The 57,671-nt window shown below is 62.4% G+C and carries 45 protein-coding genes and 1 pseudogene (1 of these 46 running past the window's edge); 27 read left to right on the forward strand and 19 right to left on the reverse strand.

Annotated features, from left to right (window positions below):
- The 3 genes from GM668_RS23430 to GM668_RS23440 form a co-directional block, all read right to left on the reverse strand.
- On the reverse strand, positions 1 to 858 hold an 858-nt coding region (locus GM668_RS23430), incomplete at its 3' end, for a serine/threonine-protein kinase (RefSeq protein WP_155441391.1).
- Between the two features lie 132 nt (positions 859 to 990).
- Positions 991 to 1,776 (reverse strand): substrate-binding periplasmic protein, encoded by a 786-nt coding sequence (locus tag GM668_RS23435; protein WP_155441392.1) that lies wholly within the window; start codon positions 1,774 to 1,776, stop codon positions 991 to 993.
- Positions 1,777 to 1,813: 37 nt separating this feature from the next.
- Positions 1,814 to 2,575, reverse strand: a complete 762-nt coding sequence (locus GM668_RS23440) for a substrate-binding periplasmic protein (RefSeq protein WP_229499785.1) — start codon at positions 2,573 to 2,575, stop codon at positions 1,814 to 1,816.
- Positions 2,576 to 2,748: 173 nt separating this feature from the next.
- Between GM668_RS23440 and GM668_RS23445 the strand changes: the two genes are divergently transcribed.
- The gene (locus tag GM668_RS23445; protein ID WP_155441393.1) at positions 2,749 to 5,178 is read left to right on the forward strand and encodes a TonB-dependent receptor plug domain-containing protein; all 2,430 of its coding nucleotides are present in this window, start codon (positions 2,749 to 2,751) and stop codon (positions 5,176 to 5,178) included.
- Between the two features lie 3 nt (positions 5,179 to 5,181).
- Positions 5,182 to 6,087 carry an SAM hydrolase/SAM-dependent halogenase family protein gene (locus tag GM668_RS23450; RefSeq protein ID WP_155441394.1) on the forward strand — a complete coding sequence of 302 codons (906 nt, stop codon included), beginning with the start codon at positions 5,182 to 5,184 and terminating at the stop codon, positions 6,085 to 6,087.
- Here GM668_RS23450 and GM668_RS23455 read toward each other — a convergent pair whose 3' ends face one another.
- Positions 6,088 to 7,461 carry a family 43 glycosylhydrolase gene (locus GM668_RS23455; protein WP_155441395.1) on the reverse strand — a complete coding sequence of 458 codons (1,374 nt, stop codon included), beginning with the start codon at positions 7,459 to 7,461 and terminating at the stop codon, positions 6,088 to 6,090.
- A gap of 136 nt (positions 7,462 to 7,597) precedes the next feature.
- Between GM668_RS23455 and GM668_RS23460 the strand changes: the two genes are divergently transcribed.
- The gene (locus GM668_RS23460; protein ID WP_211923443.1) at positions 7,598 to 9,250 is read left to right on the forward strand and encodes a hypothetical protein; all 1,653 of its coding nucleotides are present in this window, start codon (positions 7,598 to 7,600) and stop codon (positions 9,248 to 9,250) included.
- On the opposite strand, the gene GM668_RS23465 is transcribed toward GM668_RS23460, so the two are convergent.
- Both GM668_RS23465 and GM668_RS23470 read right to left on the reverse strand, forming a co-directional pair.
- Positions 9,247 to 9,714: a DUF2269 family protein gene (locus tag GM668_RS23465; protein ID WP_155441396.1), complete on the reverse strand. Its 468-nt coding sequence runs from the start codon at positions 9,712 to 9,714 to the stop codon at positions 9,247 to 9,249. The two genes, GM668_RS23460 and GM668_RS23465, sit on opposite strands and share 4 nt — an antisense overlap.
- A 1-nt stretch (position 9,715) precedes the next feature.
- Entirely contained in the window at positions 9,716 to 10,975 is a 1,260-nt protein-coding gene (locus GM668_RS23470; RefSeq protein ID WP_155441397.1) for an SDR family oxidoreductase, read from the reverse strand.
- A 166-nt stretch (positions 10,976 to 11,141) separates the two neighbouring features.
- Between GM668_RS23470 and GM668_RS23475 the strand changes: the two genes are divergently transcribed.
- Both GM668_RS23475 and GM668_RS23480 read left to right on the forward strand, forming a co-directional pair.
- Positions 11,142 to 11,735, forward strand: coding sequence for a glycine zipper 2TM domain-containing protein (locus GM668_RS23475; protein WP_155441398.1), 594 nt, complete (start codon positions 11,142 to 11,144; stop codon positions 11,733 to 11,735).
- Positions 11,736 to 11,806: 71 nt separating this feature from the next.
- Entirely contained in the window at positions 11,807 to 13,309 is a 1,503-nt protein-coding gene (locus tag GM668_RS23480; protein ID WP_155441399.1) for a tetratricopeptide repeat protein, read from the forward strand.
- 16 nt (positions 13,310 to 13,325) lie between these two features.
- Here the strand turns inward: GM668_RS23480 and GM668_RS23485 are convergent, their stop codons facing one another.
- Both GM668_RS23485 and GM668_RS23490 read right to left on the reverse strand, forming a co-directional pair.
- Positions 13,326 to 16,808 carry an ATP-binding protein gene (locus GM668_RS23485; protein WP_155441400.1) on the reverse strand — a complete coding sequence of 1,161 codons (3,483 nt, stop codon included), beginning with the start codon at positions 16,806 to 16,808 and terminating at the stop codon, positions 13,326 to 13,328.
- 58 nt (positions 16,809 to 16,866) lie between these two features.
- Positions 16,867 to 17,922 (reverse strand): hypothetical protein, encoded by a 1,056-nt coding sequence (locus tag GM668_RS23490; RefSeq protein WP_155441401.1) that lies wholly within the window; start codon positions 17,920 to 17,922, stop codon positions 16,867 to 16,869.
- 119 nt (positions 17,923 to 18,041) lie between these two features.
- On the opposite strand from GM668_RS23490, the gene pnuC reads away from it, so the two are divergent.
- Positions 18,042 to 18,605 carry a nicotinamide riboside transporter PnuC gene (gene pnuC / locus GM668_RS23495; protein ID WP_155441402.1) on the forward strand — a complete coding sequence of 188 codons (564 nt, stop codon included), beginning with the start codon at positions 18,042 to 18,044 and terminating at the stop codon, positions 18,603 to 18,605.
- Between the two features lie 4 nt (positions 18,606 to 18,609).
- On the opposite strand, the gene GM668_RS23500 is transcribed toward pnuC, so the two are convergent.
- Entirely contained in the window at positions 18,610 to 19,449 is an 840-nt protein-coding gene (locus GM668_RS23500) for a response regulator transcription factor (protein ID WP_155441403.1), read from the reverse strand.
- A 212-nt stretch (positions 19,450 to 19,661) separates the two neighbouring features.
- On the opposite strand from GM668_RS23500, the gene GM668_RS23505 reads away from it, so the two are divergent.
- Positions 19,662 to 20,159: a winged helix-turn-helix transcriptional regulator gene (locus GM668_RS23505; RefSeq protein WP_155441404.1), complete on the forward strand. Its 498-nt coding sequence runs from the start codon at positions 19,662 to 19,664 to the stop codon at positions 20,157 to 20,159.
- A gap of 244 nt (positions 20,160 to 20,403) precedes the next feature.
- Here GM668_RS23505 and GM668_RS23510 read toward each other — a convergent pair whose 3' ends face one another.
- Both GM668_RS23510 and GM668_RS23515 read right to left on the reverse strand, forming a co-directional pair.
- Positions 20,404 to 21,165 (reverse strand): anti-sigma factor family protein, encoded by a 762-nt coding sequence (locus GM668_RS23510; RefSeq protein WP_155441405.1) that lies wholly within the window; start codon positions 21,163 to 21,165, stop codon positions 20,404 to 20,406.
- Complete coding sequence (locus tag GM668_RS23515) at positions 21,162 to 21,626, reverse strand: RNA polymerase sigma factor (protein WP_155441406.1); 465 nt, start codon at positions 21,624 to 21,626, stop codon at positions 21,162 to 21,164. The genes GM668_RS23510 and GM668_RS23515 overlap by 4 nt, the downstream gene beginning before the upstream one ends.
- A 198-nt stretch (positions 21,627 to 21,824) precedes the next feature.
- Between GM668_RS23515 and GM668_RS23520 the strand changes: the two genes are divergently transcribed.
- From GM668_RS23520 to GM668_RS23530, 3 genes are all read left to right on the forward strand, one after another.
- Positions 21,825 to 22,562, forward strand: coding sequence for a DUF4142 domain-containing protein (locus GM668_RS23520; protein WP_155441407.1), 738 nt, complete (start codon positions 21,825 to 21,827; stop codon positions 22,560 to 22,562).
- A gap of 72 nt (positions 22,563 to 22,634) precedes the next feature.
- Positions 22,635 to 23,579, forward strand: a complete 945-nt coding sequence (locus GM668_RS23525; protein WP_155441408.1) for an AEC family transporter — start codon at positions 22,635 to 22,637, stop codon at positions 23,577 to 23,579.
- Between the two features lie 73 nt (positions 23,580 to 23,652).
- The gene (locus GM668_RS23530) at positions 23,653 to 26,469 is read left to right on the forward strand and encodes a GGDEF domain-containing protein (RefSeq protein WP_155441409.1); all 2,817 of its coding nucleotides are present in this window, start codon (positions 23,653 to 23,655) and stop codon (positions 26,467 to 26,469) included.
- A gap of 3 nt (positions 26,470 to 26,472) precedes the next feature.
- Here GM668_RS23530 and GM668_RS23535 read toward each other — a convergent pair whose 3' ends face one another.
- Entirely contained in the window at positions 26,473 to 26,937 is a 465-nt protein-coding gene (locus GM668_RS23535) for an OsmC family protein (RefSeq protein WP_155441410.1), read from the reverse strand.
- Between the two features lie 73 nt (positions 26,938 to 27,010).
- Between GM668_RS23535 and GM668_RS23540 the strand changes: the two genes are divergently transcribed.
- The 5 genes from GM668_RS23540 (at position 27,011) to GM668_RS23560 (ending at position 32,264) form a co-directional block, all read left to right on the forward strand.
- A complete protein-coding gene (locus GM668_RS23540) occupies positions 27,011 to 27,589 on the forward strand; it encodes a DNA-3-methyladenine glycosylase I (RefSeq protein WP_155441411.1) in 579 nt (192 codons plus the stop codon).
- Positions 27,577 to 29,361 (forward strand): FAD-dependent 5-carboxymethylaminomethyl-2-thiouridine(34) oxidoreductase MnmC1, encoded by a 1,785-nt coding sequence (mnmC1, locus tag GM668_RS23545; protein ID WP_155441412.1) that lies wholly within the window; start codon positions 27,577 to 27,579, stop codon positions 29,359 to 29,361. The genes GM668_RS23540 and mnmC1 overlap by 13 nt, the downstream gene beginning before the upstream one ends.
- Before the next feature lie 106 nt (positions 29,362 to 29,467).
- The gene (locus GM668_RS23550; RefSeq protein ID WP_155441413.1) at positions 29,468 to 30,187 is read left to right on the forward strand and encodes a sensor histidine kinase; all 720 of its coding nucleotides are present in this window, start codon (positions 29,468 to 29,470) and stop codon (positions 30,185 to 30,187) included.
- An 8-nt stretch (positions 30,188 to 30,195) separates the two neighbouring features.
- Positions 30,196 to 31,902 carry a tetratricopeptide repeat protein gene (locus GM668_RS23555; protein ID WP_371868771.1) on the forward strand — a complete coding sequence of 569 codons (1,707 nt, stop codon included), beginning with the start codon at positions 30,196 to 30,198 and terminating at the stop codon, positions 31,900 to 31,902.
- Between the two features lie 146 nt (positions 31,903 to 32,048).
- On the forward strand, positions 32,049 to 32,264 hold the full coding sequence (locus GM668_RS23560; protein WP_155441414.1) for a hypothetical protein: 216 nt from the start codon (positions 32,049 to 32,051) through the stop codon (positions 32,262 to 32,264).
- A gap of 31 nt (positions 32,265 to 32,295) precedes the next feature.
- On the opposite strand, the gene GM668_RS23565 is transcribed toward GM668_RS23560, so the two are convergent.
- A complete protein-coding gene (locus tag GM668_RS23565; RefSeq protein WP_229499788.1) occupies positions 32,296 to 33,087 on the reverse strand; it encodes a PhaM family polyhydroxyalkanoate granule multifunctional regulatory protein in 792 nt (263 codons plus the stop codon).
- Between the two features lie 196 nt (positions 33,088 to 33,283).
- On the opposite strand from GM668_RS23565, the gene GM668_RS23570 reads away from it, so the two are divergent.
- The 5 genes and pseudogenes from GM668_RS23570 to GM668_RS23590 all read left to right on the forward strand — a co-directional run bounded on the left by GM668_RS23570 (position 33,284) and on the right by GM668_RS23590 (position 40,791).
- On the forward strand, positions 33,284 to 34,333 hold the full coding sequence (locus GM668_RS23570) for a DUF3108 domain-containing protein (RefSeq protein ID WP_371868770.1): 1,050 nt from the start codon (positions 33,284 to 33,286) through the stop codon (positions 34,331 to 34,333).
- Positions 34,330 to 35,079, forward strand: coding sequence for a DUF3108 domain-containing protein (locus GM668_RS23575; RefSeq protein ID WP_155441417.1), 750 nt, complete (start codon positions 34,330 to 34,332; stop codon positions 35,077 to 35,079). Before GM668_RS23570 ends, GM668_RS23575 begins: the two co-directional genes overlap by 4 nt.
- A 131-nt stretch (positions 35,080 to 35,210) precedes the next feature.
- The gene (locus GM668_RS23580; protein ID WP_229499790.1) at positions 35,211 to 36,662 is read left to right on the forward strand and encodes a hypothetical protein; all 1,452 of its coding nucleotides are present in this window, start codon (positions 35,211 to 35,213) and stop codon (positions 36,660 to 36,662) included.
- A pseudogene (locus GM668_RS23585) lies at positions 36,655 to 37,371 on the forward strand (hypothetical protein); the annotation flags it as partial. The gene GM668_RS23580 and the pseudogene GM668_RS23585, both read left to right, overlap by 8 nt.
- A 591-nt stretch (positions 37,372 to 37,962) precedes the next feature.
- Positions 37,963 to 40,791 carry an ATP-binding protein gene (locus GM668_RS23590; protein WP_155441418.1) on the forward strand — a complete coding sequence of 943 codons (2,829 nt, stop codon included), beginning with the start codon at positions 37,963 to 37,965 and terminating at the stop codon, positions 40,789 to 40,791.
- A gap of 65 nt (positions 40,792 to 40,856) precedes the next feature.
- On the opposite strand, the gene imm40 is transcribed toward GM668_RS23590, so the two are convergent.
- Together imm40 and GM668_RS30605 are read right to left on the reverse strand one after the other, a co-directional pair.
- Positions 40,857 to 41,192, reverse strand: a complete 336-nt coding sequence (imm40, locus tag GM668_RS23595) for an Imm40 family immunity protein (RefSeq protein WP_170305784.1) — start codon at positions 41,190 to 41,192, stop codon at positions 40,857 to 40,859.
- A gap of 1 nt (position 41,193) precedes the next feature.
- The gene (locus GM668_RS30605; RefSeq protein ID WP_170305785.1) at positions 41,194 to 42,420 is read right to left on the reverse strand and encodes an RHS repeat-associated core domain-containing protein; all 1,227 of its coding nucleotides are present in this window, start codon (positions 42,418 to 42,420) and stop codon (positions 41,194 to 41,196) included.
- Positions 42,421 to 42,518: 98 nt separating this feature from the next.
- On the opposite strand from GM668_RS30605, the gene GM668_RS23605 reads away from it, so the two are divergent.
- The 4 genes from GM668_RS23605 to GM668_RS23615 are packed head-to-tail and all read left to right on the forward strand — an operon-like array spanning position 42,519 to position 45,380.
- Positions 42,519 to 43,058: a GbsR/MarR family transcriptional regulator gene (locus GM668_RS23605; RefSeq protein ID WP_155441420.1), complete on the forward strand. Its 540-nt coding sequence runs from the start codon at positions 42,519 to 42,521 to the stop codon at positions 43,056 to 43,058.
- 2 nt (positions 43,059 to 43,060) lie between these two features.
- Entirely contained in the window at positions 43,061 to 43,471 is a 411-nt protein-coding gene (locus tag GM668_RS31310) for a thiol-disulfide oxidoreductase DCC family protein (protein WP_229499792.1), read from the forward strand.
- Positions 43,468 to 43,929, forward strand: a complete 462-nt coding sequence (locus GM668_RS31315; protein ID WP_229499794.1) for a cell division protein — start codon at positions 43,468 to 43,470, stop codon at positions 43,927 to 43,929. Before GM668_RS31310 ends, GM668_RS31315 begins: the two co-directional genes overlap by 4 nt.
- The gene (locus tag GM668_RS23615) at positions 43,926 to 45,380 is read left to right on the forward strand and encodes a TIGR01777 family oxidoreductase (RefSeq protein WP_155441421.1); all 1,455 of its coding nucleotides are present in this window, start codon (positions 43,926 to 43,928) and stop codon (positions 45,378 to 45,380) included. Before GM668_RS31315 ends, GM668_RS23615 begins: the two co-directional genes overlap by 4 nt.
- On the opposite strand, the gene GM668_RS23620 is transcribed toward GM668_RS23615, so the two are convergent.
- Positions 45,381 to 45,911, reverse strand: a complete 531-nt coding sequence (locus tag GM668_RS23620) for a CcdC protein domain-containing protein (RefSeq protein ID WP_155441422.1) — start codon at positions 45,909 to 45,911, stop codon at positions 45,381 to 45,383.
- A 38-nt stretch (positions 45,912 to 45,949) separates the two neighbouring features.
- On the reverse strand, positions 45,950 to 47,176 hold the full coding sequence (locus GM668_RS23625; RefSeq protein ID WP_155441423.1) for a D-amino acid dehydrogenase: 1,227 nt from the start codon (positions 47,174 to 47,176) through the stop codon (positions 45,950 to 45,952).
- 381 nt (positions 47,177 to 47,557) lie between these two features.
- On the opposite strand from GM668_RS23625, the gene GM668_RS30610 reads away from it, so the two are divergent.
- Entirely contained in the window at positions 47,558 to 47,725 is a 168-nt protein-coding gene (locus tag GM668_RS30610) for a hypothetical protein (RefSeq protein ID WP_170305786.1), read from the forward strand.
- Positions 47,726 to 47,735: 10 nt separating this feature from the next.
- Here GM668_RS30610 and GM668_RS23630 read toward each other — a convergent pair whose 3' ends face one another.
- Complete coding sequence (locus GM668_RS23630; protein ID WP_155441424.1) at positions 47,736 to 52,181, reverse strand: translocation/assembly module TamB domain-containing protein; 4,446 nt, start codon at positions 52,179 to 52,181, stop codon at positions 47,736 to 47,738.
- The gene (locus GM668_RS23635; RefSeq protein WP_308506843.1) at positions 52,181 to 53,983 is read right to left on the reverse strand and encodes an autotransporter assembly complex protein TamA; all 1,803 of its coding nucleotides are present in this window, start codon (positions 53,981 to 53,983) and stop codon (positions 52,181 to 52,183) included. Before GM668_RS23635 ends, GM668_RS23630 begins: the two co-directional genes overlap by 1 nt.
- A gap of 100 nt (positions 53,984 to 54,083) precedes the next feature.
- Between GM668_RS23635 and queC the strand changes: the two genes are divergently transcribed.
- A complete protein-coding gene (gene queC, locus GM668_RS23640) occupies positions 54,084 to 54,797 on the forward strand; it encodes a 7-cyano-7-deazaguanine synthase QueC (RefSeq protein WP_155441425.1) in 714 nt (237 codons plus the stop codon).
- Positions 54,798 to 54,973: 176 nt separating this feature from the next.
- Positions 54,974 to 57,671, forward strand: partial view of a CHASE domain-containing protein gene (locus GM668_RS23645; protein ID WP_155441426.1) — the 5' portion only. Its footprint extends 380 nt past the window's final position; the window shows 2,698 of its 3,078 coding nt (coding positions 1-2,698); it begins with the start codon at positions 54,974 to 54,976; its stop codon lies off the right edge, out of view.

Genomic DNA, 57,671 nt, shown 5'->3' on the forward strand with positions numbered 1-57,671 from the left:
GCCGCGCTCACGGCCTGGCGGCACCGCCACCGGCGCGTGCTGCAGCGCGCCGATGGCCGCACTGGCGTCCCGCATGGACGGTGTGCGCAGGCGCGGGTCATGGGCAGTCAGCGCGCGGATCAGCGCAACGGCTTCCGGCGCGATCTGGTCCGGGTAATGCCACTGGTCCGATGTCGCCTGCAACTGGGCGGCGGCAAGCGCCAGGCCGTTCAGGCCAGCCAGCGGGCGCAGGCCAGCCAGCATTTCGTACAGGATGACGCCCAGTGCATATATATCGCCGGATGGCGCCGGGGCGCCGCCGAGCAGGCGTTCGGGCGCGAGGTAGGCAATCGTGCCCTGCGGCTGCGCTGACAGTGTGTCTTGGGTCGCCAATGGGTCGAGGCGGCGCGCCAGTCCGAAGTCCAGGATGCGGATCCGGCCGGACGCTTCCATCATCAGGTTCGACGGTTTCAGGTCGCCGTGGACCAGATGCGCATCGTGCGCCTCTTGCATGGCGCCGGCAATTTGCTGCGCGGCGTCGAGCGCCATGGCGGCAGGCAGGGGCAGCAGCCGATTCAGCGGTTCACCATCGACCAGTTCCATGACGATCGCCATGCCCTCGCCGCCGCCCGCCACCATATACACCTGGACAAAAGCTGGATGCCGCAGCGAGGCGGCGGCCCGCGCTTCCTGCAGCAAGTGATTCGCGCTGGCGCCGATGCCGGCTTTCAGATATTTCAGCGCAACGCGGCGTTGCAGAGTGCTATCCCATGCTTCGAACACCTGGCCATATCCCCCTTCGCCAAGGGGGCGGCGGATTTCAAAAGGCCAGTCGCCAGGTAGCGCGGCAGGTAATACTGACGAGGAAAGTGGTGACATACCGGATTAAAAACATGAGCGGTGCACCAGTCAGCATATCACTTGATGTAAATAATGAAATAATAATCTTATGAAAACATTTCCTTGCAATGTGGGAGTGTGGCGGGGCGGCGGTTGGCGCTTCCGTTGCCGCTACTCTTTCGGCGCCCGCGCATAATCGTCCAGCGCCTTGCGCATCTCTTGCTGGTACGCGGGGGATTTGCGGATGCGGGCCATCGTGTTCCACAGCTTTTCCATCAACCCCGGGTTGGCGTCGCTGAAACGCTTGGAAACGCTCAGGTAATAGGGCTCGTCTGAAAAAGGGATCGGCAGCATTTCAATCTTGCCTGCATATTGCGGCTGCGTCAGCAAGGCTGCACCGGTAAATTCGGAACCGACGGCCACTTCTGCGCGGCCGGCCAGCAATTTCTGGAAATTCGCTTCCAGGCCGCGCGCCGTGTTTTCCATGGGTATGCCCATTTTCCCGACACGGTCCATCAGCAGGACGGAGCCAAACGGCACCAGCACCGGCGTTGTCAATTGCACGAAGCGCACGCCATCCCATGACGTGGCGGTGCCGGTGCGGCGGAATACCATCGCGCGGATATTGCTGATGGCGCGGGACGCATCGACGTCGTCGCCATGCATGGGGAAGGCCATGAAGTCCGTCACGGAAGGCGAATAAGGGACCGTGGGGAAGCCATCGACGGCATGCACGCGGACTTCCTCGCGGCAGCGGGAGATCGGCGCGGGGCGGAATTCCAGCGTGATACCCAGTTCGTTGGCTGCAGCGCGGATCAAGTGGTCCGCCAGCCCCGTGCCCTGTGGCGTGATGTAGGGCAGCCGCGAATGTTCGTCCGTGCAAAGCCGTAAAGTCACGGCGGCGGCCGACGGCAGCGCGCAAGCCATCAGGATGGTGCAAACAGCATGGCGGAGCATGTGTGAAATCCCATGTATGGATCCTCACATTCTACCGTCAGTGTAACCCGTAGCGGGTGCGGATCGTGGCCAACGCGCCACTATGTTCGAGGCGGGCGATGGCGCTGTTGATGCGGGCAAGCTGGTCTTGCGTCGTGCTTGATGCATTCAGCATCAAATGCACGGGGGCGCTGAACGGCACATACGGCAGGGCGGCCAGCGTAATGCCTTGCTGCCTGGCCGCGTGCTCCAGCGCGGCCGCATCGCCCATGATCAATTCCGCCCGTCCGGCGCGGAACATTTGTATGCCTTGCTGGAAGTTGCCAAAGGTATTGCGCCACATGCCAGCATCGGTTGCCGCCGCGGCCCGTGCATAGTCGGCGCCATACCAGCCGGCGCGAGGCGCCAGCACGGCAATGCGCTGGCGCGCGATGGCGTCGAAGCTGTCGATGCCGGCAAATTTCTGGACTTTGTCGGGGGCGGCAAACAGGCGCACATGCTCCTGGCGGTAGGGGGAGGAAAAGCGCGCATAGCGTCGCCGTTCTTCCGTCTTCGACGCGGCCAGCATCAAATCGAGCTTCCCTTGCCGGAACAGGATTTCACGGCGCAGCGACGGCAATTCCGCCACGAACTCGATCGTACAGCCAGCTTCCCGCAAGATGGCTTGCGCCAGTTCGACGTCGGCGCCGGCCAGTACACCATTGGCGCCGCTGTAAATGTAAGGCGGCCAGGATTCAGGCGCCATCCGCAAATGGCAGGCGTCCGCAGGCAGCGCGGCCAGGCACAGCGCAGCAAGTAAAAATGGGCGCGCGCGCATCATGTGACATCGACAGTCAGTAAAGTTTCAATGTGACAGAAGCAGTGCCTTTATTCAAGTACCGAATGCGCGTGGTTATACGGCGACGCCAATATGCATATGACAATTGCAGCGTTGGTAACTGCCGGTTGCCCAGTTAAGATCAATCCAACGTTCTCGTCAGCAAAGAAAAAAACATGAATCCACTGCAATTGACGGCGATTGCCTGGGCGGTGCTGGCCGCCAGTACCAGCGCCTATGCGCAAGAGACCGCGCCAGACCAGGTGACCATCATTGGTTCCCGCGCCAAAGCCCGTACCGTGTTTGACAGCCCCGTGCCCGTCGACCTGTTCAATGCCCGCGAAGTCGCCAATGCGCTGTCGTCCGGCGAAGTGGGCGCTGCGCTGCAAAACCTGGCGCCATCGATCAACTTCCCCCGCATTGAATCTTCCGGCGCGTCCGATTCCGTGCGCGGCATCCAGTTGCGGGGACTGGGCCCGGACCAGGTGCTGGTGCTGGTCAACGGCAAGCGCCGCCACGCCAGTGCGCTGCTCGATACGGAAAGCAGTTTTGCCGGCACAGTGCCGGTCGATATCAATGCCATTCCAGCCGGCGCCATCGAGCGCATAGAAATCCTGCGCGATGGCGCCGGGGCGCAATATGGCAGCGACGCCGTGGCGGGCGTCATCAACATCGTATTGAAGAAAGGCCGCAGCGGTGGTACGGCGTCGATCGGCTATGGCGCCAACCATACGGATTTCAAACCCACGGGACAAACGCTGACCGATGGCCAGACCACGACGGCCAGTGCCGATACCGGGCTTCCCATCGGCGACGCAGGTTTCGTGCGCTTTGGCTTCGATGCGCGCCGCCGCCTGCCGACGGAGCGCGCGGGCCGCAGCGACGCGGGCTGGACGTCGTGGAACAGTACGCCGGCCGATTTGGCGCTCGATGGCAAAATCTTGTTCAAGTCCGGCGATTCGCGCCAAGACAGCGGCTCGCTGTTTTATAACGCGCTGGCGCCGCTGGGCGGCGGTATTGACGCCTACAGTTTTGCGACCTTGAACCGCCGCCTGTCAGACGGCAGCGCGTGGTTCCGCTATCCGGGGGATCCATCGAATGTGCCGGCGCTGTACCCGGCCGGCTACCGGCCTGTCACGCATGGCAACAAGACCGATGCCAGCGTGGTGGCCGGTGTGAAATTCGCGCTGGACGCGTGGAATGTCGATGCCAGCGCGCGCCATGGCAGCGACAGGTTCAATTACGGCGTGTCGCATTCCGTCAATGCCTCGCTGGGCGATAAAAGCCCGACAGCCTTCCATCTGGCGTCGTTCCGCACGGGCCAGCAAGGCTTGAACGTGGATGCCACGCGCGACGTGAACGTGGGCTGGCAAACGCCGGTCAGTGTGGCCGTAGGCGCGGAATGGTTGCATGAAACGTACCGCACGCTGCCAGGCGATCCTGCATCGTATGCCGGCGGCCCATTCACGGATGCGCCGCCCGGCGCGCAGGCGGGACCCGGCTTGCGTCCGGCCGACGCCTTTGACGGCAGCCGCAACGTGAAGTCCGTCTATGCCGACGCGGAAACGGAATTCGGCGCGCTGTTGCTGGGCGCCGCTGCGCGCTGGTCGGATTACAGCGATTTTGGCAGCGCCAAGACTGGAAAACTGTCGGCGCGCTACAAGGTGGCGCCAGGCTTGCTGGTGCGCGGCGCCGTGTCCAACAGTTTCCGCGCACCGGCGCTGGCGCAAACGGGCTTCCGTTTCGCCACGTTGAACTTCAATGCCGATGGCACGGGCTTGCAGACGGCAGCGCTGCTGCCCGCATCCGATACGCTGGCCCGCGCGTTCGGTGCGCAGCCTTTGAAGCCGGAAAAATCGGAAAACGTGTCGCTGGGCTTTGCGTGGCGTCCTGTCACGGCTACCAGCCTGTCCGTCGATGCTTACCGCATCCGTTTGCGCGACCGCATTACGCGCACCAGTGATTTGCAAAGCGATGCCGTCAGCGCGTACCTGGCCGGTCAAGGCCGCACGGACATTGGTTCCGTGGCCTTCCTTGCCAACTTGCTCGATACGGCGACGCGCGGCGTTGACGCTGTGTTGAACCACGAATTGAAAGCCGCGGGCGGTACGCTGAACCTCAGCGCTGCGCTGAACGTCAACAAGACGCGGCTGGACCAGGCGCGCACGGGTTCCGCCGCGCTGGCGAAGATCGATCCGGACTTGCCGCTGTTGACGGATGCGGGCCTGTTCCGCATCAAGCACGCATCGCCGAAAAACAAGCTGGTGCTGGGCGCCGACTGGCAGGGCGGCGCGCTGGGCGTGCAAGTGCGCGCCACCCGCTTCGGCGCGTTGCAGGATTTCGTGTATGACAGCGACGCACCCGTGGTGGAAGGCGTCAATGCGCAATACTTCGGCCCTGTCTGGACCGTGGATATCGAGGCGCAATACAAGTTGGCGAGGCAGTGGACCGCCGCCGTGGGCAGCAACAATTTGTTTGACCGCTACCCGGACCGCGTGCGGCAGACCAATGCGGCCACGTATGGCGGCGCGCTGCCCTACAACTTCATTAACCCTGTGGGCGTCAACGGCGCATATTTTTACGGCAAACTGACTTATACCTTTTAATTTATGAAATTCCGTCACCTGTTACTCACTGCGGCCTTCAGCGCACTCACTGCAACGCAAGCGCTCGCCGCCGACGCGCTGGTCTTGATGACTGACTTTGGCACTGCCGACGGCGCCGTCTCCGCCATGCGCGGCGTGGCTTTCGGCGTGGATCCGAAACTGGGCGTCTCCGATTTGACGCACCAGATTCCTGAATACGATATCTGGCTGGGCGCCTACCGCCTGTACCAGACGGCGAATTACTGGCCGATAGGCACCGTGTTCGTGTCGGTGGTCGATCCCGGCGTCGGCACCACGCGCAAGTCCGTCGTGTTGAAAACCAGGGAGGGCCGCTATTTCGTGGGCCCGGACAATGGCTTGTTCACGCTGATTGCAGAGCGCGACGGCGTGGCGGAATTGCGCGAAGTCGATGAAAAGGTCAACCGCTTGCCGGGTTCTGCCGAGTCGTACACGTTCCATGGCCGCGACGTCTATGTGTACGTGGGCGCGCGCCTTGCATCGGGCCAGATCACGTTTGAACAGGTGGGGCCAGTGCTGCCGGCCGATTCCGTCGTCAAGCTGCCCTACAAGAAAGCGGCGCGTGAAGGCAACGTGGTGCGCGGCATGATCCCCGTGCTGGACGATAAGTATGGCAACGTGTGGACCAACATCCCGAAAGCCCTGTTCACGGAATTAAACATCGCGCCGGGCGACAAGGTGCAAGTGCGCATCCTGCACAACGGCAAGCAGGCAGGCAGCTACGTGGCGCCATTCCACAATACGTTTGGCGGCGTGGAAGTCGGCAAGCCGCTGGTGTACCTCAACAGCCTGCTCGACGTGGCGGTGGCGATCCGCCAGGGGAACTTCGCGCGCCAGTACAAGGTCAGTTCCGGCCCGGGCTGGGAAGTGGAAATCAGCAAAGCCAAATAATCATGGCCGGCTCAGGCTCCACTGCTGGTTGCTGCCGTTATTCAGCGGGTACTGGATGATTTGCGCATTCTCCGCCGTGCTCTTGCCGGCGACGTCGAGCACCATGCCGGACAGCAGGTTCTTCACTGTGACATAGCCGGACGCCGGGCTGGCAAAGGACCAGTGCTGTCCATTGCCGGCCCAGTAACCCCACTGCGCGATGTTGGTGCCGGCTGTAGTGGAGTTATCGTAGTCATCGAGGCTCAGCAAGCTGTTGGCGTTGATGATGCTGTATTGGCCGTCGCCGTGCCCGACGGCATACCACTGCTGGCTTTTCGCGCCCGTGTACGTTTGCTGCTGCACCAGCGCGCCATTGGTGGTGGCGCCGCCAGCGACGGCCAGCGCCTTGCCGGACAAGCGCGACTTGATCACGTAAGGGCCATCGCTGATGCCGCCGCAGCCGTTGAAATCCGTGAAATTGCGCGTCAGGACGGGCCAGCCGCCGCTATACGTCATGCGCAAGATATCGAGCTTCGCGTTGCCGCTGTCATTCAAGTCGTAATAGTGGGTGGACACGAAATTGCAGCCATCCTGTTTCAGCACGCCGATGTGGCCTGGGCCTTTGTATTTGCCATCGACGTTCGGCAAGATCGTGCGCGTGCCGGAGTAGGGACCCGTGACGGACGTGGCCCGCTGCACTTCCACGTAATACGTGCTGTCCACGCCTTTGCAGCATGCGCCGCGGTTGACGAACAGGTAGTAATAGCCGCCTTCGCGCACGATGTACGGCGCTTCCATGTCCACGCCGCTGCCGCCCAAAATCCTTGTCACGTTGCCGGCCAGCTTGCCCGTCGACTGGTTGATTTCCGCCACGCCGATGCCGCCGAAGAATGAACCATAGGACATGTACACCTTGCCGTCATGGTCACGGAACAGCGCCGGGTCAATGGCATTGATTTCCGACGTGCCGCCAAACGATTCCACGACAATGCCGAGGTCTGTCCAGCTGGGGTTTTTCAGCGATGGGGAACGTGCCACGCCGATGGCCGACGTGGTCGTGCCCCATTTCGACACGGAGTAGTACAGGTAATACTGGCCATTCATGTGGATGACGTCCGGCGCCCAGAACGAGCCGGAAAACCCTGGGATTTTGTTGGTAATCCACGACGGGTACGTAGTGAACACCGGCGCCGGGCCGCCGGCCCAGTTCAGCATGTCGGTGGATTTTGAATACCAGATACCGGTGCCGGTCGTGAAGTTGAACCAGGTGTCGCCATCTTTCGTCAACGTGCCTGGATCATGGGCGTTTTGTAAGCCTTGTAGCGTGATGGAGGATGCGGAAGCGGGAATCAGTGCGGCCGCCGCCAGGCATAGGGATGCCAGTAATTTCTTCAAAGTCGTCTCCTTTTTTATCAGTGTGGTGTTGCGAAAATCAGGTTAGAACGCCGTGCGGGGAGAAAGCCAATGACTTTTTTTTAGCAATTGATATCGGGATTGATATCATTGGCTGCAAAGACCAAGGAGACAGCGCATGACGGTAGAAAACAGTGCGGCACCCGCATCCGGCACCCACGTCCACCAGTTGCGCCAGGTATTGCTGTGGCCTTTACGCTTAATGCCGGGTACGGGCATGGACCAGACCAGCCGGCGGCCGTGGGAAGTGCTGCAAGCGCTGGGGGAAACGTCGCCATGGCGCAAAGTCATCGATGAATTTGACGGCGGCACTGCTAACTTCCACGAACGCCATTACAACGAATTCGTCACGTTCCTGCCGTATGTGCAGCGCTTCCTGTACGGCGAAGCGCGCACGGGGCGGGGGGAACGCGGTGAAGCGGGCATGCGCGTATTCCGCCGCCATGACGTGGCGCACGTGCGGGTCACGTCGCGTCCCGGCGACGAGCCGCTGCTGCTGGACGTGATACACGTCGATTTGTATTTCTTTTATGACGTCGACGTCGTGATGCTGAACGTGGAAGTCGGCGCATCGGATTTGCCGCTGGCGCAGGCGCAGGACGTGCTGTACCGCTTTGGACGCGGCTATCCGGCCGGCTGGGATGAGCAGGGCCATGCGCTGCACTGCATGCATAAAGTCGAGTGGCTCGATGCGCACGGCAATGTGCTGGCGGCATCCGATGCGCAAAACCGCGATGTGTTCCTGGAACACGTGTGCCGCAAGCGCGCGCCCCGCATCGCGTCGCACTGGAAATTCCTGCTGGCGCCCCTGGTGTATGACCCGGTGGAAGAGCCGGGCGCGCTGCGCTACCGGCAAATCGAGTATTACCGCATGCCGGTCATGGCATTCCTGTCGGTGGAAGATCCACAAGCGCTGTCGCGCGATGACTTCATCCGGCTGGGCCACGTGATGGGCAATGGCAATGGCGCATCGCCGTACACGGCGCGGCAGCAGGATGATTTCGAACACCAGGTGTGCTACGACCGTTTCTGGAGCGAAGCCGGCGCCGCGCCCCACACGCGCTACCTGTGTAGCGGGCTGTCGCTGATCGTCGTGGGCGATGCGAAGTCCGATTATTTTTGTTGCCGCGACCGGGGCGTGCTGGCGCAATTCCGGCACCAGCACTTCTTGCTGTTCCTGATCGCGCATTTGCAAAAGTCGTCGCTGCTGATGTTTTCCGACCGGCTGGCCGAAGCGCTCAATTGCCTGAACGTGGTGGACGCCAACAGCGTGCGCCGCTTCAAGCGCCGCATCCGCGCTTCGTTTGAAGGCTTCCTGCGCTTTACGCACCGCTACTGGTTCAAGGATATTTCCGAACAGGCGCTGGTGCGGACGCTGTTCGGCATGTGTTCGTCGCAGCTGGGCCTTGAGCGCTTGCACGCGGAAGTCAAGGTGCGGATGGAAGACATGAATGGCTACCTGGAAGCGGACAGCTTGCGCCGCCAGGCCAATACCGTGGTGCGCCTGACCGTGGTGACGATCTTTGGCTTGATCGGCACCGTCACCACGGGTTTCCTTGGCATGAACTTGCTGGCGGAAGCGGATGCGTCGATGGAGCGGCGGCTGGTGATCTTTACCGTCACGTTCGTCATCACGACGGTGCTGACCGCGTACACGATGATCAAGTCCAAGCGGCTGTCGGATTTCCTCGACGTGTTGTCGGATGAACGGTTGCCGTTCTGGACCAAGATGAAGGCGCTGGTGGCCGTGTGGCGCCCTGAAAAAGATTAAACGGGTTTATTCACCATCAGCCAGTAGACGATGACGAGGGCGCCGAACGCGGGGAAGCCCAGCAGCGTCCACCACCGCTCATAGCGCCAGTACAGCGCGGGCAATGTGGCGGCGTTGCGCGCGGCGGCGTCCTGCGCCATATCGCGCATGCGCAATTGCAGCCACACGACGGGCAGCCAGCACACGCCTGCCAGGCCATACAGCCACAGCGACCACATGATCCAGTGCGTCGCCAGCGGATACCCGGCCAGGTGCATCATCCACAGGCCGGACAGCGGCTGGATGATGACGGACGGTGTCGTGAACCACCAGTCGGCGCGCGCCACCCAGCGCGTGACGACGGCAATCGCCTGTACGTTGCGGCTGCGGTTTGTGAAGAACATGTAAAACGCCGTGCCGAAGCCGGTGCCGAACATGAGCGTGGCCGACAGGATGTGCAGCCACTTGGTGGTCAGGTATTCCAATTTATTTTCCTTGTTTGGCAGGGTGCAGGCGCCACAGCATCAGCAGCAGCGCCAGGATGGGCCAGTTTTTCGACAGGGGGCCGAAAGGATGCAGCCAGAATTCAGGCAGGCAAACAGTCATGGCGGCGGTATAGCCGCCCACCAGCAGCAATTGCAGCAGCCATAGCCAGCGCCGCGCAGTGCACAGCAGCACGATGCCGATGGCGGCATCCAGCACACTGGCGCATGCCAGCACCGGCGTTTGCAGCGATGCCGGTATGCCGCATGCGGCCAGCCATGCCAGGCTGTCTTTGTGGGGCCAGCCAAACCACGATACGTAGGCGGTCCACAGCCACAGCATGGTCATGGCCAGCCGCGCCAGTGGCAGGCTCCATCGCAGCACGGCGTCTGCACGCTGGGCCGGCGTGGCAAACGTGGCGGGTGCGCGCAGCGGGCGGCCCAGCAGCGCATGCATGGCGGAGGCGTCGGCCGTGCTGCCATGCTGGAGCATGACCAGCGCATCCGGTGTGACGGCACTGTATGGAAACAAAGACGTCAGGCGCAACGCTGCCCGCGCCAGCCCCAGCGGCGCCGGCAGCATCAGCTCGCCGCCGGACCGCATGCCGTGCCGCAAATCGGCCAGATACGACGACAGCGGCATGGGATTCGGGCCCACTGCATCGAGCGTGCGGACGTGCCGGTGTTCCGGGCGCAGCAGGGCGGTGATGGCGTCGCACAAGTCATCGACGTGGACCGGCTGCACCTTGCCGCCGGCCGGCAGCGCAACCACCGGCAGCGACGCCAGCGCCAGGAACATCTGGCTGCTGGCGCCATCCGCGCCATAGACCAGGGATGGCCGCACGATCGTGTAATCTAGCTGGCGGGTGCGCAGTGCATCTTCGCCGCGTCCTTTGCTTCGCCAATAGGGCGTTATGGCTTCGGAATCGCTGCCCAGCGCGGACAAGTAAATCACGCGTTCGATGCCCGCTTCCGTGCAGGCGTCAAACAGTGCCGCGGGAATCGTGTGGTGCAGTTGCAGGTACAGCGATTCGTCGTCGGCCCGGAATACGCCCAGGCTGTAAATGACGGCGTCGAACCCGGCGAGATGCGGCTGCCACGCGTCGGCATGGTGCATTTGCGCCATGTCCAGCCTGCACCATGCATCTTCCACATCTGCAGCCCTGCTGCGCCCAGCGCCCGTCACGTCGTGACCCGCGCGGCGCAAAGTGCGCAGCAAATGCCGTCCGATAAAGCCGCTGGCGCCGATAAGCAAGATGCGCATAATGTTTTCTGAAATTTCTGTCGTTACAGAAATAATGGAATGAATAAAGGCGCCTGTCAAGGCGTTACAAGTACTTACCGTCGATACATTTTGCTCACAGCCCACAAGCGGGCTCGATCGTTAAGGTAGCAACGACACGCCAGTGTCTTTACTTACGGAGAACAATATGGAAACGACCGCTACCCCTAAACGCATCCACCCGCTGGTGGCAACCGCTGCCGTATCGCTGACGGTATTCAGCCTGGCCGGCATTGCCGCCGTGACTGGCTTACTGCCAACGTCGCACAGCGAGCCCGCGAAAGTGGTGCAGGCGGACACGCAGCCTGCCTCGCAAGTGGCAGCGCCATCGGCACTGCCTGCCGGTGCACAGGGTTTGACGGTGGCCCAGGAATCAGCCGCACCGGCCGCACCTGCGCCGAAACCGGCAGTACATCATGACGCGCCGCGCCGCCACGACACCGCGCGCAGCGAAAGCAGCCAGACGGCGCACCAGGCGCCGCGCGCTGAAGCGCAGCAGCCGCAAGTGGCAGCCCAGTCTGCGCCTGCACCACAGCCTGCACCGCAAGCCGCGCCGCAAAACAGCGCGCTGGGCATCGGTATCGGCGCCGTGGTCGGCGGCTTGATCGGCCACCAGGTGGGCGGCGGCAATGGCAAGAAACTCGCTACCGTGGCCGGTGCGATTGGCGGTGGCTTCGTGGGCAATGAAATCGCCAAACGCAACCAGCAGCAGGGCTCGCAGCCGGCTCCTCAGCAGCAGTAAGCTTCCCGGCGGCGGGACATAAGGCGGCACGATCTGTTAATGTGCTGCTTTCCCAACGTCCCGCCGCTGCCATGTCTTCTTCCCGCACCACTCCATTGCTGCAACAGGCTGTCGCGCTGCACCAGCGCGGCAACCTGGCGCAAGCCGAAACGCTGTATGGCGAAGTGCTGCGGCTCGACCCCGATAATTTCGATGCGCTGCATTTGCTGGGCGTGATTGCGCGCCAGTCCGGCGCGTGCGATGAAGCGATCCGGCTGATGGGCCGCGCGCTGGCCATCGACAGTGAAAAAGCCATTGTCCATTGCAACCTGGGCGCCGCGCTGCAGGATGCGCAGCGCCACGAAGAAGCGTATCGCAGCTATACGCGCGCGCTGGCCTTGCAGCCGCGCTACCCGATGGCGCTGGCCAACCGCGGCAATGCGCTGCGCCATCTGGGGCGGCTGATTGAGGCACTGGCTGATTACGATGCGGCGCTGGCGCAGCAGCCGGGCTATGTGGAAGCGCTGTGCAACCGGGGCGTCGTGCTGCACCGCCTGGGTCGCCATGAAGAAGCGCTCGACAGTTATGGCCGCGCGCTGGCCATCGCGCCAGGCCACAGCCCGTCGTATGCCGGCGCCGCCATCGCGCTGCAAGGCATGGGCCGCAATGAGGAAGCGGTGGAGACGTACCGCAATGCGATCGAAGCGGACCCGGACAATGCCGGGGCGTGGAGCGCTTACGGCACGCTGTTGCTGCGCATGGGCCGCACGCAGCAGGCGCTGGATTGCCACAAGCACGCGCTGGCGCTGAAGCCCGGCGATGCGCAAGCGTACCTGCACTATGCGAATGCGCTGCGCGTGCTGAACCAGCATGAGGAAGCCATTGACGCTTACCGCGATGCGCTGGCGTGCGGCGCCGACGCGGACGCCGTCAATTACCACCTGGCGGCGCTGGGTGTGCAGCCGGCGCCCGCCGCGCCGCCTGCGCATTATGTGGCGGCGCTGTTCGACCAGTACGCCGACGGCTTCGACCACCATCTGCAGCACGTGCTGCACTACCGCGTACCGGATTTGCTGATGGCCGCTTTGGCGGGGCGCTTGCAGCCGGTGGCAGCGGATGTGATCGACCTCGGATGCGGCACGGGCTTGTGCGGCCCGCTGCTGCGCCCTTTCGCGCGCACGCTGGCCGGTGTGGATTTGTCGCCGCTGATGCTGGACCAGGCGCTTGCGCGCGGCGTGTACGATGAACTGGTGTGTGCCGATATTGCCGCCGCCTTGCAGGGGCGCAGCGCCGATGTGCTGGTGGCCGCCGACGTGCTGGTTTACCTGGGCGATTTGCAGCCACTGTTCCGCGCTGTCCGCCACGCATTGCGGGCAGGGGGCGTGTTTGCGTTTTCCGTGGAAGCGCTCGACAGTGGTGCTGCGCAGGACTATGCGCTGAACACCAGCGGACGCTATGCGCATTCAGCCAGCTACGTGCAGGCCCTCGCGCAAGCGCATGGCTTGACGGCGGACAGCCTCGCTACGCAAGTCTTGCGCAAGGATGGCAATGAACACGTGGCAGGCTATATCGCTGTGTTGTCGCGAACCGGATAAGGCACGCTAAGGCACGCTAAGGCACCTTCCGCAACCGGCCCTGCACCACGCCTTGCAGCGCCTGGCGCAACCGTGGCGCCGCCTCCGCATATCCATACTGCACCGAACGGTCATCCAGTTCCGACAACGCCCGCCGCAGCGCTTCATCCGGTTCCCGCAGCCATTGCGCATACGCGCGCAGCAGCGCCACGTGATGCTCGGCCCACGCGCAATGTTCCTGCGCCGCCGTCGCCAGCAGCTGGTCTGCATAAAAGCCTGCCGCCACCACATCACCATCAAGCAGCGACACTTCCGCCGCGCTCAAATAAAAACGGTAAGCATTGTGCGCCAGGCAGTCGCGCGTCAGGTAGGCCGCGCCTTGCAGCAGCGCGCGGCGGCGCGTGCTGTCGTCGCGGGTGAACAGCGCTTGCGTGCCCAGCACCCACGGCCCGATAAAGTTTTGCAATTGCAGCCGTTCCATTTGCTGCACGGTGGCGTTGATTTGCCGCTCCGCCAGCGCATGGTCGCCGCGCAGCCACGTGACGCGGGCCTGGCTCTCCATCAGGAACGTCTCGAAACGTGAACTGCCCAGGCTGCGCGCCAGTTCCAGTCCCAGTTCCACCTGTTCCGTCGCTTCATCGAGTGCGCCGTCAGCCACCAGCGCCCAGCCGGCCGTCATGCGGGAAAACGTTTCAGCGCGGCGGTTGCCAACTTTGTGCGCCAGCGTGGCGGACGCCAGCGCATCGGTGACGGCGCCTTCCGTATCACCCAGGTAGATACGGGTCGAGCCCAGCGCCGCGCGGTTCGACGCTTCGATATGCACGTAGCGGTGCCGCTGGCACATGGCCAGGCACTGGCTGAACAAGTCAAATGCCTTGCGCATGCGGCCCTGCGCATAATACGAATCGCCCACGCCGGACAAGGCCCGCGCCTGCGTCTCGCTCATGTCGGCCGCTTCCGCATAGCGCGCCGCATCTTCATGGTAGCGGCGGCATTCCGTGTAATTACCACGCGGGAAATAGATATTGCCCTTCAAGTACAGCAGCTTGCCCAGCGCCGCTTCCGCACCGATCGACAGCGCCAGCGGCACGGTTTCATCGAGCAGCCGTTCTTCTTCTTCCAGTTCTTCCAGGATGTTCAGCACGCCGGCCAGCCCGATCACGGCATCGATCTTGTCTTGCGGCCGTCCGGACAGCATGATGGCGTGCTGGTAATACTGGCGCGCATTGCTCATGTGGCCCATGCCGCTGCTGGCGTGGGCGCGCAGCAGCGCCAGCGCAAAGCTGGAAAAACTCGTGGAGTCATAGGCATTGACTGACGCCGCCAGATCCAGCGCCGCTTCGAACTGGTGCCACTCGAGGCGCTCCCGGATGGCTTGCAGCATCATGTCGAGCGCACCCGGATCGTTGGCGCGGTACATATGGTGCGCGCATTGCGCCGCATCGCGTCCACGCCAGGCCAGCGCCGCCACGGCATGCAGCTGGCGCAATTGCTGCGGATCGATCGTGTCGTAAATGCAGTGCATGACAAGGTCGTGCACGAAACCATACGCATGGCCGCCCATCTTGCGCAGCAGGCTGTCGCGTCCCACGGACTGCGGTTCGTAAGCGCTGTCGCCCAGTGCCGCGCGCAGCAATTCCAGTTCAAAGCGGGAACCCAGCACGGACGCCATGCGCAGCGCCTGGCGGTGCGGCGCCGGCATGCCGTCGAGGCGGGCCTGGATCAACAGTTTTAAACTGTCCGGCAATTGCTGGCCGGGGCTGGCCAGCAGCTGCGTCAGGAATAAAGGATTGCCTTGCGCGCGTTCGACGCAGCGTGCGCGGTAGCCGGGATCGACATCTGTGAACTGGTCGGCCAGCGCCATCGCTTCGCGCGCGGGCATGGGCGCCAGGTCAAACACGGTCAAACCCAGGTCGGCCATTTGCTGGCGCAGCGCCGATTCCAGCGGATCGTTTTCCACCCGCGACGTGATCACCCACAGCACGGGCGCTTCATGCGACAGCGCCAGCAATGGTCCCAGTGCTTCAAACAGATACGGGTCGCCCCAGTGCACGTCTTCCAGTGCAATCAGTTGCGGTTCCGTCATGGCCAGGCGCAGTACCAGCATTTGCAGCGCGCGCGCCCAGCCCTGGTCGCGCACCTCCTGGTTCATGGCGGCGTACAGCGCATGCTGTTCCACGTCCAGCCGCACATTGGCCAGTACGTGATAGAACAGCGTGGTTTCGGGCGGCAGGTACAGGCGCGCCACCAGGTCGGCAATGGCGGGCGAGTCGCCCGGCGCGGGATGCAAGCCCAGCCCCAGCAGGCTGCGCGCCAATTGTTCAAGCGGCGCGCGCCAGCCATGGTCCGCGCCCGCATGGTCGGCATGCACGGCGCCCGTATCGAGCACTTCGGCGGCGTGGCAGCGCATGCCGGCGGCGCGGGCGATGTCCGTGAATTCCTGCGTCAGCCGGCTTTTGCCGACGCCGGCCACGCCACGCACGTACATGATGTGGCCTGTCTGGCTTTCCAGCACGCCTTCCGCCACGGCTTTGAATTGGCGCATTTCCGCATAGCGGCCGATCAGGGGCGGCAACTGGCTGGCGTCGCTGGCGGCAGGTTTGCTGAACAGCAGATAGCCGCTGTCGCGCCAAGGCGGTAGCCCACCTTCGTCCGTAAACAGGAAACGGTGGTCCAGCAGCGGCAACAGCTTGCGCTCCACGTACAGGGGCAGGCGGAATGGCAGCACGGAGGCATCAGGGCGGGGCGGCTGCCGCAAGTCCGGCGCCGTGCCTGTCGCCGCGCCATATTCCCAGCGCGCCAGGCGCATGGCCATGGCGCGCCCGCCATGCGTCAGCAAGTGGCGGTTCAATTCAATCGCACAGCGCATGCAGCGCTCCGCATCGCTGCGGTACGCTTGCGGCAAGCCGAATGCCGCCGATACCGTGCGCTGTTCCACGCCCATGAGCTTGCCGCCGAATTGCTGCACGATGGCGGCAATGTCGCGCGCGGCGAGGCTGTCGCTGCCCGGCGCTGCGGACAATTCCGCGTGCAGCATGACGACATAGCGCACCACGTCATCGTATTGCACGTCGTACAGCGCTGGGACGCCGGGTGGGATGGCAATCGTGTGCTGCGTGGGATGGGATGGCGCCGCTGCGGCCGGGTCGGGAGGGTTGTATGGCCAGGCGGGTGGGGCCGGCGCTGCCGGGGTTGCCGGTGCAGGCGCGGTACCGGCTTGCGCCACACGTTGCGGCGGCGCGTCTGGCAGGGCCGCCGACATCAGCTGGTCCAGTTCCACGTCAAACACTTGCGCCAGGTGCCGCGCCGTGCGGTACAACACGATTTTGCCGGTTTCCGCCCGCTTGATGGATGCAATGGAAACGCACAGCTGGTTCTGGAAGCACAAATCAGCCAGCGCTTCCTGGCTCAAGCCGCGCGCCTTGCGCAGCCGCTTCAGCAGCGTGGCATCGAGCAGCACGCGCCCATCTTGCGGCGGCGGCGTTTCAAGATTGTTAATTAAAGAGGCGTCCAGACTCATGGCTCAGGCACTATATCATTGCCCGCAGGCCGGAGGAGCATGGCACAAACGGTTTCTATTAATACGCAACCATTCCCGCCAGCGGGCGCAAAGGCCGCAAAATGCGCTTGCCCACATTGGGCGATGGATCGTGCGGCGTGAAGCTGGCCGTCAGGCTGTGCGCATTGGTGCCCAGGTAGTTGCCCCGGATCGCCCCGACCACGCGCGCGCCGGATTCAAAGCGCAACTGGCCCACCAGCACGTAGGGCACGGAAATCGTCGAGTAGGTCAGCGCGATGGCGGCACGCATGGAAACGTGCGGCGGCACGTTGTATGGCGTGTCGAAGGCCCAGTCCGTCATGCGCGTGATGGCGCAGTTGGCCACGTAATCGACCGGTTCATCCGACAAGATAAAGTCGTCGCCCGACACGCCCGGCACGCCGTGCCGGTATTCGACATCCGGCCCCAGGGTGGCGGCCGGCGTATTGGTCCACGACGACGTTTCAGTAATGGCAATGGAGCCGGCCAGCGCGTGGGACGTGGCCGTGCTGCCGTGGTTAGTGACCACTTCGCTGTATTGGCTGGCCGGGCTGGTGCGCAACACGCACGCACGGGAAAAATCATATTCGATGTGCAGCACTTCTTCGATGCTGAGCACGTGGTCTGTCACGCTGGTGGCCCAGATTGGGCCGCGGCTGTCATCGGGGCCGGTGCCGGCGCGGATCGAGAAATTCCCATCATCTTGCATGGCGGCATAAAACTGCTGGCCTTGCGCTGTCATTTGCGTACCCCAGTGCCAGCCGCAATTGTGGGCCAGGTCGGAACCCTGGTATACGCAGAAATTGCCATCGCTTTGCACCAGCGCGAAATAACGGCCCCGTTCGCCGGTTTTGCGGCTGCTCCACAGCAAACCCTGTGCTTCATCCTGGTCGATGCCGCGGTACACGCGGAACGTGCCGTCGCTCTCCAGCGTCGCGAAAAACAGGCCGTTGGCGGACACCAGGTGATCGCCCACTTGCAAGATCTGGTTCATCGGCAGATAACCGGCAAAGCGCCGGCCGCCGTGGGCCGGGAAGGGCGGGGACGCAATGGCGTCGTGGTCGATGTGCTGCATGGCGGTATCCGTCAGGGTCATGCCGGCAGTATCAGCCCGCGCCCGCACAGGGGACAGGGCAGGGCGGTGTCAGTTCGGTATCAGTTGCAGAACAGGGTGGTCGTCGCTGAGAATGGACCACTTTGCACGAGAATTTCTTTATGGATACGCTGGAAATTGTTGCCAATATTGTCATGGCGCTGGCCATCATCCTGGCCGGGCGCAACAGCATACATTCGTGGTGGCTGGGCATAGCCGGCTGCCTGCTGTTCAGCGTGCTGTTTTACAGCGTCCGTTTGTATGCGGACGTAGCGCTGCAGATTTTCTTTATCGTCACGTGCATCATAGGCTGGCGCGAATGGGCGAAGGGCGACCATGGCCACGCATTGCCGATCACGTCCGTCAAACTGGGCGCGATGGCGTGGATGACGGTGGGCGGCATCGTGGGGGCGGCGGTTTATGGCTTGCTGCTGCACAAGTACACGAATGCGTATGCGCCGTTTATCGACTCATCCGTGCTGGCATTTTCCATCATGGCGCAATTGCTGCTGATGGCGCGGCGGATTGAAACGTGGCCCGTGTGGGTGCTGGTCAATGCCGTGTCCGTGCCTTTGTACCTGAGCCGGGGCCTGACCCTGACCGCCGTGCTGTACGCCGGGTATTTCATCAATGCGCTGGTGTCATGGCGCTGGTGGCGTAAGGAAATGCAGGCGGCAAGACCTTGAATGGCTAGGATTCCGGGGATTCCGGAGAGTCCGGTTTCTTGCCGGGGGCATCCGGCGGTGCAGTCGGGGTATCGGTTGCGCCCGATGCGCGGTAGGCGCTGGGCGTCACGCCCATGCGTTCGCGGAACGCTGTCGAGAAATTGCCGGCATTATTGAAGCCAATTAACAATGCAATGTCTTGGACGTCAATTTCTGTTTCTCGCAGTAATTGCACGCCACGGCGGATGCGCTCTTCGCGGATAAACGCAAACACCGTCATGCCCGTCTGTTCGCGGAACAGTTGCGACAGCTTTTCCCGGTAAGTGCCGACGCTGCGGGCAATTTCGGACAGGCTGGGCAGGGCCGCCAGGTTATCGGCAATCAAGCGCTTGGCGGCGCTGACAATGACGGCGTCCGGATTGGCCGGCAGCGCGGGCGCAGGCGCCTGTTCCGCCGCTTCTTTTGGCGCGCGCCGCATCAAGTTCAAGTGCACATGGATGCGGGCAGCCAGCTCCCCCGGCGTAAATGGCTTGGAGACAAAATCGACGCCGCCGATCGACAAGCCCATGATGCGGTCTTCCGCCGCATCGGCGCCGGACAGGAAAATCACAGGAATGTCGTGCGTGGCCGGGTTGGCTTTCAACAGGCGGCAGCACGTGTACCCATCCATACTGGGCATGCGCACGTCGAGCAAGATCAGGTCGGGCTGCTGGGACAGAGCCAGCTGGTAGCCCTGCAAGCCATTGAACGCGACGGACACGCGGTATGGCATCTCGCTCAGCAAGTCCACCAGCATGCGCTGCTCGAACGCGGAATCGTCCACGATCAGGATCTTGCGCACGTTGGCATCGCTGGAAAGGTACATTTTCTACTGGTGACTTAGTGAAACATTAGTGAAGCATTAGTGAAGCATTAACACGGTGTTGCGTATTATGCCTTCCTTTGAAAAAATTTTGCCGGTTTCTCCGCTTGCAAAAGGATTGTCACTTCCGACAAAAGCAGCATTTTTTTAGCTGGCAAATAATGACTCCTAAGTTGGAAAGTGGAAATCCATTGTTCCCTAAGGAGGAAAGTGCAATGAAACATACCGATTTTGGCCGTATGCCATGCCCTATCGCCCGCAGCCTGGGTAAAGTAGGCGAGTGGTGGAGTATCTTGATCCTGCGCGACGCGTTTTACGGGCTGACTCGTTTCGACGAGTTCGAAAAGAGCTTGAAGATCGCCCCGAACATGCTGACCCGCCGTCTGGCCGGGCTGGTTGAAGGCGGGCTGATGGAAAAGCGCCAGTACAGTACCCGTCCACCCCGCTATGAATATGTGCTGACCAAGGCAGGCCGCGACTTTAAACCTGTCTTGCTGGCATTTATTGCTTGGGGTAATGAACACTTGGCGCCAGAAGGCGCCAGCCTGCTGGTGGTGAGCCGTGAAACCGGCAAGCCTGCCGACCAGGTGCTGGTCGATGCGCGCACCGGCCTGGCCATCAATGACGAAGACTATATGTTTGCCGCCGGTCCGGCTGCCAACGAAATGATGAAGATGCGGCTAGAAGACATGGGCCGCCGCGGCGTCCAATAGAGGCCGTTGCAAAGGCCGCAGCGTCGTTGCAGCTCCTCGCCGTGCAACCGCACTGTCTTCGTCGCTGCGCCTAGCTGCGGCCGTTGCAAAGGCCGCAGCGTCGTTGCAGCTCCTCGCCGTGCAATCGCACTGTCTTCGTCGCTGCGCCTAGCTGCGGCCGTTGCAAAGGCCGCAGCGTCGTTGCAGCTCCTCGCCGTGCAACCGCACTGTCTTCGTCGCTGCAGCCATTGCAACAGCCTGTACGTCACAGTTGTTCATAGACTGCCCTGGCCACCCGTGCCAGGGTGTTCTTGTCCAAGACACCGGACACCGCATATCCCCACTGTCCGTCTATCCAGTAATACACTCCCACTTGTCCATCTTGCGCATAGCGGAATGCTGTGTCGCGCCGGTCGCCTTTGACGGCCGAGATATATAAGGTCAGCCGCTGTCCGGCCGCGTCCGCATACATGATTTGTGCGGCGGGTCCCGCGTCGCCCGGCAAAATGCGTCCCCCGACCAGGTCGAACCCGTGCGGCGCGAGGCGGGGCGGCTGCAATGGCATGCCCATGCGTTTCGACAGCCAGCTCGTCAAATGTTCCGGTTCATCTGCCGCCACTTCGACGGGATGGCGCACTTCCGGCAAATACACGGCATGCGCTTGCAAGGCGCGGGTTGCCAGCACCGGCCCCGGTGCGCCAGCCATCAACTGCTGTTCCGCCAGGTACGCATGGGCGACCCAGCCCAAGGTGGCGCTCGATACCATCAGCGCCATGCTGGTGGCATAGCGCCGCATGGGCCACAGCCAGCGCGACAGGTTGCGCGTGCGCAGCATCGTGCGCGGGATGGTTTCGTCGAGCACCGGACCGTACAACGCGCGCAAGGCAATATTTTGCTGCCGGTAAGCGCGCAGCCGTTCACCTTCTTGCGGATGGGTCTTTAAATAAGAGGAAATGTCGGCCTGGCGTCCCTGATCCAGCTTGCCATCGACCCACGCCTGCAATTCCACTTCCGTGACGGGATTCATTTGACCACCTTCAGCGGCGAAGCGGGCGCCTGGCCCAGCATGACAAGGCGCAGCCGTTCCCGCGCACGCGACAGGCGCGACAGCACGGTGCCGGGCGGGATTTGCAAGATTTCCGCGACTTCGTCATAGCGCATTTCTTCCAGCGCGACCAGTAACAGCACTGCGCGCTGTTCCGGCGGCAATTGCTGCAACGCTGCCTGCATGTCGCGCATTTCCAGCCGCTCTTGCGCGGGAGCGATGGCGGGGCCATGGCGTTGCCGCTCTGTATACAAGCCATGCAAGATACTGAACAGCCACGGCCGCATGTCGCTGCCGCGCCGCCACGTCGACAGCCGATGCCAGCCCCGCTCCATGGTGTCTTGCACCAGTTCGTCGGCGGCGGCCTTGTCGCCCACCAGTGCGCGCGCATAGCGGCGCAGGCGGGGGATGCAAGCTACCAGGCTGTTGCTGTCATCGGGCATGGCGGTTCCTTCCAGAGTCGGGGCGCATCGCATCGATCGTACACACAGTATGCCATTGCTTGTCCGAAAGCTGCGGCCGGTTCGTATCCTGCACGTGTATCTTATGCGATGGGAGCCGGGTCGTCAGACCGGGCATCCTTTTGACAGAATAAGATAATGGTCCTGAAAGCGGCGCTTCCATCCACACAGGAGAGCCTTATGAAACAATTGAAGATTGCGGTGGCGATTGCCGCCTTGCTGAGTGCTGCCGGGGTCCAGGCGGAAAACCTGGCCAAGGCTGACCAGACCATGCTGAAGCAAATGGCGCAAGCCAATATTGCTGAAATCGAGGCAGGCAAGATCGCGCTGCAAAAGTCGCAAAACAGCGAAGTCAAAGCGTTTGCCCAGCAAATGATCGATGACCATACCAAGGGTTTGCAGGAAGTGCAGGCAGTGGCGCAAAACAAGGGCGTCACGCTGCCGACCGAGCCGGATGCACAGCACAAGGCCATGGCGAAAAAGTTGAACCGCTTGTCCGGCGATGCATTTGACCGGGAATATGCAGCCCAGGCCGGCGTCAGCGACCATAAGAAGACGCATGCGTATGTGCAAAAAGTGCAAACCGATGCGAAGGATGCCGATGTCAAAGCGCTGGCCGGCAAGCTGGAGCCGACTGTCGCCAAACATTTGAGCCACGTTGAAACGCTGAGCGCCAGCCTCGATGGCGTCAGCCCGCGCACGGCTGGCACGCCGCCGCCAGTGGGGGCTGCCGCCGACACCACGGGGACATCGGGTGCGGCGGGCAATACCGGGGCCGGACATAGCGCCAACCCTGACGCCACGTACTCCGGCAAGACCGTGAACAAGCGCCAGCCGAAAGCCGATAAAACCAGTGGCAATACGGACCACCCGGACAATCCTGCCAACAAGGATGTGCATCCGCCCGTCAAATATTGATGTGACAGGCAGGTGGCGGGTATCGGAAAGTGCTGATGGCGGGTTGCCGCTGCACCGGTAAAATGGCAACCCATGCTTGCCATTTTTGCCGTCACTTTCCCCTTTTTCGCGCTCGTGCTGTGCGGCTATCTCGCCGTACGGCGCGGCATGCTGCCCCTGGTTGCCATTCCAGGGATGAATACGTTTGTCTTGTTTTTTGCGCTGCCGTGCATGCTGTACCGCTTCGGCGCCAATACGCCGATTGCGCAATTGCTGGACCCGGGCGTGTTCACGGTCTATCTGCTGTGCGCGCTGCTGATGGTGGGCATCACCATGGCAGCCACGCTGAGCCACCGCATCGACTGGAATGACGCGGCGTTTGGCGCCCTGGTGGCGGCGTTCCCGAATAATGGTTTCATGGGCGTGCCGCTGTTGCTGGCGCTGATCGGGCCCCGTTCATCGGGCCCCGTGATTCTCACCATCGTGATAGACATGGTGATCACGGCATCGCTGTGCATTGCGTTGTCGCGCGTGGGCAGCGGCAGCGGACGGGCGGCGGTGGCCAATGCGCTGAAAGGCGTGGTCAGCAATCCCATGCCGTGGGCCATAGCCTTGGGCGCGCTGACGTCCGTGTCGGGACTGGCGTTGCCGGCGCCGGTGGCAAAAACCATCGGCTTGCTGGCCGATGCGGCATCGCCCGTCGCGCTGTTTACCATTGGCGCCGTGCTGGCCCGCTCGCAAATGAGCACTGCGGACGCCACGCCGCTGCGTGAATATGTGCCTGTCGCCCTGAAAAAACTCGCACTGCATCCGCTGCTGATGTGGTGTATCGGCCACGGCGCATTGCGCCTGGGTTTGCCGCTGGATCCCGCCGCGCTGGACGTCATCATCCTGGTGGCTTGCCTGCCCAGCGCCAGCAATGTCGCCATGCTGGCAGAGCGCTTCGGCGCCAATACCGGGCGGATTGCCCGCATTATCCTGGTCTCGACGGCGCTGTCCTTTTTAACATTTTCCGGCGCCGTCGCAGTGTTGCGCTGAACTTGTGGAATAATGCGACATTCCGGATAGTGCACTGCGGCAATATCCGCCTGTGGGAATTAATTAATTGGAAATGTTTGCGCCCGATAATGTGCTGGCGCAATGGGAAGCGCAATTGCCTGAATCACAAGGCAATGCCCGCCTGTTGCTGCTGGCCGAGCTTGCCTGGCACTGCCGCCAGCGCAACGTCGCGCGCGCGCGCCTGCTGGCGCAAGAGGCGGCAGAACTCGTTTCCTCGTTGACGGGAGAGGAAGGCAAGCTGGCCGCAGCCTTGCTGGCCGCCCGTTTCACGCTGATTGAAGCGGAAGCCCAATGGCTGGCCGGCAAGCTGGAAGTGGGCGAGGGCTTGGCGCAGCAAGCGCTGCTGGCGTTCGAGCGCGAAGGCAATGCGCTTGGTTGCGCCGATGCGCACTGGCTGCTGGCGTGGATTGCCAATGACCGGGGCGATTGCGCGGGCAGCCATAGCGAACTGGCGATCGCATCGGCCGATGCGCGCGCTGCCGGCGACATGATCCGCGCCGACATCATCGATGCGGCTGCCGCGATTTTTTGTGTGTTTGAAAACCTGCAGGAAGCCACGATCCGCTGGGGCCAGCGTTTTACGGATGATGACGGCGCCCATCCGGCCGTGGCGGGCTGGGTGCGCGATTATGCCGGCATCACCGCGTTCCAGGGGGCCGACTTTGGCCGCGCCGTGGCGCTGCTGATGCTGTCGTTTGAAGCCGCGATGGCGACGGGCCAGGTGCGCCGCGCAATTACCATCGCCACCAATATCGGCAATGGCTTTACCAGTTTGAATGCGCATGACGCGGCGCTGGAATGGATGCAGCGCGCGCTGGAACTGGCCCGCCCGACTGGCTGGCCCATGTGCGTGGGCCTGTGCCTGATGCAAACGTCGGAAACCTTGCGCCATTTGGGGCAGGGGGCGGCGGCCCGTGAATTGCTGCACGAAGCGCTGCTGGCGCTGGCGCCGCTGGCCGCATCGCGCGCCTATGCGGTGGCGCTGGAATACCAGGGCGACCTGGCGCTGGACCTCGGCGATGCGCAACTGGCGCTGGACAGCTTCCAGCAATTGCAGCTGCGCGGCGAACAGCTGGGCCAGAGCGATTTCAAGAGCAGTGCGCGGCGCGGCCAGGCCCACGCGCTGTCGCAGTTGGACCGGCCGCATGATGCGCTGGCAGTGGCGCTGTCCGCGCTGGACATGGCGCGCGGTACAGGCGACGTGGGCAATGAAATTGCCGCGCTGCGCGTGCTGGCGCAAATCCATGCGCGGCATACGCTGCCGGGGCCGCACGATATGGCGGCGCCCAACGCTGTGCTGCATTACCTGGAAGCGGCCATGCAGCTGGCGGCCACCATCGATGGCTACCCGGTGCCGGCAGCGCTGCTCGATGCGGCTGCGCGTGAATATGCGGCGGCAGGTGATTACCGCAAAGCGTATGAAGTGTCGCTGCAAGCCAATGCCGTGCGCGACCAGACCCACAGCCAGGAAGCCACCAGCCGCGCCGTCGCCATGCAAGTGCAATACCGCACGGAGCGGGCGCAAATGGATGGCGAACATCACCGCCAGCTGGCCGCATCGGAAGCGCAGCGCGCGCAAGTGCTGCAGCGGACCAATGCGACGCTCGCGCACTTGTCGGCCATCGGCCAGGAAATCACGGCGCACCTGGATGCGGCAGCCGTCTACCGCGTGCTGGACCGCCACGTGCACGGTTTGCTGGACGCCACGCACTTTTCGATTTTCCTGCTGCAGCCGGGCGGCGAACAACTGTGCTGCGCTTTCGGCAAGGAAGCGGGACAGGATTTGCCGCCGACGTGCTATGCACTGTCGGATCCGCATGCGAATTCCGCCCGCTGCATCCGCGAGCGCCGTGAAATTCTCATCGAACTCGATGAAGATGGCGCCACGCCGAATTTAATTCCCGGCACGTTGCCGACGTTGAGCCTGCTGTTTGCGCCGCTGTGCGTGGGTGACCGCGTGCTGGGCGCGATGACGGTGCAATCGCTGCGCGCCCGCGCTTACGGCGAACGCGAACGGCTCGTGTTTTCCACGTTGTGCGCCTATGGCGCCATTGCACTGGATAACGCCAGCGCCTACCGCGAAGTGGCGGCTACCCGCGCGCAGCTGATGGACAAGAATATCGAGCTGGAACGGGCGTATCACACCTTGGAAGAAGTCAGCCTGACAGACCAGTTGACGGGCTTGCGCAACCGCCGCTTCTTCCTGCAGCACGTGGACGCGGATGTGGCGATGGCGTTGCGCCGCCATGAACAGCCGGGCTTGAGTGCCGAGCGCGAAGCCAGTCCGGACAAGGATCTCGTGTTCTTCATGGTCGACCTGGACCACTTCAAGGAAGTCAACGACCGCTATGGCCATGCGGCCGGCGACGCCGTGCTGGTGCAAATGCAGGAACGCTTGCGCGAAGTGTTCCGCGAATCGGATTACCTGGTGCGGTGGGGCGGCGAAGAATTCCTCGTGCTGGCGCGGGCCACGGACCGCGAAGAAGCCAAGGTGGTGGCAGAGCGCGTCCGCCGCGCCGTCGCGCACCGCGACTTCGTGCTGCCGGATGGGACCACGCTGTCGAAGACCTGTTCGATCGGCTTTGCGTGCTTCCCGTTCATGCCCTCTCAACCGCGCCTGCTGACGTGGAGCCAGGTGGTGGAGCTGGCCGATATGGGGCTCTATATCGCGAAAAATTCCGGCCGCAATGCGTGGGCTTCGCTGTATTGCACGGAAACGACGCAGGCCGATGGCTTGTTCCGCCGCATGATGCAGCAGCTGGAACAGACGGTGGCCAGCGGCGAAGTGCGCGTCGTCACCAACCTCGTGCAGCCGCCGATGCTGCGCGGGGAACGGCGCCGGGTGGGGTTGTCCAGCGACCTGGCGTAACGCTTACGTGATCGGCGGCTCCACCACCACCTCTGCCTTCAGCGAATTCGCGATGTAGCATTTTTCATGCGCCTCATGGTGGATGGTTGCCAGTTCATCTTCATCCGGCCAGTCTGCGCCGGCAAAGACGATGTTCGGACGCAAGGTGATGCTGGTCATGGCCATCTTGCCTTCGGCATTCTTTTCCAGCAGGCCCACGGCATGGTCGCTATAGCTTTCCACCACATGGCCCCGCTTGGCGGCGATCGACAGGAAAAACAGCATGTGGCAGCTCGACGTGGCTGCGATCAGCGCTTCTTCGGGATCGACATTGTCCGCGTTTGACATTGGCAGCGGCACGGACAACGGCGACGACGAGGCCGGTACGCGCAATCCGCCATCGAAAATCCATTCATGGGCGCGGCTGTAGCGCTGGTCGAGAAAATTTTGGCCATTGCGCTGCCATTCCAGTTTTGCTTCGAATTCCATGCATGCTCTCCCAGGTGAATGTGCGGATATCTTAATGTAGACTGCAGCCTCTTGCCGCACATTCCAGACCGACATGACGAAGCCACTCCACCGCTGCAACTGGGCCAATCCCAACAACCCGCGCTATATCGCGTACCACGATGAAGAGTGGGGCGTGCCGTGCCATGATGAGTTGCGGCTGTTTGAAATGCTGAACCTGGAAGGGGCGCAGGCGGGACTCAGCTGGGAAACCGTGCTCAATAAGCGCGACAGTTACCGCGCAGCGTTCGACCACTGGGACGCTGAAAAGATAGCCGCCTATGGTCCGGACAAGGTGGCGGAATTGCTGGCCAACCCCGGCATCATCCGCAACAAGCTGAAAGTCGCGGCAGCCATTGCCAATGCGCAGGCATACCTGCGCTTGCGCGCGGAAGGTTCCAGCCTGGACCAGTATTTGTGGGCGTGGGTCGATGGCAAGCCTATTGTCAACAACGTCGCGCGCCAGGAAGACCGCATGGCGAAGACTGCGCTGTCCGACAAAATTTCCAAAGACCTCGGCAAGCGGGGTTTCAAGTTTGTAGGGTCCACCATTATTTACGCGTATATGCAGGGCGTCGGCATGGTCAATGACCACGACGCCACATGCTTCCGCCATGCCGCATGCCAGCAATAAATCACCGTTTCGTGCTGCTGGCCACCGCGTTTGGCGTGGGCGGGCATTTTGCGCAAGTGTTGGATGCGTGGCGCCGGCGCGGGCCTGCCATTCCCACTGTCCCCGCTGCGGAAGATGCGCAGGGGCCGCGCGCGCTGGCCTGGCAAGCGGCACAGGCGTTGCATTACATTGCCGTGCTGCCCGCATTGCCGCCGGCCGCCGTGCTGGCCGTGGCGGACTTGCGTGCTCAATGGCCTGTGGACGTACCGGGTTTTCACCGTCTGTCGCTGGGCGACGTGACGCTGGATTTGCTGGTGGGAGACATCGAGCCATGCTTGCAGCAATTGCAGGCGCGCGTGGACGCCGTGTATATGCCGCAGGCCGGCGTGGATTTGCGCACGGTCGCCAGACTGGCGCTGCCCGGTGCACAACTGGCGATGCATGGCGCGGATGACGGCACGTTAAAAGCGCTGCGTTCGGCGGGCTTTACGCAGCAGGATTGCACATATTCATGGCTAGGCGAGGCCGATGCCGATGCCGTGTGTGCCGAATTCACCAGCCGCAAGCCGCAACCGCCCCGCGCCGCGCCGCCGGACCGCCGCGCCATCGTGGTCGGCGCAGGCATGGCCGGTGCCGCCATTTGCGAGCGGCTGGCGGCACGAGGCTGGGATCTCACCTTGATCGAGCGCCACGGCTTGCCGGCGCAGGAAGCATCCGGCAACCGTTCCGGCATCTTCATGCCGCTGCTGTCGCGTGACGACAATATCCCGACCCGGCTGGCGCGCGCCGCGTATTTGTATGCGCAGCGGCGCTGGTGCGCGCTGGGCGGCTTGCATCCGGAAGCGCCAGTCGGCGCCGATGTAGCGGGACCGATTGCCGGCAGCCAGTGCGGCGTGCTGCAATTGGCGCGCGATGCGGAACACGCGGCGCTGCAGCGGGAAGTGGCCGCTGCATGGCGCTATCCGGAAGCGTATGTGCGCTGGGTCGATGCACAGCAGGCAGGCGCCATGCTGGGCGTTCCCGTGCCGCATGGCGGCTGGCTGTTTCCACAGGGCGGCTGGGCCAACCCCGGCTCGCTGTGCCGCGCCATGCTCGATGCGTGCGGCGCGCGGCTGGCGCGGATTTACCACCGCGAAGCCGTCACGTTGCTGCGTGCCGGCGGCCAGTGGCAAGTGCTGGATACGCAAGGACAGGTGCTGGCGCAGGCGCCCAATGTGATCCTGGCCAATAGCGCTGGTGCGCAATCGCTGGCGCAGACTGCCCAATTGCCGCTGTACACGATGCGGGGCCAGGTCACGCACGTGGATGCGCAAGCGTTTCCCAACCTGCCGCTGGTGGTTTGCCGCGAAGCGTACATCACGCCGGCCGTGCACGGGATCGTCAGCGCGGGCGCGACGTACGACGCGGACAAGGATGCGGCATTGTGGCCGGCCAGCCAGCAGGAAAACCTGGAGCGGGCGGCGGAAATTTTGCCGGGTGCGCTGGATCAGTTGAATCTGCCGCTGGCAGGGCGGGTAGGCTTCCGCTGCATGGTTCCGGACCGGCTGCCCCTGGTCGGCGCGCTGCCCGATTACAGCGCTGCGGGCGGAAAAGTCGAGCGCTTGCGCGACGTGCCGCGCCATCCCGGCTTATATGGCTTGCTGGCCTATGCGTCGCGCGGATTGATCTGGGCGCCGCTGGCGGCGGAAATCCTGGCCGCGCAACTGGAAAATGAACCACTGCCGCTGGAAACCACGTTGGCGGCCGCGCTGGATCCCGGACGTTTCTTTTTAAAAGCATTGAAAAAGAATTAATGTCCAGGACATGCCTTGTAGCATCCCGGCATCAAGCGTTCCCGCCCTGTTTGCCGCACTCGGTATAATGATGGCTCAGTATTGACACGTCCCGGAGCGCAACTGAATGGAATACCAAGCGGAAGATCACGAAGGTGCACCCGAGCTGTTCCTGTTCCTGGCATCCACCGCACATGACATGAAAAATTCCATCAGCGTGCTGACCGGCACGCTGGAGGGACTGCTTGGCAATCGCGACGATGTCAACCAATCCGCTTACCCGCAACTGGCGCAAATGCTCTACCAGACCAAGCGCCTCAATGACAATTTGATCCAGCTGCTGGCGCTGTACAAGCAGGTCGGCAAGCCGGAATACCCGTTCGACCCGCGCCCCCAGCACATAGGCGAACTGGTGCAGCAAGTCGCTTCGCAAGCGAAAGTGTTGCTCGAATCCAAGAAAATTATTTTGCAAGCGGATTTCCCTCAAGACATGGTGTGGACCTTCGATGAAGACCTCATCATCGGGATGTTGACGCAAGCCATCAATAACGCTGTGCGCTATACGCACGACACGATCCGCATTGCCGTGGCAGAAAGCGAAGGCTTCCTGGAAATCCGCGTGGAAGACAATGGCGCAGGCTTCCCGCAATCGATGATTGAAGCCGGTGAATCGGCCATGAGCGGCCATACGGCTGGCGTGAACTTCATGACCAACAGCAGTGGCCTGGGCCTGTATTTCGCCAGCGAAGTGGCGAAGATGCATAAATACCGCCAGCGCACGGGCAGCATCCGCCTGGAAAATGGCGGGGTGCTGGGCGGCGGCGTGTTCGTGGTGAGACTGCCGTGAACAGCGCCTTGACCAATGCGCTGCATCCTGCCGCGGTTGCCGCGGCAGCGGCCAATATCGACTGGACGGAAAAGCGCTATCTGATCGTTGATGACTTTGTCGGCATCCGCCAGCTATTGCGCGAAACCTTGCGCAACCTGGGCGCCAAGCATTTCGACCAGGCGGCCAGCGGCGGCGAAGCCATGACCATGCTGGCCAAGACCCCGTATGACGTGGTGCTGTGCGACTTCAACCTGGGCGAAGGCAAGAATGGCCAGCAAGTGCTGGAAGAATGCCGCATCCGTAATTTGCTGGCGCCGTCCAGCGTGTTCTTGATGGTGTCGGCGGAAAAAAGCGTGGAATCCGTGATGGGGGCGGCGGAACACCAGCCGGATGCCTACATCATCAAGCCGATCACGGAAGGCGTGTTACTGACGCGCTTGAACCGCGTCTGGCAAAAAAAGCAGATCTTTCGCGAGATTGACCAGGCGTTCCTGGAAAAAGATTATCTGCGCGCCGCCAAGCTGTGCGACGAGCAAATCGCTGTCCATAAGCTGCACGAAATCGACTTGCTGCGCATGAAGGCCACGCTGTTGCTGAAAGCCGGCGAGCCGGAAAAAGCCCGCGCGGTCTATGAGCAGGTGCTCGATGACCGCGATTACAACTGGGCCCGTACGGGCTTAGGCAAAATCCGCATGAACAATGGCGACCACGAAGCGGCGCGCCAGATGTTCCAGGGCGTGATTGCGGAAAACCGCTTTTATATCGATGCGTATGACCAGTTGGCAACCGCGTATCAATTGATGGGCAAGCTGGAAGAATCGTGCGATGTGCTGGAAAAAGCCGCCAAGATGTCGCCCAATTCCGTAGTGCGCCAGCGCCGGCTGGGCCAGGCTGCGCTTAAATTGAACAATATCCCGCTGGCGGAACGCGCGTTCCGCAAATGTATCGCCATCGGTGAATATTCCATCATGAAGACGGTCGATGCGTACTTTGGCTTGGCGCGGATTTGCGGCCAGAAAAATGACGCCAAGGAAGCGCTACAAATCCTGGGCATCGCGCAGCGCGAATTCACCGGCGACCTGGTGCAGCTGCGCGCCAAAATCACGGAAGGGCTGGTCTACCACGAAAGTGGCGACTACCGCCGCGCCCGCAAAACCGGCGATGAGCTGGAAGACATGCTGAACAACGATCCCGAGCGTCCAGACACGCCGACGTGCATGGAATTGTCGACCCTGCTGTTCGCCGTGGGTGTCAAGGATGCGCCCGTGGATTTGCTGTGTTACGTGATCAAGAATAACCACGACAACACAGTGTTGCTGGACGAAGTGCAGGAAATTTTCGAGAAAGCCCGCATGGGTGAAGAAGGCGCCGAGTTGATCAAGTCCGCCCGCAAGGAAGCCGCCGACATGATGAATAAAGGCGTGCTGTTGTGGAAGACCGGCAAGCTGGCCGAGGCCGTGGCGTGGATGCGCACGGCGCGCGAAGCATTGCCCAACAATATGCGTATCTTGTTCAACTCGGCCCAGATCTTGATTTCACACATGCAGCAGCATGGCTATAGCCGTGATTTGATGGATGAAGCCAATGGTGTGTTGATGCACGTCGATAACATCGCCCCGGGCCAGCAGCGCTTTGCACAATTGATTGAGCAATTGGCGCTGCTGATGCCCCGCAAGGAAGCGCCGCCGATTGAAAACTTCGGTTTTGACGAGGAGGGCGGCGCCGCCGCGTAGCTGGCAAAGGCTGTTTGAAAATGACTGCAGCCAGGCGCTGCGCCGCAGACAGTGCACCTGCACGGCAAGGCGCGGCAACAACGCTGCGGGCTTTTTGAGACGGCCTTCCTGGCAGTGCAATGTAGTACTAGAAAAAGGAGACATACATGCGCGACATCGCCAAGGAAGTGTACGGCAAGATGAAAATCGGTGCGGCGGCGTGGATACGGCCAGTCAGCGCCAAAGGCGACACCATCGCTTCATTCCAGTCCGCGCATGATGGCGCGAAACAGCTGGCTGAAGAAGGCTTGATTCAAATCGTGAAGGTGCAGCGGCAGGAAGATGGTTTGATTGAAGCGATCCGCATACAAAGGCTGGCCTAGGGCGGTATAAGAACCGCCCCCGGAAGTATCGTTACTTCGCCGCCGGCTTGACTGCTTTTTTCGCTGCCGGCTTGCGCGCAGCTTTTTTCTCCGGCGCCGCTTCTTTGCCCGGCACTACAGGTGCGCTGGCCGTTGCTGCCTGCGCAGCCGCAGCCGCCTTGTTTAACGGCTTGGTCGCCGCCTGCGTGGCGGCCTGGGCAAACTTGGTGGCCGCTTCCGTGGCGCGGGCGGCGGCGCCCGTCACGGCTTCGGCCGACATGGCGCTCGTCACGGCCTGCTTGAATTGTTCTTGCAGTAAATTCCACCACACCGACGGGTTGGCCAGGCCGGCTGCCGCCATCGCGTCATTGGCGCCGGCTGGCGCTTGCGCCGGTGCGGCGCTGGCCGGCGCGGCTTCCGCTGCGGGCGCCGGCGCTTCCGCTTTCACTTCCGTTTTCACTTCCGGTTTGGCTTCTTCCTTGGCTTCCTTGGGAGCAGGCCCCGGCGCGCCAGGCTGCAGCGCTTCCGCTGCATGCTGGAAGAACGCGGAAGCATAAGGAATCGATTCAAACAGGGATTTGGTATCTTTTTCGCCTGGCTGCTGCACGGCAGTGGCCAGCGATTTGCCCATGGATTTCAGCGTGGCGATGGTATTGCGCTGCACTTCCAGCGCCTGGATGCTGCCGCGGACCATGCTGGAATTTAAATTCAGCCAGGCTTCGACTGCCTTCAAGTCATTGATCTTCTTGTCCAGTTCATCAACGGACAACGTGGGCGCGGCAATGCCGGGCACGACGCCCATGCTGCCCCATAAGTTCTTGACGAAATCAAGCGTGTCAGTCATTACGGCAGCGCCCGGAATATTGGGCATTTGAGGTAAAGCCATAGCTGGTCTCCTATAGGACGAATGGCAAGCGTAGCAGATATTCAAGTGGGCGTGTCAGCCGGCCTGCCGGGCAAGGCGTTAAACTAGCGCAATGACGAAATCTGCTTCTCTTTTTTTCCGCTCCCGGCGCACGCTGGTGCTGTGCGCAGCCACCGTGGCTTTGCATTTCGTCACCATCGACTGGCTGGGTTCCCGTCTTGGCGCGCAGCCTGCCGCACCGCTGAAACCTTCCGTCGCCACCGTGCGCCTGCCATTGCCGGAGCAAAAAGCCAGCGGCACGCCGCCGCCCGACCTCGCACCCAGCCAGCCGCCAGCCATGCCGCAGCACGCGCGCAAAGCCAAGCCTGTCCCGCTGCCGCAGCCGGATGCCGCTGTCGCGCTGCCGCCGGACAATGGCGCGCTATCCGGGCCGCAAGCCGTCGTGGAGCAGGCCGTGGCGGCTTTGCCCATGCCGCAAATCGAACCGGAACCGGCGCCGCCAGCGCCACAAGCGGCTCCGGCGCAAGAGCCCACCGGCACGCGCCGTTATCAAGTCAACATCCCGCCATCGGCCACGTTCGACCTGGAATTGACGCGCACGGATGCCAAGGGCGCGAACTGGAATGCGTCCGGCAAAATGGTGTGGCAGACCGATGGCAGCAAGTACAAAGTCACGGTGGAAGCAGGCTTGTCGATGCTGGTGGCGCGCGTGAATCTGCTGGAATTGAACAGCGAAGGCGACATCGATGACGCGGGGATCGCGCCCCGTGAATTTACTGAAAAGCGGCGCGGCCGCGCGATGACTGCCACACATTTCCAGCGCAACGAAGGCCGCATTACGTTTTCCGCCAGTGAACGCAGCTATCCGCTGCTGACCGGGGCGCAAGACCGCGCCACCATTCCCTTCCAGCTGGCTGCCATCGGCCGCGCCAACGTCAACCAGATGGGCGGCGACATCGACATCCTCGTCAGCGATAACCGCGAGGCGGCGATTTACCGCTTCCAGCTGGTGGGCGAAGAAGAAATTGACACGAAGATGGGCCGTCTCATTACGTGGCATGTGAGCCGTCCGCCCAAGCCGGGTTCCTATTCCGCCCGGCTCGATATCTGGCTGGCGCCATCGCTGCAGTGGTTCCCGGTACAAATACGCAATACGGAAGCCAACGGTGCGTTGACGACGCAGACCGTCAGCAAGATTTCCCTGAATAACGTGAAAGAACAATGAATAAACGAACTTTCCTCTCGGCTGCCCTGGTGGCGCTCATGGCCGTTGCGCCGCTATCGCACGCAACTGACAGCCACCCCAGCACCAAGCGCACTTTCAGCCTGCCGCCATCAGCGGACCTGGTGTATTCCATCAAGGCCCGCCAGCGCAGCATTGCCATCAATGGCGACGCCACCGTGCAATGGCGCCATGGCGATGGCAAATACAGCCTGCATACGGTCAGCCACGCGGGCATCTTCGGCAAAATCCTGGAAAACCACAGCGAAGGGGACGTCGACGATTATGGCCTGGCGCCGGAAACGTTCCAGGAAAAGCGCTTCCGCAAAGAGCCGACCACGGCGACCTTCCACCGCGACAGCAAGACCATCACCTTCAGCAAGGGCGATGAAAGCTATCCGATCAAGGGCGGGGAGCAGGACCGCACCAGCGCCCCGTGGCAACTGGTTGCCCAGGCGCGCAGCAACCCGGACAAATTCACGCCTGGTTCGCAATGGGCCTACTTTGTCGCCGGCCGGCGCGATGCGGAACCGTGGGTATTCAAGACCGTGGGCAAGGAAACCGTGCAGACAGGGACCGGCGCCGTGGAAGCCGTGCACTTCGTGAAGTCGCCGCCGAAGAGCGACGCCAGCCAGCAAGTGGACTTGTGGCTGGCGCCGGGGCTGGATTGGTACCCGGTTCGAATCCGCTTTGTCGATGACGATGGCGACTATGTCGACCAGTTGCTGGAAAAGGTCGTCAAAAAATAAGTTCGCCGTCGATAGGTGTGTTGCAGGGATTGCCTTTGATTTCAGCAGCTTAGCTTCCGGAACTGCTATACTGACGCCCCTCCGCGAGCATTGCCTTTGCGGTGTGATAAAAATGGCAACTCCGGATCAGCATGAACGACATATTGGCAAGCGCTGCCCTGGCTTTGGAAGCGGGAGCAGCATCAAATCCCTCTGAACAAGAGCAGAATGATGCGCTGCAGGCGCATTTCCAGCCCCATATTGCGGCTGATGAAATCGAACAGGTTTACCACCTGAAGCGTGCGCAGCCGCTGCTGCAAGTGTTTACAGCGCTGTTCCACGGCGGCTTCGAAGGCGTGTTAGTGCGCCTGCTGGTGCTGCGCGAGCTGGCTGCCGATACCAGCGTCTCGTCGTTCACCCGTGCCGACATCAATACCCGCCTCGCTTACCTGCTGCCGGAAAGCCTGGAAACCGTGCTGATGCGCCTGCGCTCGAACCAGTTGCTGGCATGGGATGCGCAGCAGGGCGTGTACCGCGTGACGCCGATAGCCCGCAACGTGCTGGCGGCGCTGGACAGCCTGCTGAACCTCGGCAAAGAAGAAGATGACGCGGAAATGGGCTTCCTGCTGTCGCAAGTGGCCGGCGCGCAAGCCGTGGGCGGCGTGACGGCCGACCAGTTGCAGCATTTGCTGGGCCGTCTGGTCGAATTGACGGAAGAATTCCGCGACGCGATTGCGTCCGGCTCCGAATTCCGCCTGCGCGAATCGCAGGCCAAGTGGCACATGGCGTGCGACTGGGTGGAAAAAGGGTCGGAAATCCTGCGCACCATCACGTCCGATGAAAACGCGGATGCATCCACGCACCGCGTGGCGCAGGCGATTGGCCGCGCCCAGAGCGCGCTGTTGAATATGCAGGGCATGTTCTCGCGCGCGCTGAACCAGATTGAGCGCCAGCGCGTGCATTTGGGCCAGTCCGGCCTGTCCACCACGGACATCAAGCGCTGGCTGCTGGAACATGAAGATTTGGCGCAACTGGCCGTCGATGCCATCGACCAGCCGGTGGTGCCGCTGTTTATTACCCCTGCCGAAATGATCGACGTGGCGGAAACGGAATTGCTGGCAGACCGCGCCGGCGTGGTGCAAAACGGCTTGCCGACCGGTGAAGATGCGCCGACCACCATCAATGACAACCCGGCCATGCAGCAGGAATTGAATGACTGGATCGCGCGCCTGTCCGACTTCGCTGCACTGGGCAATTTCCCCAGTGTGGCAGAGGAAGCGCCGAAATCCGTGCCGGTGCACGAATCCGTGCTGCCGGCCAGCTTCGCCGTTGCATCGTACCGCGCGTCGCTGTTGCCGCTGCTGGGCGATGCGGCCGAAGCCAACCTGCAAGGCGCCACCGCCGAACTGGCGCGCCTGCCGGTGACGTTTACGCCGACCGATGACATGGTGTACCTCGACGACCCGGAAGTGGCCGGGATGTCGGTTGCGACGCTGTCGCTGAACGCGGCGCCGCTGCCGGATGGCATGGCCGAGAAGATGGCTGTGCTGTCGCAGAACATGGACCTGGCAGTGGGCAACAAAGAGAACAAAGATAATGAGTGACGATTCCCAGATCCTGATTTCGCGCCTGTTGACGCACCAGACCCTGCGCCGCGATGACCGTTTGGTCAAACGCGCGCTGTCGGATGAACTGTTCCGCGCCGAAGTGGACCAGCGCTTGCTGGCCTGCGGCATGCGCCTGCTCGACAACGTGTATGCCGACCACGTGACCTTGGCGTTGACGCGGGAGATTGAACCGAAAGTGTTTGGCGCCAAAGACGTCTGGCAAAACAATAACTTCGGCCTGGCCCGCGATGGCGTGGCGCTGCTGGTGGTGCTGTGGGCGCAGATTATCTTGCCCAAGCGCGAACGCCAGGAAACGCATCAGCACGCGGACGATGACCAGAACGACATGTTCGGCGTCGACAAGCCGCTGCCACGCGCGGAAGACACGTCGATCGGCATTCCTTATAAGGCGCTGCTGGCGGACTTCGGCGACAAGCTGGGCCGCAAGACGCGGATGGACATGAACCTCGGTATCTTGTCGAAGCTGGGTTTCATTGAGCGCCGTGGCGAAGTGATTTTTGAAGGCCCGCTGCTGGACCTGGTGATGGATACGGATTTGCTGAAGGAGCGCATCGTCAATGGCGCGCTGGCGGACGTGTTCAAGCGCCGTCCGACGCAAGTCGTGCACATTCCGCGTGCGGCGCTGGCCGAAGCGGCAGCGGCCGTGGCGGTGGAAGAGGCGGTGGAAAGCGCGGCGGCGGAAGCAGTGGCAGATGCGGCTGCGGAGGCGATGGACGCCGCTGACGTGGCCGCGCCGGTGGCTGTGGCCGAAGCGCCCGTCATGCCGGCAGCCGTTGCGGCGCTGGCGGCGGAATTGGATGCGATTGTGGGAAGCTCGCCTGCCGCCGCCGTGGCTGTTGACACTGCGCCGGTGAGTGGCACGGACCCTGCCAATGACGCTGCCCCGGTGGCTGAAGCTGCTGTTGACGCCGAGGTGTCGGCTGACGCTGCGCCAGCCGCGGATGCTGAATGGGCGCCGGAAGTGGTTGCCGCCGCTGCAGTGGAGCCGGCGGCGGACGTGGCCCCGGCGCCGGAGGTGGCGCCTGCGACTGATGCGGCGCCTGCAACTGATGCGGCGCCGGAAGCCGCTGCACCGGTTGCCGAGGCAGCCGGGACGCCTGGCGCGGCCGCCGTAGCAGCGCAAGCTGATGAAGCGCCTGCCGCCGAGCCGGCGCCCACCGCCAAACCAGCCAAAGCGCCACGGGCTCCGAAAGCCTCGAAAGAACAGAAAGACGACGAGTTGCCGCCTGGGGTGAATCCAGCCTGGCCATTCGAACAATTCAAGCGGGACTAAGCAATGTTTCATATTAAATCGCTGGAGCTGGTCCACTGGGATTACTGGCAGCGCATCAAGAATATTCCTCTCGACGCGAAGATCATCACTATCGCGGGCCAGAACGGTTCCGGCAAGACCACCTTGCTGGACGCCATGCGCACGCTGTTCGGCCTGGATTGCTCGATGGGCCGCACGTACAAGCATTACGCGCGCCACTCTGGCCAGCAGACCGCGTGGATCCGTTCCGTGGTCGACAACAGCCCGATGGGCCGCCAGCTGTCGAACCGCCCGTTCCGCAGTTCCGGTTTCTTTGCAGAAGATGAAGTGACGCTGTTCTGCCAGGTGCAGAAAAACGGCGGCGACTGGAAGCGCCAGTACCTGATGCGTCCGGGGAATGTGCAAATTGAAGAAGTCACCGACGCCACCGACTGGCTGGGCGTGGAAACGTACCGCAAGCGTTTGGCGGCGGCAGGCTTGTCGCCCGCCATGGCGAAAGTACTGGCGCTGGAACAGGGCGAGACGGACAAGCTGTGCGAATACGCGCCGCGCCAGTTGCTGGACCTGGTGTTCTCCGTGTTTGGCGACAAGGAAGTGCTGGACGCGTACGATGAAGCGAAGCGCCACCAGCGCGACACCGAGCAGGAATTAAAACGCTTCGAAGCGGAACTGGAAGGTTCGAAGACGAACCTGGAAGGCTTGCGCCTGCGCGTGGCCAACTACCATCAGTGGGAAGACCTGAACAAGGAGCGCCGCAACCTGCAGGAAGAAATCCTGCCGAACCTGGAATACCACGAAGCGCGCGAAAAGGCTGCCAACACGAGCCGCCAATTGCGCGAAGCGCGCAAGCCGCTGCTGCAGGCCGACCAGCAACTGGCGGACAAGCGCGCGCAGCTGGCGATCCAGGTCAAGATGCTGCAGGAAGCGCAGCAGCATGAAACCGTGCTGGAGCAGGAGTCCACCGCGCTGCAAAGCAAACTGGCCGCGCTGAATGCGAAATTGAAGCCGCTGGACAGCCTGCTGGAACAAAAAGCCCGCCTGCAAAAGCTGGCGGCCGACGCCGGCGCCGACATTGCGGAAGTCTCCGCGCAGCTGGAAACCAAGGAAGCGGAACTGGCCAAGCAAAAGGCGGCCCGCGAAGCCATCACCAGCCGTATCGCTGCCGACAAGGCCACCATCGCCGCGCTGCAAGGCAAGACCGCCATGCCGGAGCCGGACAATGTGCGCGCCATGCGCCGCGCATTGAACGATGCGGGCATCGGCCACGCGATGCTGTCCGATATCGTCGAAGTGACGGACCCGCGCTGGCAGGGCGCGGTCGAAGGTGTGCTGGGCGGCTATGCGTCCGTCGTGCTGCTTGATAAACCGTCCGATGCGGCTGCCGCCTACCGTCTGGCGGAAAAGGAACGTTATCGCCACTTTATCGTGCCGGACTTGATCACGGCGCCGGAAACCAAGGGCGACAGCCTGATGTCGGTGGTGCGCTTCACGGACAAGGCGCCGGGCTGGCTGATCGAACAGCTGATGCGCATTACCCGCGTGGACTCCGTTGAGGAAGGCGCGCGCATGGGCAATGTGGAAGAGTGGATCACGCCGGATGCGTACCACAAGGAACGCCGCGGCGGCCGCTCGCTGTTCGTGGAAGCATCGCGCTACCGCTTTGGCTCGGCCGGCCGTACGCAGCGTATGGAAGCGCTGTTGAAAGGCATTCCGAACCTGGAAGCGCAGGAAGACAGTTTTACGCTGACCATCAGCAAGCTGGCGTCGGAAGTGTCGGCATTGCGCGCCCGCCTGGCCGGTGTGGATGCGGCCAAGGAATTGACGGCCCGCATGGCGGAATTCGACGAAGCGGCGCACAGCGCCGTGCCTCTGCGTTCCGAGCGCCTGGAAGTCGGCGCGCGCCTGGGCGAGCTGCAAGGCTTGATCAAGGACGCCACCGTGGCGCGTACCCGCGCCGACACCACGTGGCAAAACGCCCGCTTCAACTTGTCGGAAGCGGAAGCGGGTCTGCGCATGAACCACAAGAAGGTACTGGAACAACGCACTGAACACGCCAAAGCGCTGATGGCATTGCGCCGCCAGTGGAAGCATTTGCCGTCCGGCTGGCGCCGTCCGTCGCGCCGCGCGCGTCTGGTGCAGGAACATCAGAATACGCACCAGGTGGCGCTGCGTATCCACAGCCTGGAAAACAGCCTGGCGCGTGGCGACTGGGAGCTGGATGCGACGGTGATCGACCAGTATGCGCGCTTGAGCGAGCAGTTGAAAATCCGCGCGGATGAAACGGACGAGCGCCGCTACCAGAACAACCGCGCGATCGAAGCCACCACCAATGCGCGTGGCGCGTACATTGAGCGTCTACGCTACACGATCAAGCAATACAGCAAAAACATCAAGGAGCTGGGTGAACTGGCCAACATTGATGTGACGACGGACCCGGTCAAACTGGAAAACGACGACTTGCTGCTGGCGCAAGCCGGCCTGCACGTGCGCTTCAAGTTTGATGGCAAGGGGCCGATCGGCATGAATGACGGCGAAGCGTCCGGCGGCCAGCAGGTGATGAAGTCGCTGGTGCTGCTCATTGGCCTCTTAAAATCGGAAGACGGTTCCGGCGGCTTCGTGTTTATTGACGAACCGTTTGCCCACCTGGATATCCGTAACATCCAGCTGGTCGGCGAGTTCTTGAAGAATACGGACGCGCAATACCTGATGACGACGCCGCTGACGCACAACACGGATGTGTACGACCCTTCCGAGCTGACCTTAATTACCAGCAAGAAGAAAAAAGACACGCAGTGGGCGCAGCCGATCTTTGTGCTGCAACGGCGCAGTGGTGGCGATAAGGCTGCTGCTTGATGATTGCCGCCTGCCTGTTCGGCGGGCGGCTAGCGTGAGGAGATGAGCTAAGGCTTAGATTAGAATTACGTGTTCGGCACAATTGCAAAAAGTACATTGTTCGCCGACGTCAGATAATTCACGATGTAGCGCTGAGCCTTGGCAACACTGCGCGCAACAAAGTCTGCTTCATTTTCTTCCGCTTCACGGTTGCAATACCAATTGTCATAGTTCGGTTCGATATTCTCACCTTGGACCACATATACGTCACCGCCAAGAATTGCAACTCCGATAGCTGACAGCTGCTGTAATGCTTTCAATGCAGCTTCCCGCTCTAGTGCCCAATTGCGCACTCCAATACGTTCTAAGGAGTGGCCGACGCTCAAGATCGCGTCAATCTTGCTTGACCAAATATTTTCCATATCATTGCCCTGGTAAAGGTCTAAATAAGCGATGGTTGATCGTACCATCCGCTTCTTTGATGAACTCAAAGAAACCTTCTCTGCCTCTATATTCACCGGGAATTGTGAGCATGTCGCGAACAACACCGTCTCCACCGCGGACTTTGGATTGTTGACCAGCTTCCTGAAAACCTTTAACGCTTTCAGGGAAGCCATGCAGATCTCTCTGTTTTATTTGGCCCAGCACCTTGTCCGTATATTTACTACCGGCGAAAAAGTCTTTTGCGACTGCTGTCTCTTTTCCTGCAATCCTCGCCACTTCCACGGCCTTCTCCGCAGCGATGGCAGCCTTCATAGCTTGTCCAGTAAGCGGCACAGGGTTGAACACTCCAAACGTGCTCAGCCCGACATCGACGATTGCGGCGCTGATACCCACCCCAGTATAGAGGGCTATGCCCAGTTTGCCGAGATCAAAGGCGAGAAATGCGAGGTCTACCGGACTCTCCCCGGCCGGGTCGACGTATTTATAAGGGTTGTTGTTGGCATAGGCGTAGCGGTTAAAGCCGTGCACGTTTTTCGGTTCGAATTCCACCGGGTCGACGCCAACGAAGCGCCCCAGCAGCGGGTCGTAGTAGCGTGCGCCCATATAGCTCAAGCCTGCGTTTTCATCGTAGGGGCGTCCCGCAAACCATAACGCATTGCTGGCGCTGGCCGGACTGTGAACAATCCGCTCCCCATAGGGTTGATACGTTTCTTTCCATAGCACGGCGCCGGATGCATTTGTCGCCAGCATTGGGGTACCAGCGGCATCGTTATGAAAATACGTCACGACCGCCGCCGTTGGCGATGCGCTGACGACGATCGCCACATTGGGTGTGGTGGCGCCGAACCATTCAACGTATTCACGCAGCATGCGCCACTGAAAGTTATACGTACCGGCGGCCGGTGGGGCGGTGACGGGAAAATGAAACGCGTACTGCGCTCCCGGCGCAACGGAACTTGTCAGCAGTATCCGTCCACCCCATGTAGAGTTGTCTTGAGGATTTTGTGAGCCGAGTTTGTATTCCGTCCCGGCAGTCCAGGTCGTGCTGCCGCTGTTTTTCATTGTGACCGTGCCTTGTTTCCCCCGGTTATTGGTTAAGTTAAAACACTGCGTTGAAATAAATCGTATGCCGTTAAATTTTGTTGGAGTTTGATCAGAACCAATGAAGGCGCTGCCTATCTGTGTATTGCAACGATGCAATGGCAATAGGGCTGCCCCCTGATTTGCCCTCTTTTTTATGCTCCTTGACACAGGCTTCAATTTAATCTTTAATTTCTGTAATGACAGAAATAAAGGAAAACCCCATGCAGCTGAGCCCGACCATGCAAAAGTACATTCTCCACTGGGGCGAGATGGGTACGCGCTGGGGCGTGAACCGTACGGTGGCGCAAATTCATGCGCTGCTGTTTTTGTCGAATACGCCGCTCAATGCGGAAGACATCGTGGAAACCCTGGGGGTGGCGCGTTCCAACGTCAGCAACAGCATCAAGGAATTGCAAAGCTGGGGGCTGGTCAAAGTCAGCCACGTGATGGGCGACCGGCGCGACCATTTCGTCGCGCTTCAAGATGTGTGGGAAATCTTCCGCGTCATCGTGGAAGAGCGCAAGCGGCGTGAAATCGACCCGACCTTGACGGTGCTGCGCGAATGTTCGATCGAAGCGGAATCCGATGCGGCGCTCGATGACGCCACCCGCAAGCGCATGAACGATGTGCTGGGCTTTATGGAAATGCTGGGCGCCAGCTATGACGATTACAAGCACATTCCACCGGCCACCATGCTCAAGCTGTTGAAAATGGGCGGCAAGATTGCCCGCTTCCTGGGGCCGGACGATAAGGAAGAGTAATCATGGATACGCCCAGGCTGACTTTGTATTTCGATGGCGCCTGCCCGTTTTGTGCGGCGTCGATGGCGCAACTGCGCTCCTGGAATCGCCATGGCGCACTGGCCTTCATGGATATACGCGGCGATGGATTTGACCCGGCGCCGTTGGGTGTGACGATGGCGGCGCTGGACCGGGAGTTGCACGGCATGACTGCCGATGGCCGCTTGCTGGTGGGTGTCGACTGCATTGAAGCCGCCTATACGCTGGCAGGGCAGGGGTGGCGTGTCCTGTTGCTGCGTGTGAAGCCCTTGCATCCTGTGCTGGCTGCGCTGTACCGCATATTTGCTTTGCACCGGTATCGTATTTCCGGCTGGCTCGGATACACGGTGGAGTCGCCGTGCACGGATGGCGTGTGCAAATGGGAGCGGCCATGAATACCCGATCGATAGACCGCGAGCCGGCTGCGCGGCGCTGGCTGGTGTATTGGCTGTATGGCGCCGCACTGGCGCATCTGTTGGCGGGTGTCTTGCTGCCGTGGGTATCGGGTTTGTCCTTCCTCGATGAGTATCACCGCAGCATCGCGGCAGGCTTCTGGCCGGGCGCCGCGCCGGCTGCCGCACATGTGCAGCAGGCATGGTGGATGGCGCTGTTTGGTCCGACCATGCAAAGCGTCGGACTGTGGATGTTCGCGCTGGTGCACATCGGCCACCGCCAGCGCAGCGCTGCAGTCTGGGTATGGCTGATGGCCGGAATCGTGCTGTGGGCGCCGCAAGATATGCTGCTGTCGGCACGGGCAGGCGTGATGGCCAACGTGTGGCTGGATCTGTTTGCTGCCGCGACGATGCTGCCGCCGATGGTGTGGCTGTGGCGCATGGACCGGAGGGCAGCATGAATACGCACGTACTGGCATTGCAATTGATGGCCGCGCAGGGTTTGCTGGGCGCGTTTGATACGGTCTATCACCATGAATTGACGGAAGCACTGCCGCAGCAGCCTGGTGCGCGCAAGGAGTTGGCGATTCATGCGGTGCGGGCGCTGTTTTATTCCGTGCTGTTTCTCGGCCTGGCATGCTTTGCGTGGCATGGCTGGTGGGCGGTGGCATTGCTGGCCGTATTTGGCGTCGAGATTGTGCTGACGTTGTGGGATTTCGTGACGGAAGACCAGACCCGCTTATTGCCTGCCACGGAACGCGTGACGCATACGATATTGGCAATCAATGGCGGCGCCTTCATTACGCTGCTGGCGTTGAATACGCCGGCCTGGTTTGCAGAGCCGACTGCGCTGGTGTGGCGCACGCATGGCTGGCTCAGTGCTTTCCTCGCGCTGTGCGGTATCGGTGTCGGGCTGTCCGGTATGCGCGATGCGCTGGCATCGCGGGCGCTGGCGCGTATTGAAAACGGGCCTGTGCCCCCCGTGTTTGATTTGCCGCCGGCGCATGTATTGGTGACCGGGGCAACGGGCTTTGTTGGAGGCCACGTAGTGGCGGCATTGCTGCGCGGAGGTCATACGGTGACGGTGCTGACGCGCAGTACCAGACAGGCGGCGTGGCGTTTTGACGGCAAGGTGCGCTGCATCGCGGGCATGGGGGAATTGGCGAAGACTGAGCACATCGACGTCGTCATCAACCTGGCGGGCGCCCGCATCCTTGGCTGGCGCTGGAGCGCCCAACGCAAAGCGGCGTTGCGCGCCAGCCGCGTGGCATTGACGGAGCGGCTGGTGGCGTGGATGGCGCAGGCGGAGCACAAGCCCAGGCTGCTGCTGAATGCATCTGCTATCGGCTATTACGGCATTCAGCAGCAGGACGATAAAACAGAACTCAGTGAAGCCGCACCGCCGCAAGATATTTTCATGGCGCAGCTGTGCCAGGAATGGGAAGCGGCGGCGCGCAAGGCGGCAACGTATGGCGTGCAGGTGGCCTGCATGCGTTTCGGCCTGGTCGTGGGCCGGCAAGGCGCGCTGCCGATGATGCTGATGCCGATTAAACTGGGTATGGGCGGCCCGCTGGGCGGCGGGCGGCAGGCGCTGTCGTGGATCCATGTGGACGACATCGTGCGTGGCATGGCGCACTTGTGGAAGCAGTGCAGCGGGGGCGCCGACGTCAGCGGCGGCTGGAATTTCACGGCGCCGCACATTGTTTCGCAGGGAGAATTCAGCCGTATCGCAGCCAGTGTCGCGCACCGCCCCGCCTTCATGCCGACGCCGGGCTGGCCCGTTCGGCTGCTGCTGGGAGAGCAGGCGGATTTACTGCTGGAGGGGCAGGCAGTCGTGCCGCAGCGATTGCAGGCAGATGGCTTTACGTTCCGCTATCCGGCCATGCGGGAAGCGCTGGCCAGCGTCATGTGATTACGCGAGGTCCGGTCCCGTGTCGGCGGGATGGGCTTTGCGCCAGCGGATCATGCCGATAGAAAATGACGCGCAATAGCCGAGCATCAAACCCAGCGGCAGCACGGTGCCCGCGCTTTGCACGAAGTCTTTTTGCGACATCAATTCCTGTGCGCTCATGTGGTTGCCCAGGTAAATTTCCACGCCACGGTACACGATGCGGCCGGCAAACAGCAGGAACACAACCAGTGCAATGCGCATGTTCGGCGTGAAGTAGACGCGCGGCCCATACCATTCAAAGCGCGTGCCTTTCAGTGAAAAGTGTCCGGCCCACGCGCCGGCCAGCGCACCGGCGCCCAGGCACGAGACGGCGAGAATATTGTCCGCCATGGTCAGCGCCATCCACGCCAGGAACAGGGGAAAGAACACGGCCGACATCCAGTGGCGCCAGATCAGCGACTGCTGCCGAGCCAGCATTTGCTTGACCCGTGCATAAATACGCCACATCAGCAGCGGAATCAGCATCAGGAGGGCGAGGGTCGTGATATCCATACAGTCAGGCGCTTATTGATGAAAGCCGTGATTTTACTTCACACGCCACGGCCTGCCTGCATAACCGACTGCGCCACCATATCCGCTGTCGCGGCGGACAGGGTCCAGCCCAGGTGGCCGTGGCCCGTGTTGTAAAACACGCGGGGAGAACGGCCCCGGCCCACTTTGGGCATCATGTCCGGCATCACGGGACGCAAACCCGTCCACGGGATCACGCGGCGGGTTTCCACTTGCGGGAAACACTGGTGGATCCAGTCCATCAGCGGCGCGATGCGCTCGGCGCGGATATCGCGGTTATAGCCTGCAAACTCCGCGGTACCGGCCACGCGGAAACGGTCGGCGCCCAGGCGGCTGCACACGATTTTGGTGGCGTCGTCGAGCAGGCTGGCATTGGGAGCGGCAGCCTGGCTGGCGGCATCGTCCAGTTGCACGGTGACGGAATACCCTTTGACGGGGTACACGTTGACGTGATCGCCCAGCCGGGCCGCCAGTGCGCGGCTGAAGGAACCGGCGCAAATGACGACGGCGTCGTGGCGCTCTTGTACGGTGTTGCCATCGATGCGGCAGGCAATGGTGGCGCCATGGCCATCGGCGCGGACATCGGCCACGTCGGCGCCATAGCGGGTCACTGTACCATGGCGCAGCGCGGCGGCAGCCAGGCCCGTGGTGAATTTGTGGATATCGCCGGTGGCATCGGTTTGCGTGTAAAAGCCGCCATAGTATTGGCCGTGCAATGTCGGCTCGATGGCGCGCATTTCATCCGGCGCGACGGGGCGGCGTTCCAGTCCCCCTTCGGCCAGCACTTGCGAGACAGCGCGGGCCCGTTCAAAGCCTGGCTTGTCGCGGTAAATATGCAAGATGCCCTGGCGGCGCAAGTCGAATTCTATGCCTTCTTCCTCGGCCCAGGCATACAGGTGCTCGCGGGCGGCAATGGCCATGCGTACGGTGGCGACCGTGTTATCGCGGTAGCGGGGAATGCCGGCCAGGAATTGCGCGAACCAGGAAAGCTTGTGCCACGTGGGGGCGGGGTGGACGAGGAAGGGGGCTTGCTGGGTGAACATCCATTTGATGCCTTTGGCGACGGTAGCCCAGTGGTTCCACACTTCAGAATTGGAGGCGGACAGCTGGCCGCCATTGGCATACGACGTTTCCATGGCCGCATAGCGCTGCCGGTCATACAGCGTGACCTCAAATCCCCGCTTCGACAACGCATACGCCGTCGTCACCCCGGTAATGCCTGCGCCGACCACGGCGATCTTTTTCATTTCTCGCGAGCCCGTTTCAAAACGGCGAACAGAGTACCACAGTGGGGTCAGACGTGCATTGATGCACTTTTTCCGCGGCGCGGGGTCAGACGTGCATTCGTGCATTCGCTGCCTTGCAAGCGACAAAAAGCCTTTTATGACGGCATTTCTTCGGATTGCCGGTGCCATGCTGGTTAAAGAAAGACGGAAATTTTTGCTACGACTACGCCAGGCCGGCTGCTTTTGCCTGCTGCGAGAGGGCAATTGGCGAAAATGAATGCATCAATGCACGTCTGACCCCACCGGTGAAACGCATCAATGCACGTCTGACCCCAGGGTTGGTCCTCGCGATTTCGGGTGAATGTGCTATGTTGTCATTATGATTTGTCTTGGAGCGCCACTATGGACCCAGCATTGTCATCGCCTGTCATTTACGCCCACCGCGCGCCTGATCCTGCGCCCGTGGATGAGCCTGAGCCGCAGTCACAGAAGCAGCCCGGCCAGCCCCACCACCACCCGGAGCCGCCCGTGCCGCAAGACGATCCGGTCCCGGACCACAATCCCAGCTGACCCCGCCAGATCAATCAAACGCCCACGTGTACAGCACGTCCAGCGCATTGTTGGTGCCGGTCTGCAATTGCAGCGTGATGCGGGGATTCAGCTTGTAGCGCAGCTTGACCAGGCTGGTCGCGCTGCCCGCGCCCTGTTCAAAGCTGAGGTAAGCACGCGACGACAGGCGCTTGCCCACGGTGACCACGGTATTTTCCAGCCCCTTGGCCTGGCTGCCATTCTGGGCTTGCGAAAAGCCCAGTTCATCGAGCCCCAGCTTGCCGGCAATGCCGCTGCCGCTGCCGCCAAACAGCGCACCTGCCGCCGTGCCCAAGAGCGCCATTTCATTGCCGCCTGCATCGGCCAAGCCATGGCCCAGCACCAGCCACGCCAGCTTTTCACTGTCCGGCACCGTCGGCGTAGATACCAGCTTGGCCTGCGGCGCCAGCGCCGTGCCCCGCACTTCCACACCTGCTTCGACATTCGTTTCCGTTAACTGCTCGCCTTCCGGCCGCTTGCGCACGGCAAGGATATTCAAGCCCGGATTGTCATACGCGCCCGTGAAATTCAGCACCCCCCGGTCGATCGTCAATTTCTGCCCATACGCCGCATACGTGCCGCTGACCACACGGATGCTGCCCGTCGCGCGGGGCGGGCGGCGGTCCTGGATGCGCACCCGCACCGTGCCGGCCAGCTGCGCATCGATGCCTTTGCCCTTCAGCCGGAAATCCTCGCCCAGGTCCGCTTCCACATCGACATTCAGCGGCAGCGCTTTCTGCGCCGCCGCCACCGCCGCCTGGCCCGGCTTGTTACGGCCAACGATCACCACGTCATCGCTGATGGTTGGCGCATTGTCTGCCGCCAGCTCGATATTGGCCCGCTCCGCCCTCAGCTTGCCGTCGAGCTGGAAGTGTTTCTGGTCGCGCACCAGCGCCGCCTGGCCGCTCAGCACCATGGTGCGGTCAGGGCGCGACAGCACTTGTAGCTGGTCCGCCGTTAACGCCAGCTGCATGGTGGCGTCGCCGCCGGCAAACCGCACCCAGCCATCGGCCTTTGCGCTGCCGCGGTCGCCGTCAAACGTCAGCCGCTGCAATTGCAGCCTGTCGCCCGTGAAATTCGCTTGCAACTGGCCGTTGCGCAGTTTGATGCCCTGGTCGGCCCAGTTCACCACCAGCTTGTCGCCCGTCGCGTCGCCATTGAGCACGGGATCGGCCACGGTGCCGCTGCCCGTTGCCACCACCTTCAACGCGCCATCCAGTTCCAGCCCCGGCACACCGGCCAGCGGCGCCAGCCATGCAATCGACGCCAGGTTGACATTGCCATCCAGCGTCAGCGGACTGGCGCCCGCAATGCGGCCATCGGCCAGTTGCGTGGTGGCGTTGATGCGGGCCTGGCCGGCGCGCATGCCATCGAGTTCCACCGCCATGCGCAGCATGCCGCCCGACACGCTGGCGCGCGCTTCCAGCTTGCGCAAGCCCAGCGTGACGGGCTTGTCGCCGGCGCCCACGACCACCATGTCGCCCTTTTCACGGTAAATGCGCGCTTCGCCTTCCAGCGCAGGGGCGCCGCCCGGCGGGCGCTGCAAGTCCAGCGACCATGTGGCGCCCAGCGACAGGTCGCTGACGATGTTGTCGCGCCACGCGCTGGATAACTGCGCCAGATAGCTGGCCGGTACGCCGGTCGCGGCGCCACGGCTCGTCAAACGCGTGCCCTTTTTTTCCAGCATATCGATACGGATCCCGCCTTCCGGCAAGCGTATCGCCGCGCCAGTCAATGCGATCAGGTCGGGATGGACGAGGCCCGCCATCCCGCTGCCTTCCGGCGCCACCAGGCGCAGCGCCGCAGGCGCCTGCAGCGCCAGTGCAAAGCGGCCCTTGTTTTGCAGCGTTTCAATCACGCCATTCCACGCCCCATCCTGCGATCCGCCCCGCACTTTGACCACCGCATCAAAGTCAGCATTGGCCGCCGACAGTTGCAGCGTGTGCGCCGCCCGCGTGCCGGTGGAAGAAAACACCGCCTGGCTCAGGCTCAGGCCAGGCGACTGGTAACCGGCCAGCGTGACATTGCTGGTGACAGGATCATTGCCGCCCTGGCCTGTACCGATAGTAGCCGATGCCTTGATGGACTTCAGCGCGTGTTTGGCAAACAGCCGCAAGTCCCCGCCATCGAGGCTGAAGTTTGCGGCCGGTTGCGCCAGCGTGCCCGTCAAGACACCGGCGCCGCGCAGCACGCCGCTGAAATCCGGTCCCAGCACGGCAAGCTTGGGCGCATCGATATTCCAGTCCAGCCGGTCGCGCACCGCGCCAAACGCACCTTGTACGCGGACGCTGTTCGGGCCCAGTTTAAGGTCGATATCCATGCCCGCCACGCGCAGCGCGGGTTGCGGCTCCACGCTGCCTTTCGCATAGCCCGCCAGCGGCGCGCCGCCATACGTGGACGGCTGAAGCGCCACGTCGAAGATTGCGCGGTTGCCGCCATAGCTGGCCGTGAAACTGCCATTGATATTGCCCAGGCCATAGGGACCGAAAGCGGCCGGGTCGATTTTTTGCGCCGTGCCGGCAGCTTTCAGTTCCACGCTGCCTTTGGCCAGCGCTACATCGCCGCTGGCGCGCAGCAGGCTGTCTTGCGCCGGGTGGCGTGCCGATGGCAGCGCCAGCCCTTTCGCTTCCACGGCAAACGATGAGCGGGGCGCCGCATAGCTGCCGGTGACGGCGCCATTGGCGGTCACGGCGCCGGCCAGGTCGGGCGCAAAGGCGGACAATTGGCGTGCATCGGCTTTCCACAGCAATTGCTCGCCCGGCAAGCCGAATGCCCCTTTCAATTCCGCAGTATTGCGGCCCAGCGCGAGCTGCACGGCGATATTGCTGATATGGCGCGCGTCCGCATGCAGCTTGCCATTGCCAGTCAGCGGCTGGCCCAGCACGCGGCTGTCATTGAGTTTGAAGGCCGCGTCGGCTTGCCACTGGGGCGCCAGCATGCCTTCAGCCTGCACGCTGCCATTCAATTCAGCTTTCGGCGCGGCGACCAGCAGCGACGGATCGAAGCGGCTGATGGCGGCGCTGGCAGTGAAAGCTTGCCTGTCTTTGAGGCTGGCCGACAGCGCCGCCTCCACCGTACCCTTGCCGGCGGAAATGCGCGCCTGCTTGAGCAGCAATTGCGCACCATCGGTGACGGCTTGCGCATCGACGCGCAAGTTCGCATCGGCCAGATTCACCGTCACGCTCTGGCGCACACCCGTGCTGCCCACCGTGATGGCGCCTGCTACTTTGGTGGGACGGATGGCGCCGTGCAGGCCATGCAAGTCCAGTTTCGACGTTTTCAGCGCCAGCGTAGCGGCATCGATGCCGGCAGCGATGTCGGCGCGCTGGATGCGGCCATTGCCGTCGAAACGGCCGGCCGCGCCCAGGTCCAGCGCCACGTCATCCAATGTGGTGACGGTCAGGGTGCCGCCGATTTTTGCGCCGGCGCTGTGCAGCGGGATGCGGTGCTGGTCCAGCGGTCCGCTGGCGCCGCGGTTTTCCAGCGCCACCGAGCCACTGATGTTGCGGTTGGCGGCAATCTTCGCTTGCATGCGCAGCGCCAGGTCCGCCTGCGGCCAGGCGGGATTGAACAGGGCGGGATTGACACCCTGCGCCTGCAAGTCCAGCGCGCGCAGCATCACGGGATCAAATGGCGCCAGCGACAACGTGCCGCCGCCATTGGCGTTGCTGGATGTACCCTTGGCCGTGATGTCCAGCTGTGACAGGTTGCCGCCGATGTCGAGCGCAAGGCGCGCGGGCTGGCCCGGTGCTACGGTGGTACCGGACGGGCTGGCGGACGAAGCAGCCGTCTGCGCCAGGCTGGCCTTGGCATTCACTGCAAACGGCCGCCGCGCTCCGATTGTCCCACTGGCTTCGGCGCGCCCGATCGGCGTCAGCGCACTGGCGTCGGTCAGTTTCCACGCATCCGGGCTGCCTTCCAGCTTGAAGCGGATCGCACTGACCAGCACTTTGCCGCCATCGATGCCGATCAACGCCAGCTTGTCCAGCCGCGCATCGGCCAGCGACAAACGGAATGGCGGCGCCAGCGAGGCAGGCAACGTGGCCGGCGGGCTTTCTTTCAACGTCTGCTGCACGGCGGAAGCCGCATGCAATTCACTGATGGCGATGCCTTCGGAAAAATACTGCCACGGCGACCAGTCGATCGTGACATCTTGCACCGTCAGCACGGCTTCCGGCGTCTTGTGCACGATGCGGTCCACGTGCATGCGTCCATACAGCGAACCGGATACGCCCGTGACGGCAATGTGGCCGCCGCTGGCATTGGCCACGCGCTGGACGATTTGCTGCAACGTGGATTCCCGGCCCAGCAGCCAGACCGCTCCGCCCAGCAGCAAGACAAGCAGCGCCAGCACGGCCAGCACGATGCGCAGCCAGCGCCGGCGCGGCGCGCCAGGCGCTGGCGTCGGGGCAGGGGATGGGGTGGTGATATCCGTCATCAGAACGAAATCCCCAGCGAGAAGTGCAGCCGCACTTTTTTAGTGGAATGGCCATACGCGGCATCGACGTTGAGCGGCCCGACCGGGCTTTTCCACCGTACGCCGACGCCATAGCCGGATTTCGGGTGCAGGCCGGATAACTGGTCCGCCGCATTGCCCGCGTCGTAAAACACGGCGCCGCCCCAGGCCGGCCGCAGCCAGTGCTGGTATTCCACGCTGGCCGTGGCCAGATAGCGTCCGCCGACCGTGGCCGTGCCTTCGCCGACGCCCAGTTCCTGATATGCATAGCCGCGCACCGACTGGTCGCCGCCCGCGCGGAACAGGTACGTGGCCGGGATCCCGTCTTTTTGCTTTGAAATGACGGCGCCCGCTTCGCCCCGCAGCAGCACGAGGTTTTTCGGGTCGAACGGAATATAAAACAAGCCCTTGACGCTGGCGCGCGCAAACGGTTCTTCCGCCAGCAAGGCGCCGCCCAGCTGCCAGCTCAGCACATGGCCGGTCGTGGGGAACAGCAGGTTGTCGACTTTGCGCCGCGTGACGGCATACGTGACGGGCAAGCTGGTGCTGCGCACACCCCTGGAACCCGCCACGTCGCGGCGTTCCGTCAGTAATTCCAGTGCAATGCTGCGCTCCAGCAGCGGTGTGCCCCACGCGCGGCGGGCATTGATGGCGAACGTGTTGGTTTCCTCGCCTTCGATATTGCTGCGCACGTACGATGTTCCGAAGCTGTCGTTATAGCCGTCGGCCGTCGTGGGGAAATAAAAGTCCACCTTGGCCGTCTGCTTCTTGGTTTCCAGCGTCAGCGCCGACTTCATTTTCAAACCGTACACAGCCAGGTCGTCGTAATTGAGCTGTGCGCGGTTGCCGGTATTGGTCGAATAACCGACACCGGCGCTGACGTTGCGGCGCTTGTTTTCCACCACGCGCACCAGCAGCGGCAGCACGGGCGGGGAGGCGCCGGCCGGCTGTCCCTTGCCTGCTTCGATTTGTTCATCGAGCACGGACGACATGTCGGCGCTGACTTCCACGCTGGCGAAATAGCCGGTGTCCTGCAAGCGCGACTGGTATGCCTGCAGCGCTGCTTCGCTGTAGTAATCGCCCGGCTTGATTTGATTGAGGTTGGCGACCACGGACGGCGGATAGCGCTTCAAGCCTTCCACCCGCAATTCGCCAAAGCGCAATTCCGGGCCGCTGTCGAGCACGAGGCGCAAGGCCGCGGCATGGCGTTCCGGGTCGACGGCGGCTTCCGTTTCCGTCAGCACGGCGCGCGGGTAGCGCGTCTGCACCACTTGCCGCAACAGCGCGCGCTTGGCTTTTTCCCAGTCTTCCTGGCGGAAAATGTCGCCCTTCGGCAAAGTCCACGATGCGGTCAGCGCCGCCGTATCGAACGGTGATTGCGGGTTGGGCGTGAACCCTTCCAGTACGATATCCACGCTGTCGACCCGCACCGGCTCGCCCGGCTGCACGTCGATGACGACGACGGGCTGGCCATCGCCTTCGATGCGGGCGCTGGCCGCGGGGCTGAAATAGCCTTCCGTGGCAACCAGGGTTTTCACCTGTTCCGGCGCCGCGCGCACCATGCGCTGTAATTGTTCGCGGTCCATGCGGGGATTGCCGCGGAAACGCACGACATCGAGGTTGTCCCGCAGCAGGTCGTCCAGCTTGCCAGGCGCGTTAATCCGTACTGAATAGTGAAATTCGTCCGCCGCGTGCGCGCGCACGGGCGCCATGGCGGATGCCGTGACCGCCAGTGCAATGAATATAGCGGGCGCGCGATGGCCCGTCATGGAGAGTTGTGCCAAAATTCGTGATCCTGCCTCGATGGGTCGCCGGGTATGTTACCGGATCGCCTGCCGCGATGGCGTTCATATAAGTTTTAAAATTTGCAAACTAGGATTAATTATGACTGCAACTGACGCAGCGCTGGTGTTATTCAGCGGTGGCCAGGATTCCACCACGTGCCTGGCATGGGCATTGGAGCGCTACGGGCGCGTGGAAACCATCGGATTTGATTATGGCCAGCGCCATGCGATCGAACTGCAAGTGCGTCCGCAATTGCTGGCGCAAATGCGCTCGCACAAGCCGGAGTGGGCGGAACGCCTGGGCGATGACCACATGATCGACCTGGGCTTGATTTCCCAGCTGTCGCACACGGCCATGACGGAAGACATAGAAATCGTCATGCAGGAAAACGGTTTGCCCAATACCTTCGTGCCGGGCCGGAACTTGATGTTTATGATGACGGCCGCCACGCTGGCTTACCGCCGTGGCTTGAACGTGCTGGTGGGCGGCATGTGCGAAACGGACTTTTCCGGCTATCCGGACTGCCGCGACGACACGATGAAAGCATTGCAAGTGGCGCTGAACCTGGGCATGGCAACGCGCCTGAAGCTGGAAACGCCGCTGATGTGGCTGGACAAGGCGCAAACGTGGACCTTGGCGCACCAGCTGGGCGGCCAGGGCCTGGTCGACCTGATCCGCGCCGGGACGCACACGTGCTACCTGGGCGAGCGGGGCGCCTTGCACGACTGGGGTTATGGTTGCGGCGCCTGCCCTGCCTGTGAATTGCGGGCGCGCGGCTACCAACAATTTGCTGCCGGCAAGGGGACGTTGTAACTGCTGTCAGACTGAGCCTGACAATCGGGAAACGGCGCCCGATTGTCATTGCTAATACCGTGGTGGTTATTGCCGACAAGCCATAAACTGTCGTTGCCTGCACGGTCCGCGTAACGTACTATCAAGCACTACTATCAAGCTGATGTCTTCGTTTTCCCTGTCAATGTGTGGAATCCATGGACGAGCCTACCACCCGGCCCAAACAACGCCGGCCCAGCGAACGATGGCTGCCGCAGGATTTGCTCAGCCCCGCGTTGACGTCAGGGCTGGTGCTGGCCGTGTGTCTTGGCTCAACATGGTGGCTGTGGAACAATGCCCGCGCCGATGCGGAGCGGGATAAGCAAGTTGACTTCAATTACCGCGTCCATGAGCTGGTCAACAATATTGCCCAGCGCATGCAAACCTATGTGCAGGTTTTGTATGGCGCGCAAGGTCTTTATGCGAGTTCCGAATATGTGGACCGCTCCGAATTCCACAGTTACGTCACCGGCCAGGGGTTGAACGAACATTTCCCCGGCATCCAGGGCATAGGCCACATGCGCCTGGTCGATGCCGGCCAGCTCCAGCGCCACATTGCCGCAGTCCGCAGCGAAGGTTTTCCCGATTACACGGTGCGACCGGCCGGCGACCGGCCCCAGTACGCACCCATCGTCTACCTGGAACCGTTCGAGGGCGCCAATTTGCGGGCGTTCGGCTTTGACGCGATGTCCGAGCCTGGGCGCCGCGCGGCGCTGGAATTGGCGCGCGATACCGGGATGCCCGCCATGTCCGGCAAGATCACGCTGGTGCAGGAAGCGTCGGCGCACGTCCAGTCCGGCTTCTTGATCGTCTTGCCGGTGTACCGCAACCACGTGCCGCACGCCACCTTGCAGCAGCGCCGCGCCACTATCGAAGGCTGGGTGTATTCACCGTTCCGCATGGGCGACGTGATGGCCGGGATAGGCGGCGAACGGGCGGCCAGCCTGGATGTGGAAATTTACGATGGCGATGCGGTGGACGTGGCCAACCGCATGTATGACAGTGTGGTGGACGTGCCCGGTGTCCGCGTACGCCGCACGGTGCAGAAAATCAGCATTGCGGGCCACCGGTGGACAGTGCAGATCAGCGGCTTGCCGGGAAGCGGCGTCGGGCTGGACGATGAGCGCGATGGCCGTGTGCGGTTGATCGGCCTATCCGGCGCGGTGCTGAGCGCCATGCTGCCGGCGCTGGCCTGGCTGTTGGCGCATAGCCGGCGCAAATCGCGCGCGGCGCTGGCGCAGGCCCACCAGCTGGCCGATGAACTGGCGGAAGGGCAAGCGCATATCGTCGCGATGGCGGAAAGCGCGCAGCGCAACCAGCAAGTCTTGCGCAGCATTCTTGATTCCACGGTTGACGGCATATTGGTCGATAACTTCCGCGGCGTGATCCTCAATTCCAACCGCCGCTTCCGCGAAATGTGGGACGTACCGGAGCAGCTGGACTGGGAAGCCGACGGTGCGGCCCTGATGCGGCACGTGTCGGGACAACTGGTGTATCCGCCCGTGTTTGACGATGCCGTGCAGCGCATGCTCAGCTCCAATGAAGAACAGCGCACGCTGCTGCACATGAAGGATGGCCGCGTGCTGGAACAATATACGCGGGGCATCTGCCTGGGCAATGAATCCGTGCGGCTGTGGTCTTTCCGCGATATCACGGAACGCATGCACAGCGAGCGGCGCGAGCAGATGCGGAGGCACGTGCTGGAATTGCTGGCGACGGGGGCGCCCCTGGAATCCGTGCTGCAAAGCGTGGTGCAAGGCGTCGAAGCGGACAATCCCGGCATGCTGTGCGCATTGATGCTGCTCGATGACGATGGCCGCCGCCTGCTGGTAGGCGCGGCGCCCAGTTTGCCCGCGTTCTTTAACGCGGCCTTGCACGGCCATTATGTGGATATGGGGGAAGGCTGCTGCGGCCAGGCCGTCATGACGGGCGAGCGGGTCATCGTGGAAAACATGGAAACGGATCCGCTATGGAGGCAGTACCGCGACCTGTCCATGCGGGCGGGCTTGAAATCGTGCTGGTCGGAGCCGATCCGCGGCGCCACCGGCAAAATCCTCGGCGCGTTTGCCATTTTCCAGCGCGAACCGCAGCGGCCCAGCGTCGCCCACATGGCGCTGATCGAGCAGGCGTCGCGGCTGGCCGGCATCGCCATTGAACAGGCGCAGGCCGGCGTGGCGCTGCGCGCCGGCGAAGCGCGCTTCCGCAGCCTGTATGACAATGCGCCGGTGGCGCTGTGGGAGCAGGACTGGTCAGCGGTGCACGGCGCGCTGCAGGAATTGCGGGAATCCGGCGTCGAAGATTTGCCGCTGTACTTGCAAAACAATCCCAGCCAGCTGGCACGCATGGCGGCCATGGTGCGGATTGTCGACGTCAATGCCGCCGCGCTGGCGCAGGTGGGGGCGGCGCCGGGCAACAAGGATTTGTCGGCATTGTCGCTGGCGCAGAATTTCGACGCGTCCGCCATGCCGGCGTTTGGCCGCGCGCTGGCGGCGCTGCTGCAGGGCGCGCATTTGTTTTCCTGTGAAAGCACGTTCCAGCGCCTCGATGGCGCCACGCGGCAAAATGAATTGACGCTGCTGGTGATGCCGGGCCATACGCACAACCTGGACTTCGTGATTGTGTCCACGGTCGACATCACGGAACGCAAGCGCATGAATGATGAGTTGCTGATGCTGGCCACGACGGATTTCCTCACGGGCTTGCCGAACCGGCGTGAATTCATGGCGCGGCTGGAAGATGAACAAGCCCGTTTGCAGCGCGATGTCGGTGTGCGGGGCGGACGCGCCGCCGTGCTGATGCTCGACATCGACCACTTCAAGCGCATTAACGATGAATATGGCCATGCTGCAGGGGATG

It is taken from the genome of Pseudoduganella ginsengisoli (assembly GCF_009720865.1).
In the GTDB taxonomy this organism is placed as follows: Bacteria; Pseudomonadota; Gammaproteobacteria; order Burkholderiales; family Burkholderiaceae_D; genus Rugamonas; species Rugamonas ginsengisoli.

Coding starts and splice junctions, on each gene's coding strand:
- GM668_RS23515 (WP_155441406.1), bottom strand. CDS start 21,626: ATGCCCGATGACAGCAACAGCCTGGTAGCTTGCATCCCCCGCCTGCGC.
- GM668_RS23575 (WP_155441417.1), top strand. CDS start 34,330: ATGAATAAACGAACTTTCCTCTCGGCTGCCCTGGTGGCGCTCATGGCC.
- GM668_RS23450 (WP_155441394.1), top strand. CDS start 5,182: ATGAAATTCCGTCACCTGTTACTCACTGCGGCCTTCAGCGCACTCACT.
- GM668_RS23470 (WP_155441397.1), bottom strand. CDS start 10,975: ATGCGCATCTTGCTTATCGGCGCCAGCGGCTTTATCGGACGGCATTTG.
- GM668_RS23490 (WP_155441401.1), bottom strand. CDS start 17,922: ATGACCCTGACGGATACCGCCATGCAGCACATCGACCACGACGCCATT.
- GM668_RS31315 (WP_229499794.1), top strand. CDS start 43,468: ATGAATACCCGATCGATAGACCGCGAGCCGGCTGCGCGGCGCTGGCTG.
- mnmC1 (WP_155441412.1), top strand. CDS start 27,577: ATGCCAGCAATAAATCACCGTTTCGTGCTGCTGGCCACCGCGTTTGGC.
- GM668_RS23530 (WP_155441409.1), top strand. CDS start 23,653: ATGTTTGCGCCCGATAATGTGCTGGCGCAATGGGAAGCGCAATTGCCT.
- GM668_RS23460 (WP_211923443.1), top strand. CDS start 7,598: ATGACGGTAGAAAACAGTGCGGCACCCGCATCCGGCACCCACGTCCAC.
- pnuC (WP_155441402.1), top strand. CDS start 18,042: ATGGATACGCTGGAAATTGTTGCCAATATTGTCATGGCGCTGGCCATC.
- GM668_RS23435 (WP_155441392.1), bottom strand. CDS start 1,776: ATGCTCCGCCATGCTGTTTGCACCATCCTGATGGCTTGCGCGCTGCCG.
- GM668_RS23510 (WP_155441405.1), bottom strand. CDS start 21,165: ATGAATCCCGTCACGGAAGTGGAATTGCAGGCGTGGGTCGATGGCAAG.
- queC (WP_155441425.1), top strand. CDS start 54,084: ATGACTGCAACTGACGCAGCGCTGGTGTTATTCAGCGGTGGCCAGGAT.
- GM668_RS23485 (WP_155441400.1), bottom strand. CDS start 16,808: ATGAGTCTGGACGCCTCTTTAATTAACAATCTTGAAACGCCGCCGCCG.
- GM668_RS30610 (WP_170305786.1), top strand. CDS start 47,558: ATGGACCCAGCATTGTCATCGCCTGTCATTTACGCCCACCGCGCGCCT.
- GM668_RS23620 (WP_155441422.1), bottom strand. CDS start 45,911: ATGGATATCACGACCCTCGCCCTCCTGATGCTGATTCCGCTGCTGATG.
- GM668_RS23445 (WP_155441393.1), top strand. CDS start 2,749: ATGAATCCACTGCAATTGACGGCGATTGCCTGGGCGGTGCTGGCCGCC.
- GM668_RS23560 (WP_155441414.1), top strand. CDS start 32,049: ATGCGCGACATCGCCAAGGAAGTGTACGGCAAGATGAAAATCGGTGCG.
- GM668_RS23605 (WP_155441420.1), top strand. CDS start 42,519: ATGCAGCTGAGCCCGACCATGCAAAAGTACATTCTCCACTGGGGCGAG.
- GM668_RS23540 (WP_155441411.1), top strand. CDS start 27,011: ATGACGAAGCCACTCCACCGCTGCAACTGGGCCAATCCCAACAACCCG.
- GM668_RS23480 (WP_155441399.1), top strand. CDS start 11,807: ATGTCTTCTTCCCGCACCACTCCATTGCTGCAACAGGCTGTCGCGCTG.
- imm40 (WP_170305784.1), bottom strand. CDS start 41,192: ATGGAAAATATTTGGTCAAGCAAGATTGACGCGATCTTGAGCGTCGGC.
- GM668_RS23535 (WP_155441410.1), bottom strand. CDS start 26,937: ATGGAATTCGAAGCAAAACTGGAATGGCAGCGCAATGGCCAAAATTTT.
- GM668_RS23625 (WP_155441423.1), bottom strand. CDS start 47,176: ATGAAAAAGATCGCCGTGGTCGGCGCAGGCATTACCGGGGTGACGACG.
- GM668_RS23615 (WP_155441421.1), top strand. CDS start 43,926: ATGAATACGCACGTACTGGCATTGCAATTGATGGCCGCGCAGGGTTTG.
- GM668_RS23505 (WP_155441404.1), top strand. CDS start 19,662: ATGAAACATACCGATTTTGGCCGTATGCCATGCCCTATCGCCCGCAGC.
- GM668_RS23475 (WP_155441398.1), top strand. CDS start 11,142: ATGGAAACGACCGCTACCCCTAAACGCATCCACCCGCTGGTGGCAACC.
- GM668_RS23525 (WP_155441408.1), top strand. CDS start 22,635: ATGCTTGCCATTTTTGCCGTCACTTTCCCCTTTTTCGCGCTCGTGCTG.
- GM668_RS23565 (WP_229499788.1), bottom strand. CDS start 33,087: ATGACTGACACGCTTGATTTCGTCAAGAACTTATGGGGCAGCATGGGC.
- GM668_RS23440 (WP_229499785.1), bottom strand. CDS start 2,575: ATGATGCGCGCGCGCCCATTTTTACTTGCTGCGCTGTGCCTGGCCGCG.
- GM668_RS23520 (WP_155441407.1), top strand. CDS start 21,825: ATGAAACAATTGAAGATTGCGGTGGCGATTGCCGCCTTGCTGAGTGCT.
- GM668_RS23630 (WP_155441424.1), bottom strand. CDS start 52,181: ATGACGGATATCACCACCCCATCCCCTGCCCCGACGCCAGCGCCTGGC.
- GM668_RS23580 (WP_229499790.1), top strand. CDS start 35,211: ATGAACGACATATTGGCAAGCGCTGCCCTGGCTTTGGAAGCGGGAGCA.
- GM668_RS23500 (WP_155441403.1), bottom strand. CDS start 19,449: ATGTACCTTTCCAGCGATGCCAACGTGCGCAAGATCCTGATCGTGGAC.
- GM668_RS23550 (WP_155441413.1), top strand. CDS start 29,468: ATGGAATACCAAGCGGAAGATCACGAAGGTGCACCCGAGCTGTTCCTG.
- GM668_RS31310 (WP_229499792.1), top strand. CDS start 43,061: ATGGATACGCCCAGGCTGACTTTGTATTTCGATGGCGCCTGCCCGTTT.
- GM668_RS23590 (WP_155441418.1), top strand. CDS start 37,963: ATGTTTCATATTAAATCGCTGGAGCTGGTCCACTGGGATTACTGGCAG.